Annotated in this window: 56 protein-coding genes and 1 pseudogene (1 of these 57 cut by a window edge); 45 read left to right on the top strand and 12 right to left on the bottom strand. The window is 69.4% G+C overall.

Going from position 1 to position 55,834, the window contains the following annotated elements; translation table 11 throughout:
• Positions 1 to 1,358 carry the 3' portion of a xylulokinase gene (xylB, locus tag CFN78_RS25210; protein ID WP_240519682.1) on the top strand. Its footprint begins 61 nt before the window's first position, so only the last 1,358 of its 1,419 coding nucleotides appear in the window; its start codon lies beyond the left edge, outside the window; it ends in the stop codon at positions 1,356 to 1,358.
• Between the two features lie 141 nt (positions 1,359 to 1,499).
• Entirely contained in the window at positions 1,500 to 2,615 is a 1,116-nt protein-coding gene (locus CFN78_RS25205; RefSeq protein WP_420807925.1) for an MBL fold metallo-hydrolase, read from the top strand.
• Positions 2,616 to 2,672: 57 nt separating this feature from the next.
• Here the strand turns inward: CFN78_RS25205 and CFN78_RS25200 are convergent, their stop codons facing one another.
• Positions 2,673 to 3,653, bottom strand: coding sequence for a sugar-binding transcriptional regulator (locus CFN78_RS25200; RefSeq protein ID WP_094865514.1), 981 nt, complete (start codon positions 3,651 to 3,653; stop codon positions 2,673 to 2,675).
• Between the two features lie 130 nt (positions 3,654 to 3,783).
• Between CFN78_RS25200 and CFN78_RS25195 the strand changes: the two genes are divergently transcribed.
• The 8 genes from CFN78_RS25195 to CFN78_RS28885 all read left to right on the top strand — a co-directional run bounded on the left by CFN78_RS25195 (position 3,784) and on the right by CFN78_RS28885 (position 11,145).
• Positions 3,784 to 4,788, top strand: a complete 1,005-nt coding sequence (locus tag CFN78_RS25195; protein ID WP_094865513.1) for a zinc-dependent alcohol dehydrogenase family protein — start codon at positions 3,784 to 3,786, stop codon at positions 4,786 to 4,788.
• Positions 4,781 to 6,127: an ABC transporter substrate-binding protein gene (locus CFN78_RS25190; protein WP_094865512.1), complete on the top strand. Its 1,347-nt coding sequence runs from the start codon at positions 4,781 to 4,783 to the stop codon at positions 6,125 to 6,127. Before CFN78_RS25195 ends, CFN78_RS25190 begins: the two co-directional genes overlap by 8 nt.
• On the top strand, positions 6,124 to 7,077 hold the full coding sequence (locus CFN78_RS25185; protein WP_094865511.1) for a carbohydrate ABC transporter permease: 954 nt from the start codon (positions 6,124 to 6,126) through the stop codon (positions 7,075 to 7,077). Before CFN78_RS25190 ends, CFN78_RS25185 begins: the two co-directional genes overlap by 4 nt.
• 1 nt (position 7,078) lies before the next feature.
• Positions 7,079 to 7,945, top strand: coding sequence for a carbohydrate ABC transporter permease (locus tag CFN78_RS25180; protein ID WP_240519681.1), 867 nt, complete (start codon positions 7,079 to 7,081; stop codon positions 7,943 to 7,945).
• A 66-nt stretch (positions 7,946 to 8,011) separates the two neighbouring features.
• On the top strand, positions 8,012 to 9,112 hold the full coding sequence (locus CFN78_RS25175) for an ABC transporter ATP-binding protein (protein WP_094865510.1): 1,101 nt from the start codon (positions 8,012 to 8,014) through the stop codon (positions 9,110 to 9,112).
• Between the two features lie 81 nt (positions 9,113 to 9,193).
• Positions 9,194 to 9,964, top strand: a complete 771-nt coding sequence (locus CFN78_RS25170) for a crotonase/enoyl-CoA hydratase family protein (RefSeq protein ID WP_094865509.1) — start codon at positions 9,194 to 9,196, stop codon at positions 9,962 to 9,964.
• Between the two features lie 156 nt (positions 9,965 to 10,120).
• Positions 10,121 to 10,348: a hypothetical protein gene (locus tag CFN78_RS25165; protein ID WP_094865508.1), complete on the top strand. Its 228-nt coding sequence runs from the start codon at positions 10,121 to 10,123 to the stop codon at positions 10,346 to 10,348.
• Positions 10,349 to 10,767: 419 nt separating this feature from the next.
• The gene (locus CFN78_RS28885; RefSeq protein ID WP_133116462.1) at positions 10,768 to 11,145 is read left to right on the top strand and encodes a hypothetical protein; all 378 of its coding nucleotides are present in this window, start codon (positions 10,768 to 10,770) and stop codon (positions 11,143 to 11,145) included.
• A gap of 572 nt (positions 11,146 to 11,717) precedes the next feature.
• On the opposite strand, the gene ilvA is transcribed toward CFN78_RS28885, so the two are convergent.
• A complete protein-coding gene (gene ilvA / locus CFN78_RS25160; protein ID WP_094865507.1) occupies positions 11,718 to 13,025 on the bottom strand; it encodes a threonine ammonia-lyase IlvA in 1,308 nt (435 codons plus the stop codon).
• A gap of 145 nt (positions 13,026 to 13,170) precedes the next feature.
• Positions 13,171 to 13,908 (bottom strand): FadR/GntR family transcriptional regulator, encoded by a 738-nt coding sequence (locus tag CFN78_RS25155; RefSeq protein WP_165777700.1) that lies wholly within the window; start codon positions 13,906 to 13,908, stop codon positions 13,171 to 13,173.
• A gap of 156 nt (positions 13,909 to 14,064) precedes the next feature.
• Between CFN78_RS25155 and CFN78_RS25150 the strand changes: the two genes are divergently transcribed.
• From CFN78_RS25150 to CFN78_RS25100, 11 genes are all read left to right on the top strand, one after another.
• Positions 14,065 to 14,604: a MaoC family dehydratase gene (locus tag CFN78_RS25150; protein WP_094865505.1), complete on the top strand. Its 540-nt coding sequence runs from the start codon at positions 14,065 to 14,067 to the stop codon at positions 14,602 to 14,604.
• Between the two features lie 3 nt (positions 14,605 to 14,607).
• Positions 14,608 to 15,807 carry a CaiB/BaiF CoA transferase family protein gene (locus CFN78_RS25145; protein WP_094865504.1) on the top strand — a complete coding sequence of 400 codons (1,200 nt, stop codon included), beginning with the start codon at positions 14,608 to 14,610 and terminating at the stop codon, positions 15,805 to 15,807.
• 50 nt (positions 15,808 to 15,857) lie between these two features.
• Complete coding sequence (locus CFN78_RS25140) at positions 15,858 to 17,021, top strand: acyl-CoA dehydrogenase family protein (protein ID WP_094865503.1); 1,164 nt, start codon at positions 15,858 to 15,860, stop codon at positions 17,019 to 17,021.
• Entirely contained in the window at positions 17,011 to 18,267 is a 1,257-nt protein-coding gene (locus tag CFN78_RS25135; RefSeq protein WP_094865502.1) for an amino acid ABC transporter substrate-binding protein, read from the top strand. The genes CFN78_RS25140 and CFN78_RS25135 overlap by 11 nt, the downstream gene beginning before the upstream one ends.
• Before the next feature lie 79 nt (positions 18,268 to 18,346).
• The gene (locus CFN78_RS25130; protein WP_094865501.1) at positions 18,347 to 19,234 is read left to right on the top strand and encodes a branched-chain amino acid ABC transporter permease; all 888 of its coding nucleotides are present in this window, start codon (positions 18,347 to 18,349) and stop codon (positions 19,232 to 19,234) included.
• A complete protein-coding gene (locus CFN78_RS25125; RefSeq protein WP_133116461.1) occupies positions 19,227 to 20,279 on the top strand; it encodes a branched-chain amino acid ABC transporter permease in 1,053 nt (350 codons plus the stop codon). Before CFN78_RS25130 ends, CFN78_RS25125 begins: the two co-directional genes overlap by 8 nt.
• Complete coding sequence (locus CFN78_RS25120; RefSeq protein WP_094865575.1) at positions 20,276 to 21,040, top strand: ABC transporter ATP-binding protein; 765 nt, start codon at positions 20,276 to 20,278, stop codon at positions 21,038 to 21,040. The genes CFN78_RS25125 and CFN78_RS25120 overlap by 4 nt, the downstream gene beginning before the upstream one ends.
• The gene (locus CFN78_RS25115; protein ID WP_094865499.1) at positions 21,021 to 21,752 is read left to right on the top strand and encodes an ABC transporter ATP-binding protein; all 732 of its coding nucleotides are present in this window, start codon (positions 21,021 to 21,023) and stop codon (positions 21,750 to 21,752) included. The genes CFN78_RS25120 and CFN78_RS25115 overlap by 20 nt, the downstream gene beginning before the upstream one ends.
• A gap of 86 nt (positions 21,753 to 21,838) precedes the next feature.
• Positions 21,839 to 23,254, top strand: coding sequence for an MmgE/PrpD family protein (locus tag CFN78_RS25110; RefSeq protein ID WP_094865498.1), 1,416 nt, complete (start codon positions 21,839 to 21,841; stop codon positions 23,252 to 23,254).
• The gene (locus CFN78_RS25105; RefSeq protein ID WP_094865497.1) at positions 23,251 to 24,078 is read left to right on the top strand and encodes an HpcH/HpaI aldolase/citrate lyase family protein; all 828 of its coding nucleotides are present in this window, start codon (positions 23,251 to 23,253) and stop codon (positions 24,076 to 24,078) included. Before CFN78_RS25110 ends, CFN78_RS25105 begins: the two co-directional genes overlap by 4 nt.
• A 53-nt stretch (positions 24,079 to 24,131) precedes the next feature.
• On the top strand, positions 24,132 to 24,980 hold the full coding sequence (locus CFN78_RS25100; RefSeq protein WP_094865496.1) for an arylamine N-acetyltransferase family protein: 849 nt from the start codon (positions 24,132 to 24,134) through the stop codon (positions 24,978 to 24,980).
• A gap of 87 nt (positions 24,981 to 25,067) precedes the next feature.
• Here the strand turns inward: CFN78_RS25100 and CFN78_RS25095 are convergent, their stop codons facing one another.
• Positions 25,068 to 25,868: an alpha/beta fold hydrolase gene (locus CFN78_RS25095; protein WP_094865495.1), complete on the bottom strand. Its 801-nt coding sequence runs from the start codon at positions 25,866 to 25,868 to the stop codon at positions 25,068 to 25,070.
• Positions 25,869 to 25,956: 88 nt separating this feature from the next.
• Here CFN78_RS25095 and CFN78_RS25090 point away from each other — a divergent pair, with 88 nt between their 5' ends.
• Together CFN78_RS25090 and CFN78_RS25085 are read left to right on the top strand one after the other, a co-directional pair.
• Complete coding sequence (locus CFN78_RS25090) at positions 25,957 to 26,598, top strand: winged helix-turn-helix transcriptional regulator (protein ID WP_094865494.1); 642 nt, start codon at positions 25,957 to 25,959, stop codon at positions 26,596 to 26,598.
• A gap of 271 nt (positions 26,599 to 26,869) precedes the next feature.
• Positions 26,870 to 27,524, top strand: a pseudogene (locus CFN78_RS25085) (maleylpyruvate isomerase N-terminal domain-containing protein).
• 69 nt (positions 27,525 to 27,593) lie between these two features.
• On the opposite strand, the gene recQ reads toward CFN78_RS25085, so the two are convergent.
• Positions 27,594 to 29,453 carry a DNA helicase RecQ gene (gene recQ / locus CFN78_RS25080; protein ID WP_094865493.1) on the bottom strand — a complete coding sequence of 620 codons (1,860 nt, stop codon included), beginning with the start codon at positions 29,451 to 29,453 and terminating at the stop codon, positions 27,594 to 27,596.
• Positions 29,454 to 29,561: 108 nt separating this feature from the next.
• On the opposite strand from recQ, the gene CFN78_RS25075 reads away from it, so the two are divergent.
• Positions 29,562 to 30,113: an AAA family ATPase gene (locus CFN78_RS25075; protein WP_094865492.1), complete on the top strand. Its 552-nt coding sequence runs from the start codon at positions 29,562 to 29,564 to the stop codon at positions 30,111 to 30,113.
• On the opposite strand, the gene CFN78_RS25070 is transcribed toward CFN78_RS25075, so the two are convergent.
• Together CFN78_RS25070 and CFN78_RS25065 are read right to left on the bottom strand one after the other, a co-directional pair.
• Positions 30,097 to 31,254, bottom strand: coding sequence for an acyl-CoA dehydrogenase family protein (locus tag CFN78_RS25070; protein ID WP_094865491.1), 1,158 nt, complete (start codon positions 31,252 to 31,254; stop codon positions 30,097 to 30,099). The two genes, CFN78_RS25075 and CFN78_RS25070, sit on opposite strands and share 17 nt — an antisense overlap.
• A gap of 25 nt (positions 31,255 to 31,279) precedes the next feature.
• Complete coding sequence (locus CFN78_RS25065; RefSeq protein ID WP_094865490.1) at positions 31,280 to 32,803, bottom strand: 3-hydroxyacyl-CoA dehydrogenase NAD-binding domain-containing protein; 1,524 nt, start codon at positions 32,801 to 32,803, stop codon at positions 31,280 to 31,282.
• Positions 32,804 to 33,041: 238 nt separating this feature from the next.
• Here CFN78_RS25065 and CFN78_RS29965 point away from each other — a divergent pair, with 238 nt between their 5' ends.
• Positions 33,042 to 33,455 (top strand): hypothetical protein, encoded by a 414-nt coding sequence (locus CFN78_RS29965; RefSeq protein ID WP_094865489.1) that lies wholly within the window; start codon positions 33,042 to 33,044, stop codon positions 33,453 to 33,455.
• A gap of 7 nt (positions 33,456 to 33,462) precedes the next feature.
• On the opposite strand, the gene CFN78_RS25055 is transcribed toward CFN78_RS29965, so the two are convergent.
• The 3 genes from CFN78_RS25055 to CFN78_RS25045 all read right to left on the bottom strand — a co-directional run bounded on the left by CFN78_RS25055 (position 33,463) and on the right by CFN78_RS25045 (position 36,183).
• On the bottom strand, positions 33,463 to 34,146 hold the full coding sequence (locus CFN78_RS25055; RefSeq protein ID WP_094865488.1) for a peptidylprolyl isomerase: 684 nt from the start codon (positions 34,144 to 34,146) through the stop codon (positions 33,463 to 33,465).
• A 174-nt stretch (positions 34,147 to 34,320) separates the two neighbouring features.
• Positions 34,321 to 34,896 carry a dienelactone hydrolase family protein gene (locus tag CFN78_RS25050; RefSeq protein WP_094865487.1) on the bottom strand — a complete coding sequence of 192 codons (576 nt, stop codon included), beginning with the start codon at positions 34,894 to 34,896 and terminating at the stop codon, positions 34,321 to 34,323.
• 153 nt (positions 34,897 to 35,049) lie between these two features.
• Positions 35,050 to 36,183, bottom strand: coding sequence for a S1 family peptidase (locus CFN78_RS25045; RefSeq protein WP_094865486.1), 1,134 nt, complete (start codon positions 36,181 to 36,183; stop codon positions 35,050 to 35,052).
• A 556-nt stretch (positions 36,184 to 36,739) separates the two neighbouring features.
• Between CFN78_RS25045 and CFN78_RS25040 the strand changes: the two genes are divergently transcribed.
• From CFN78_RS25040 to CFN78_RS25005, 9 genes are all read left to right on the top strand, one after another.
• On the top strand, positions 36,740 to 37,681 hold the full coding sequence (locus tag CFN78_RS25040) for a 1-phosphofructokinase family hexose kinase (RefSeq protein WP_094865485.1): 942 nt from the start codon (positions 36,740 to 36,742) through the stop codon (positions 37,679 to 37,681).
• A 5-nt stretch (positions 37,682 to 37,686) separates the two neighbouring features.
• Positions 37,687 to 38,451 (top strand): 5'/3'-nucleotidase SurE, encoded by a 765-nt coding sequence (surE, locus tag CFN78_RS25035; protein WP_165777699.1) that lies wholly within the window; start codon positions 37,687 to 37,689, stop codon positions 38,449 to 38,451.
• A gap of 219 nt (positions 38,452 to 38,670) precedes the next feature.
• Positions 38,671 to 39,183: a recombinase family protein gene (locus tag CFN78_RS25030; protein WP_165777698.1), complete on the top strand. Its 513-nt coding sequence runs from the start codon at positions 38,671 to 38,673 to the stop codon at positions 39,181 to 39,183.
• Positions 39,180 to 39,509: a hypothetical protein gene (locus tag CFN78_RS29345; protein WP_165777697.1), complete on the top strand. Its 330-nt coding sequence runs from the start codon at positions 39,180 to 39,182 to the stop codon at positions 39,507 to 39,509. The genes CFN78_RS25030 and CFN78_RS29345 overlap by 4 nt, the downstream gene beginning before the upstream one ends.
• 80 nt (positions 39,510 to 39,589) lie before the next feature.
• Positions 39,590 to 40,378 (top strand): hypothetical protein, encoded by a 789-nt coding sequence (locus CFN78_RS25025; RefSeq protein WP_165777696.1) that lies wholly within the window; start codon positions 39,590 to 39,592, stop codon positions 40,376 to 40,378.
• 755 nt (positions 40,379 to 41,133) lie between these two features.
• Positions 41,134 to 41,724: an SAV_915 family protein gene (locus tag CFN78_RS25020; RefSeq protein ID WP_133116460.1), complete on the top strand. Its 591-nt coding sequence runs from the start codon at positions 41,134 to 41,136 to the stop codon at positions 41,722 to 41,724.
• A 12-nt stretch (positions 41,725 to 41,736) separates the two neighbouring features.
• Positions 41,737 to 42,039 (top strand): WXG100 family type VII secretion target, encoded by a 303-nt coding sequence (locus CFN78_RS25015; RefSeq protein ID WP_133116459.1) that lies wholly within the window; start codon positions 41,737 to 41,739, stop codon positions 42,037 to 42,039.
• Between the two features lie 28 nt (positions 42,040 to 42,067).
• The gene (locus CFN78_RS28880; protein WP_133116458.1) at positions 42,068 to 43,291 is read left to right on the top strand and encodes a hypothetical protein; all 1,224 of its coding nucleotides are present in this window, start codon (positions 42,068 to 42,070) and stop codon (positions 43,289 to 43,291) included.
• A gap of 142 nt (positions 43,292 to 43,433) precedes the next feature.
• On the top strand, positions 43,434 to 43,958 hold the full coding sequence (locus CFN78_RS25005) for a hypothetical protein (protein ID WP_133116457.1): 525 nt from the start codon (positions 43,434 to 43,436) through the stop codon (positions 43,956 to 43,958).
• A gap of 7 nt (positions 43,959 to 43,965) precedes the next feature.
• Here the strand turns inward: CFN78_RS25005 and CFN78_RS25000 are convergent, their stop codons facing one another.
• The gene (locus tag CFN78_RS25000) at positions 43,966 to 44,307 is read right to left on the bottom strand and encodes a hypothetical protein (RefSeq protein ID WP_133116456.1); all 342 of its coding nucleotides are present in this window, start codon (positions 44,305 to 44,307) and stop codon (positions 43,966 to 43,968) included.
• Between the two features lie 422 nt (positions 44,308 to 44,729).
• On the opposite strand from CFN78_RS25000, the gene CFN78_RS24995 reads away from it, so the two are divergent.
• The 6 genes from CFN78_RS24995 to CFN78_RS24970 all read left to right on the top strand — a co-directional run bounded on the left by CFN78_RS24995 (position 44,730) and on the right by CFN78_RS24970 (position 50,319).
• On the top strand, positions 44,730 to 45,326 hold the full coding sequence (locus CFN78_RS24995) for a cadmium resistance transporter (RefSeq protein WP_094865477.1): 597 nt from the start codon (positions 44,730 to 44,732) through the stop codon (positions 45,324 to 45,326).
• Between the two features lie 114 nt (positions 45,327 to 45,440).
• Positions 45,441 to 45,791, top strand: coding sequence for a YciI family protein (locus CFN78_RS24990; protein ID WP_240519685.1), 351 nt, complete (start codon positions 45,441 to 45,443; stop codon positions 45,789 to 45,791).
• Positions 45,792 to 45,899: 108 nt separating this feature from the next.
• Positions 45,900 to 46,874: an ABC transporter substrate-binding protein gene (locus CFN78_RS24985; RefSeq protein WP_094865476.1), complete on the top strand. Its 975-nt coding sequence runs from the start codon at positions 45,900 to 45,902 to the stop codon at positions 46,872 to 46,874.
• Positions 46,861 to 47,814 (top strand): amino acid ABC transporter permease, encoded by a 954-nt coding sequence (locus tag CFN78_RS24980; RefSeq protein WP_094865475.1) that lies wholly within the window; start codon positions 46,861 to 46,863, stop codon positions 47,812 to 47,814. The genes CFN78_RS24985 and CFN78_RS24980 overlap by 14 nt, the downstream gene beginning before the upstream one ends.
• Positions 47,807 to 48,574, top strand: coding sequence for an amino acid ABC transporter ATP-binding protein (locus CFN78_RS24975; protein ID WP_094865474.1), 768 nt, complete (start codon positions 47,807 to 47,809; stop codon positions 48,572 to 48,574). Before CFN78_RS24980 ends, CFN78_RS24975 begins: the two co-directional genes overlap by 8 nt.
• Positions 48,574 to 50,319, top strand: a complete 1,746-nt coding sequence (locus tag CFN78_RS24970; protein WP_094865473.1) for an aminotransferase class V-fold PLP-dependent enzyme — start codon at positions 48,574 to 48,576, stop codon at positions 50,317 to 50,319. The genes CFN78_RS24975 and CFN78_RS24970 overlap by 1 nt, the downstream gene beginning before the upstream one ends.
• Before the next feature lie 25 nt (positions 50,320 to 50,344).
• Here CFN78_RS24970 and CFN78_RS24965 read toward each other — a convergent pair whose 3' ends face one another.
• A complete protein-coding gene (locus tag CFN78_RS24965; RefSeq protein ID WP_094865472.1) occupies positions 50,345 to 51,337 on the bottom strand; it encodes a family 43 glycosylhydrolase in 993 nt (330 codons plus the stop codon).
• A gap of 204 nt (positions 51,338 to 51,541) precedes the next feature.
• Here CFN78_RS24965 and CFN78_RS24960 point away from each other — a divergent pair, with 204 nt between their 5' ends.
• The 5 genes from CFN78_RS24960 to CFN78_RS24940 all read left to right on the top strand — a co-directional run.
• Entirely contained in the window at positions 51,542 to 52,609 is a 1,068-nt protein-coding gene (locus CFN78_RS24960) for a sensor histidine kinase (RefSeq protein ID WP_094865471.1), read from the top strand.
• Complete coding sequence (locus CFN78_RS24955; RefSeq protein WP_240519680.1) at positions 52,606 to 53,388, top strand: LytR/AlgR family response regulator transcription factor; 783 nt, start codon at positions 52,606 to 52,608, stop codon at positions 53,386 to 53,388. The genes CFN78_RS24960 and CFN78_RS24955 overlap by 4 nt, the downstream gene beginning before the upstream one ends.
• Positions 53,389 to 53,447: 59 nt before the next feature.
• A complete protein-coding gene (locus tag CFN78_RS24950; protein ID WP_094865571.1) occupies positions 53,448 to 53,807 on the top strand; it encodes a DUF485 domain-containing protein in 360 nt (119 codons plus the stop codon).
• On the top strand, positions 53,807 to 55,555 hold the full coding sequence (locus tag CFN78_RS24945; protein ID WP_094865470.1) for a sodium/solute symporter: 1,749 nt from the start codon (positions 53,807 to 53,809) through the stop codon (positions 55,553 to 55,555). The genes CFN78_RS24950 and CFN78_RS24945 overlap by 1 nt, the downstream gene beginning before the upstream one ends.
• 74 nt (positions 55,556 to 55,629) lie before the next feature.
• The coding region (locus CFN78_RS24940; protein ID WP_133116463.1) for a DUF485 domain-containing protein at positions 55,630 to 55,834 on the top strand (205 nt) is incomplete at its 3' end.

Here is a 55,834-nt window from a genome sequence, read left to right as displayed (position 1 = left end):
TCGTCGTCTGCGACGCCGCCACCGGGGAGGTGCGCCGTGTGGCGAGCGCCGAACACCCGGACACCACCGAGGTCGACCCGGCCCGCTGGTGGGAAGCGCTGACCGAGGCGGGCAGCGGCCTGCTCGACGACGTGAGCGCAGTCGGCGTGGCGGGACAGCAGCACGGCATGGTGACCCTCGACGCCGAGGGGGAGACGGTGCGCCCCGCGTTGCTGTGGAACGACACCCGCTCGGCGTCCGCCGCCTTCGACCTGATCGACGAACTCGGCGGCCCGAGGGCGTGGGCCGAGGCGGTCGGTTCGGTGCCGGTCGCCAGCTTCACCGTCACGAAGCTGCGCTGGTTCGCCGAGCACGAACCGGAACTCGCCGACCGGGTGGCCCGCGTCGTCCTGCCGCACGACTGGCTCACCTGGTCGCTGCTCGGCCGGTCCGGCGATCCCACCACCGATCGCGGCGACGCCTCCGGCACCGGGTACTACTCGCCCGCGGACGGTGCCTACCGGGAGGACCTGCTGGCGACCGCGTTCGGCGGCCGCAAGCCGGAACTGCCGCGGGTGCTCGGTCCTGCCGAGCCCGCGGGGCACACGGCCGACGGTGTGCTGGTCTCGGCCGGTACCGGAGACAACATGGCCGGTGCCCTCGCTCTCGGTCTCGGCCCCGGTGATGTCGTCGTCTCGCTGGGGACCAGTGGTGCGGTGTTCGGCGTGCACGACGCTCCCGCCGCGGACCCGGCCGGGGTGGTCGCCGGTTTCGCCGACGCCACCGGCCGGTTCCTGCCGCTGGCCTGCACGCTCAACGCCGCGCGAGTGCTCACCGCGATGGCCACGGCGCTCGGCGTGGACCTCGCCGAACTGGACCGGCTGGCCATGGCGGCCGCACCCGGCGCGGCGGGCCTGACCCTGTTGCCCTACCTGGACGGGGAACGCACGCCCAACCTGCCGGAGGCCAGTGGTTCGCTGTTCGGTCTGCGCCGGGCCAACATGACCCCGGAGAACCTGGCCAGGGCCGCGGTGGAGGGCATGCTGTGCGGCATCGCGGCCGGGCTGGACGCCTTGCGGGAGCACGGCACGACGGTCCGGCGGGTGCTGCTGATCGGTGGCGCGGCGCAGTCGGACAGCGTGCGCGCGGTGGCGCCCGGCATCTTCGGTGCGAAGGTCGTGGTGCCCGAGCCCGCCCAGCACGTCGCCATCGGCGCCGCCAGGCAGGCGGCCTGGGCACTGACCGGCGGGGCGGAGCCGCCCCGGTGGCGCCAGGAGGCCGTGCTCACGCTCGACGAGCCGGGGACCGAGGAAGCCAGGGAGGGTGAACGGGTACGCGAGCGGCATGCCCAGGCCCGGGACACCGTTCACGGCGGCTGAACGACGGACCGACCGTCCACAGGGGACACCGCCGGCCCGGGGCGCCCACCGGAAGGGTGGGCCATCTCCCACCAACGGTGCCCCGGGGAACGCGGGGGCACCCGTGTGCGTTCGACTCGGCAGGAACGGAAGGGGATGCGAATGCCGGGGACAGGGACTTCGAACATCGGCCGCTCGGTGCTGGGAGCGGCGGGCCGGATCGCCGGCGGGATCCTGGGGGCCGCCGCGCACGTGGTGCTGCCCGCGGTGGGCGGCAAACCGGACCCGCGGCTGCTGGAGCGCTCGCCGCGCTTCCACGACGGCCGCTTCCGCAACGCCCCGCAGCCGCCCCGGCCACCGTTGCCGAACGACGAGCCGTTCACGGTGCGCGACTTCCTCAGCGGCGGTGCCGCCCGCAGGCCGCCGGGCCGGATCCCGCTCGTGCCGCAGGCCGCGGACCGTCCGGTCGACGGCCTGCACATCACCTGGTACGGGCATGCGTCCACGCTGGTCGAGATCGAGGGCAGGCGCCTGCTGCTGGACCCCGTGTGGGGCGAGCGGCCGTCCCCGGTCCAGTTCGTCGGCCCCCGCCGGATGCACCCGGCACCGCACCGGCTGGAGGAACTGCCCCGCCTCGACGCGATCGTCATCTCGCACGACCACTACGACCACCTCGACCGGGACGCCGTGCGGCTGCTCCTGCGCGACCAGCAGGCGCCCTTCGTCACCGCGCTCGGTGTCGGTGCGCACCTGCGACGCTGGGGTGTCCCGGAGTCGCGGATCGTCGAACTCGACTGGTCGGAGAGCACCGAGATCGCGGGTGTGCGAATCACCGCGGCCCCCGGCCAGCACTTCTCCGGACGGCTGTTCACCCGCAACAACACGCTGTGGGCCTCGTGGGTGCTGGCCGGGCCGAGCCGGTCGGTGTTCTACACCGGCGACTCCGGCTACTTCGACGGCTACGCGGCGATCGGAGAGCAGTACGGACCCTTCGACGCGACCCTGGTCCAGATCGGTGCCTACAACGCGAGCTGGCCGGACATCCACATGACGCCGGAGGAGGGCGTGGCCACCCACCGGGACGTGCGAGGTGGTGTGCTGATCCCGGTGCACTGGGGCACGTTCAACCTCGCCCTGCACCCGTGGGGCGAGCCCGCGGACCGGGTGTGGCGCGAGGCCAAGGCGCACGAGGTCGTGCTCGCGGTGCCCAGGCCCGGCGAGCGGATCGACGTCGACCAGCCGCCGGCGGTGGACGGCTGGTGGCAGTACCTCGCGTGAGGGGCGGACACCGGTTTCCGTCCGTCCGCCTGAGCCCGGCCCAGTGCGTGCCGGGTCTCAGGTGACCGGTCGGGCCGCGGCGAGTTGCAGCAGCGGTTCGGCGGCCTTCGTGTCGGTGATGAGTGTCGAGACGGTGCCGGACCGCAGTACGGCGTCTATCCCCTCGGCTTTCGGTGCGGTGTAACCGAGGGCGATCACCTCCGGCACCTTGGCGAGCTCCTCGGTGGACACCGCGAGCACGTGGTGGGCCAGCCCGGTGGAGAGCGCGGTGCCGTTGGCGTCGAACAGCCTGGCGGCGATCTCCCCCTTCGCGCCGCGCTTGCGGATCGCGTCGCGTTCGGCGGGCTGCAGCGAGTCGTACACGGTGGACTCGCCGTCCCGCCAGGCGCCGATGCTGACGACGGCCTTCGTGAGGTTGCGGAACTGGCCGAAGGTCTCGGCGATCCCGGGCTGCCTGCGCAGGGTCTCGGTGGTGCGGCGGTCGGGAAGCACGAGCGGGCCGAAGATCGGGTAGGCGTCCCCACCGGACACGGCGGCCACCCGGCGCACCGTCTCGACCGAACGGTCGTGCATGTCCATGCCCGCCTGTACCCCGCACAGCTGCACGATCGGGCAGCCCGGAAGCTTCCGGATGGCCTCGGCCATCACGTTCACCGAACGTGCCCATGCGACCCCGAGTACGTCGTCCTTGGTGACGATCTCGGACAGCAGTTGCGCCGCGATGGAGCCGATACGCCTGCGTACCTCGGGCCGGTCACCCTGGCTGGCTGCTCTATCGAGCACGATCGCGCGATCCAGCCGGTACGCCGAGCGCACCTCATCCGACAGGCGCAGATCGATCGGGGCAGGCAGGTCGAACTCGACCCGGACCAGTCCGCTTTCCCTTGCGGCATCCAGGATTCGGGCGACCTTGAACCTGCTCATGGCGAAGGCGTCGGCGATCTCCAGCTTCGACTGACCCCGGACGTAGAACCGGTGCGCGATCGAGGCGGCCTGCACGGCCTCAGCCAATCCCTGATGCTTCCTACCGTTGCTCACTTGAGCACCATATCAGTAAAACTACCAGGAAATGTTGACTTAACATGGTGCGGACCTCTTCAATGCCGAGACAAACCTCGAAAAGCACAAAGTTCAAGACGCTCAACTGAGCACGGGAGAGGTGGCGATAATGCGAGCCGCGATCGTTGACCAGCCAGGCTCCATCAGGGTCGGAGAAGTACCCGATCCGAAGCCGGGAGAACGGCAGGTTGTGATCAAAGTCGGAGCCTGCGGAATCTGCGGGACCGACCTTCACATCGCCGACGGTCACTTCCCGCCGACCCCGTACCCGATCGTCCCCGGACATGAGTTCGCCGGCGAGATCGTGGAACTCGGGACGGACGTGCCGGGCGGCTGGGAGGTCGGCGACCGCGTCGCCGTGGACCCGTCGCTGTTCTGCGGTTACTGCAGGCCCTGCCGGGCGGGACACGGCAACCTGTGTGAGAACTGGGGCGCCACCGGCGACACCGTCAACGGTGCCTTCGCCGAGTACGTCGCCGTTCCCTCGGCCAACTGCTTCCGGATGCCCGATGGCATGACCTGGCAGCAGGGTGCGCTCGTAGAGCCCGTCTCCTGTGCGGTGCACGGGGTGCGCCGGATCGGCGCCGAGCCCGGCGAGCGGTTCCTCATCGTCGGTGCGGGCACGATGGGCCTGGTCATGCAGCAGCTCCTGCAGCGCTCCGGTGCCGAGGTCACCGTCGTCGACCGCAACCTCTCCCGGCTCGGGCGGGCCAGGGAACTGGGTGCCGTCGCCGTCGCCGGTGACGTGAGCGAACTGCACGACGAGAAGTTCGACGCCGCCGCCGACTGCACCGGTGCGGTGCCCGCCATCGAAGCCGCCTTCGACTCCCTCCGCCGAGGCGGCAGGCTGCTCGTTTTCGGTGTGGCGCCGGAGGAAGCGCGCGTCGCGCTCTCGCCGTTCCGCATCTACAACGACGAGATCACCATCGTCGGCTCGATGGCCGTGCTGCACAGCTACGAGGTCGCCCTCGACCTGGTCGCCTCCGGGAAGATCGATTCCGCTTCGCTGCTGACCGACGAGTTGCCGCTGGAGAAGTTCGCCGAGGCACTCGACCTGATGCGCAGCGGTGGTGGCCTGAAGGTGCAGGTACTACCGGGAGGCGACCATGGCTAGGCGCGCACGACTCATCCCGCTGTTCGCCGCCGCGTTGCTTGCGATGACCGGCTGCGCGGGCGCGGGTGCCCTCGGCGCGGGGGAGCAGACCCTCGTCGTCGCCATCGTGTCCAATCCGCAGATGAACGACGCGGTCGACCTGTCCAAGGACTTCGAGGCCGCGAACCCCGGGGTGAACCTGAAATTCGTGTCGCTGCCGGAGAACCAGGCACGCGCGAAGATCACCGCCTCCACCGCCACCGAGGGCGGCGAGTTCGACGTGGTGATGATCAGCAACTACGAAGCCCCGCAGTGGGCCGCCAACGGATGGCTGGAGAACCTGCAGCCCTACGTCGAGGGCACTCCCGGCTACGATCCGGACGACTTCATTCCCAGCATCCGCGACTCGCTGTCCTACGAGGGCAACATGTACGCGGTGCCGTTCTACGGCGAATCGTCGTTCCTGACCTATCGCAAGGACCTGTTCGAGCAGGCCGGCCTGACCATGCCGCCGAATCCGACCTGGGAGCAGATCGCCGGATTCGCGGCGAAGCTCGACGACAAGGAAGGTGGCGTCGCGGGAATCTGCCTGCGTGGCAAGCCCGGCTGGGGCGAGAGCCTCGCCCCGTTCAGCACGGTGGTCAACACCTTCGGCGGCCGCTGGTTCGACCAGGACTGGAACGCGCAGCTCACCTCGCCGGAGTTCCGCGAGGCGGCGAACTTCTACGTCGACCTGCTGCGCCAGCACGGCCAGGTCGGCGCCTCCAGCGCGGGCTTCTCCGAATGCGGAAACCGTTACGGACAGGGCCAGGCCGCCATGTGGTACGACGCCACGGTCATGGCGGGCACCAACGAGGACCCGGAGAGCAGCACCGTCGTCGGCAAGTCCGGCTACACGCAGGCGCCGGTGTCGAAGACGGAGAGTTCCGGCTGGCTCTACACCTGGTCGCTCGCCATCCCGAAGGTCACCGAGAACAAGCAGGCGGCCTGGAACTTCATGCAGTGGATGACGAACAAGGACTACATCAAGAAGGTCGGCTCCGAGCTGAGCTGGAACAAGGTGCCGCCCGGCTGCAGGCTCTCGACCTATGAGATCCCGGAGTACCGCGAGGCCGCCAAGGCCTACGCACAGCCCACGCTGGACGCGATCAGCAAGGCGAACCAGCAGCAGACGATGACCGAACCGGTGCCTTACCCGGGCATCCAGTTCGTCGGCATTCCCGAGTTCCAGGACCTCGGCACCCGGGTCAGTCAGCAGTTGTCGGCGGCCGTCGCCGGTCAGATCTCGGTCGACGAGGCGCTCGAACAGGCGCAGGAGTACGCGCAGACCGTCGGAGAGTCCTACCGGGAGAAGTCATGACCTCCACTGTCAAGACCCCTACCGCGACCACGCCGCCGGAACGCGGCTCGCGGCACGGCACCGGCACCGCCCCGGGAAGCGGGAACTCCGGTGCGTGGAAGCGGCGGGCGCCGCTGCTTCCCGCACTGATCTTCGTCATCGCGGTGACGCAGATTCCGTTCCTGCTGACGGTGTTCTACTCGTTCCAGTCCTTCAACCTGGTTCGTCCCGGGTCGCAGGAGTTCGTCGGGCTGCAAAACTACATCGACGTGTTCGCGGACAGCCAGTTCCGCGGGGCGCTGTTCAACACCGTCCTGCTGACGGTCGTCTGCGTGTTCGCCGCGATGTTCCTCGGCCTCGGTCTCGCCCTGTTGCTGGATCGCAAGTTCCTCGGCCGGGGCATCGTCCGGACCCTGATCATCACGCCGTTCCTCATTCTGCCCGCCGCGGGCGCGCTGATGTGGAAGACGACGATGTTCGACCCGGTCGCCGGGTTGCTCAACTTCGTTCTGGGCACCGACATCGACTGGCTTTCGGAGTACCCGCTCGGCTCGGTGATGGTGCAGATCGTCTGGCAGTGGACGCCGTTCATGATGCTGCTGATCCTCGCCGGACTGCAGGCCCAGTCCAAGGAGGTGCTGGAGGCTGCCCAGGTCGACGGCGCCGGACGGTGGCGCACGTTCGTCTCGATCACCCTGCCGCAGTTGAGCAAGTACCTGCAGCTCGCGATCCTGCTGGGGGCGATCTACATCGTCAACAGCTTCGACGCGATCTTCCTGATGACACAGGGCGGTCCGGGTACGTCGAGTACCAACCTGCCGTACTACATCTACCAGCGTGCGTTCGAGGGCTTCGACGTCGGGCAGTCGTCCGCGATGGGCGTCATCGTCGTGATCATGACGCTGATCGTCGCCACCTTCGCGCTGCGCTTGATGTTCCGGACGTTCTCGGTCAACGAAGGGGTGAAGTGACATGAGCACGCAGACCCTCGACGCCCCGGCCGAAACCGTCCCGCGGCGCAAGGTGACCAACAGGTTCGGCAAGTCGGCGCTGACCGTGGCGACCTGGATCGCCGCGATCCTGTTCGTCTTCCCGGTGCTGTGGATGGTGCTGACGACGTTCAAGCAGGAGGCGGACGCGGCAACCAACCCGCCGAAGCTGTTCTTCACGCCGACGCTCGACCAGATCATCGGCATCCTCGACCGAGGTTTCCTGCCCTACCTGGGAAACTCGGCCTTCGTCACCGTCATCTCCACGCTCGCCGTGCTCGTGCTCGGTGTGCCCGCGGCGTACGCGCTGTCCCTGGCACCGGTGAAGGGCACCAGCAACGCGCTGGGTTTCTTCCTCTCCACCAAGATGTTGCCGATCGTCGCCGCGATCATCCCGCTCTACGTGATCTCGCAGAACTTCAAGCTGCTGGACAACGTGTGGGCGCTGGTGATCCTGTACACGGCGATGAACCTGCCGCTGGCTATCTGGATGATGCGATCGTTCTTCCTCGAGGTACCGAAGGAGATGATCGAGGCCGGGCGCATCGACGGGGCGAACCTGCCCACCTTGCTGCGCAAGGTGATCCTGCCGGTGGTCGCCCCCGGTATCGCGGCCACCGCGCTCATCTGCGTCATCTTCTCGTGGACGGAGTTCTTCTACGCCGTCAACCTGACCGCGGCCCGCGCCGGTACCGTGCCGGTGTTCCTGGTCGGATTCATCACCAGTGAGGGCCTGTACTGGGCCCAGCTCTCCGCGGCGGCACTGCTCGCCTCGCTGCCGGTGATGATCGTCGGCTGGTTCGCGCAGAACCACCTCGTCCGGGGTCTGTCGATGGGAGCGGTCAAGTGAGCCCGTTCTCCCGCGGATCCACCACAATCGAAAGCAGCACTGCCGTACCTATCCCGGAGGACAACAATGGCTGACGTCGCCTACGCAGATGCGTCGAGGGTCTACGCGGGATCACCGCCGGTCCGCGCGGTCGACCGTCTGGACCTGACCGTGTCCGACGGAGAGTTCCTGGTGCTGGTCGGCCCGTCCGGCTCCGGCAAGTCCACCGCCCTGCGGATGGTCGCCGGGCTGGAGGATGTGGACGAGGGCGCCATCCGCATCGGTGACCGCGAGGTGACCGATCTGCCGCCCAAGGACCGTGACATCGCCATGGTGTTCCAGTCCTACGCCCTGTACCCGCACATGACCGTCGCGGAGAACATGGGTTTCGCCCTGCGGTTGCGCGGAATGTCGAAGGACACGATCCAGAGCAAGGTCAAGGAGGCGGCCGAGCTGCTCGACCTGAGCAAGTACCTGGACCGCAAGCCGAAGGCGCTCTCCGGTGGTCAGCGGCAGCGGGTCGCCATGGGCCGGGCCATTGTGCGCGAGCCCTCGGTGTTCCTGATGGACGAGCCACTGTCCAATCTGGACGCCAAGCTGCGGGTGGAGACGCGGGCGAACATCGCCGCCCTGCAGAACCGGCTGGGCACCACCACCATCTACGTCACCCACGACCAGGTCGAGGCCATGACGATGGGTGATCGGGTGGCCGTGCTCAAGGACGGGATGTTGCAGCAGTGCGCCTCGCCGCGCGAGCTGTACGACCGTCCAGCGAACGCGTTCGTCGCCGGTTTCATCGGCTCGCCCGCGATGAACCTCGCGACCTTCCCGATCGCCGGTGACGGCGTCAGTCTCGGGGACCTGACCGTGCGGCTGCCCCGCGCGATCCTCGACAGGGCCTCCGCCGACGACCTCGGCGAGGTCACCGTCGGAGTGCGTCCCGAAACGCTGCGCCTGGTCGGCGACGGTGAGGACTCGTTCGAGCTGACCGTGGAACTGGTCGAGGAACTCGGTGCCGACGCCTACCTGCACGGGGTCGTCGCCGCCGGTTCCGGAAAGCAGCGGATCGTCGTCCGGGTCGACGGCCGGACCCCGCCCCGCCTCGGCGAGCGGGTCCGCGTCGGCATCCGCGACGAGGACGAACTGCACGCCTTCCACCCGTCCAGCGGGGTCACCCTGCTGGACTGATCCGCACGGCCTGCGCGCCCCCTCGAACCGGGAGACCATGGACCCCGTCCAGACATCCCGGCACGAGGGGGCGCCGCGCGTATGGCAGCACAGAACGTCACGGTCCGGCGTGCGGACCGGATCACCACGATCGGCATCGCCCGTCCCGCCGTGCGCAATGCCGTGGACCGTGCCACCGCATGGGAACTCGCCGAGGCGTTCCGCGTCTTCGACGCCGACCAGGACGCCGACGTCGCCGTGCTGTACGGCGAGGGCGGGACGTTCTGCGCGGGCGCCGACCTCAAGGCGATCGGTGCGGGCGAGGGCAACCGGATCGCCGACAGCGGTGACGGACCGATGGGGCCCACCCGGATGCGGCTCGGCAAACCGGTGATCGCGGCGATCGAGGGCCATGCCGTCGCCGGCGGTCTGGAACTCGCCCTGTGGGCCGATCTGCGCGTCGCCGCCGAGGACGCCGTGCTGGGCGTGTTCTGCAGGCGGTGGGGCGTCCCGCTGATCGACGGCGGCACGGTCCGCCTGCCCCGCCTCATCGGCGCGAGCCGGGCGATGGACCTGGTGCTCACCGGCAGGCCCGTCGACGCCGCCGAAGCGCTCGCGATGGGGCTGGTGAACCGGCGTGTACCCGCCGGTACCGCGCTCGCCGCCGCCCGCGAACTCGCCCGAACGCTCGCCGCTTTCCCGCAGACCTGCCTGCGCCAGGATCGGATGTCCCTGCTGGAACAGGACGGACTCGACGAGGCGGAGGCACTGGCCAACGAGTTCGCGCACGGCCGCGTCTCCCTCACCGACGAGGCGGTGGCCGGGGCGACCCGGTTCGCGGACGGAGCGGGCCGCCACGGCGACTTCGGCTGACCACCGCCCTGGCGTTCGCTTCGCGCGCACACGGCTCTCGCCGGGGGTGCACGCGTGCACAATCGGTGGAATGGCGGAGAAATTTGTACGGTCGGTGTCCCTACCGGACGGTCGGCGGCTCGCGTTCCACGAATTCGGCGCCCCGAGGGGGACGCCGTGCGTCTACACGCCAGCCGGCCCGCCTCGGGTCTGCTCGGCCACGGGTACGACGACGCTGCCCGTGCCGCCGGGATGCGGTGGATCTCGGTGGACAAGCCGGGAACGGGCGACTCCGACCCGGATCGGCAGGCCTCACTGCCGGGTTACGCGGCCGACATCGGGCAGCTCGCCGATCAGTGGCATCTCCGCACCGGTCCAGGTGTGGCATGGGGTGGAGGACCGTAACGTATCTCCGGCCTTGGCGTGGTAGGTGCTCTCGGAGATTCCGTTCGCCCACGGCAACCTCGTCGAGGGGGAGTAGCACGGGATCGGTGCCGCACTCCGTCGCGAGCTCATGGCTGCGATCGCGCGGGAGGGAACGGGGTAGTTTCGGGGCAGGGATTGGTTTCCGGTGCTGGTTCTTGTGTCTTGCGTTCCGGTCGGGGCGTATTGGGGCGATGTTCTCGGGTTTCAGGCACGACTTCGGCGACGTTGGCCCGGGCGATCAGCACCTGTGGGCACTGGGACGACATCGGAGACTGTCCCGGACCGCCCGCGTGCGCGATGTGACCTCGTGGGCGTGCCTGGGCTGACGGCGCCGGCACGCCGGAACCTCCCTCGCGACTGAACTGTACGCGACATTGACATTTGCAGGACTGGATTGGATGCTGAATCCCATGGATTCTGGAGTTGACCCAACTATTGTAGATTGGCTTCAAAAAACCTTGAAACCTGAGGCGTTGAGGCTGGTAGAAAGTGATTCACTGGTCGCCCTTCAGATTGCTGTCGGGGCAACCAAAAGCGAACCACTTCCTGACTCTTTGATTGCGTCTTGGGTTCGACTGATGAGGAACACGAGGAGAATCGCAGACCAGTCGGAGGTCGCTTTGATTGAAAAATTAAGGGCGCAGGGCGAATCTTGGGATAAAATTGAGGACCTTCTGGCAATCGACCGGGCTCGCGGCCATTATGATCGCTTGATCGAGGATCTTGAAGCCACGCTTCCGATAAACCTGGACGACAGCGGGAAGCGCATTCGTTAGAGGTATGACTGCTTTCGTGTTGGCCCAATTTGGCCAGCACGAAAGCAGCAAGCGATCCCACTTCGGACGTGCACGTCCCGTCGCCACGCACACTTTACCCTGGGCGGAAATCATCTATTCAACTGGTACGCAGATTCCGTAACTACACAGATTCCGTAACGCCTGGGCGTGAGGCGGCCGCGCCAATGCTGTCAACCTGAACGGGCTTTTCCGGCGAGGCCACCGCCACGCCATTCCGGTCCAAACCCCGGCACGTTCCTGGCCGGGACGCAACGGCGGACTGCGGACGTGATCCGCGCCGAGTAGCAGCGCATCGGCGGACAGGTGGCCGCCTCGGTCAACGCCGACAGCCTGATGTTCAGCGGCACGGCCCTGTCCTCCGATTCCGAACCCTGCTCGACGCTCGCCGACGCGTTGTCCTGTGCCACGTCCGAATCGGCTATGACGCAGGCCGCCCGCAGACGGTCCGGACAGTGATCCGCCCGCGGGAGCACGCCGCTGCCCGGCATGCGGTTCACCACGGCGGGCAGAACGGCGAACGTCCTCAGTGGACGCGAGTGGGGCGGCCCGTGTCAGAGCAGGAAACGGAACAGCGCGCTGTCCGGATCGACGGGCTCGATCCGCAGCGGACTGTCCATCATCCGCTTCAGCAGACCAGGCAGATCACCGCGATCCCCGATCTCCACACCGACCAGAGCGGGGCCTGTCTCCCGGTTGTTGCGCTTCACGTACTCGAACAACGTGATGTCGTCGTCCGGCCCCAGCACCTTATCGAGAAAGCGACGCAGCATTCCCGGCTCCTGCGGGAAATCCACCAGGAAATAGTGCTTCAGCCCCTCGAACACCAGCGCCCGCTCGAGAATCTCGCTGTACCGGCTGACATCGTTGTTCCCGCCCGAGAGCACGCACACCGTCACCGAACCCGGCTCCGGTGTCAGCACGTCACCCAGCGAGCCCGTGGCCAGCGCCCCAGCGGGCTCCGCGATGATCCCGTCCGTCTGGTAGAGATCCAGCATCTCCACGCACACCGCGCCAGCGTCCAGTGTGAGCACCTCCGTCCCGCTGTCCCGCACGATCGGGAACGGCGTCCGCCCCACCCTCCGCACAGCCGCGCCGTCCACGAACGGGTCCACTTCGGGCAGTGCGACCGGCCGCCCCGCCGCCAGCGCCGCCGTCATGCTCGCCGCCCCCGACGGCTCGACCCCGATCAGCCGCACCCCCGGATGCCGCTCGCGCAGCCAGGCCGCCATGCCCGCCAGGAGACCCCCGCCACCGACCGGTACCACGATCCGGTCCGGCGCCACCCCGAGCTGCTCGACGATCTCGCAGGCCACCGTGCCCTGACCAGCGACCGTGCGCGGATCGTCGAACGCCGACACGACCAGCGCGCCCGTGCTCTCCGCGAACGCCGCGGCGGCAGCCTGCGCGTCGTCGTAGGCGTCCCCCGAGACCACCAGCCGCACCCGCTCCCCGCCGATCGCCGCGATCCGCTCGCGCTTCTGACGGGGAGTGGTTCGCGGCAGATAGACCCGGCCCTCGATCCCCAGCGCCGCGCACGCGTACGCGACGCCCTGCGCGTGGTTGCCCGCGCTCGCGCACACCACTCCCGCCGACGCCGCCCCGCTCGGGAGCTGCGCCATCAGGTTGTACGCGCCGCGGAGCTTGTACGAACGCACCGGCTGCAGATCCTCGCGCTTGACCCACACCTCGCCCGCCGCGCGGTCCGAAAGGCGCTCGTTCCGTGTCAGCGGCGTGCTGGCGGTGACCCCGCGCAGCCGTTCCCGCGCCCGGTCCACATCGGCGGCGGTGACGGTCGCGGTGTCCAGTACGTCGACGGTGCGGGATGTCGCTGCTGCACCGGAATTCTCTGCTGAAGCCATGCGGATTCATCTCATGCGCGGGCGGAACGGTCCCGCCGGTCGGGTTCACGCGTCCGCCCCCCACCTCCGGGCAGGGCGCGCGCCCGCGTGCTGCTGCGCCGGATTCTAGCCCCGCCGCCGTCACAGCCTGCGCGAACGGGTCGCCTCAGACCCGATCCATGGCCAGGTAGGTCTCCCGCAGCCGGTGCAGATGCTCCTGCATCAGCGAACCCGCCGCGTCCGCGTCCCGGCGCTCGATGGCCTCCACCATGTTCGCGTGGTCGCCACACACCTGATCCCAGAACGTCGCCGGCGCGTTGCCACGGAGGAACCGGTTCTTCAGCACCGAGAAGATTGGTTGCGTGACCACTTCGAGCAGGCTGTTGTGGGAACAGGTGAGCAGCAGGATGTGGAAGTGCTGCGGATGCTCGTGCTGAGGCCCCGCCTCCGTGTTCTCCTGCTCCACCGCCGTGCGCAGCGCCAGCAGATCGCTCTCGCTGCGTTCCGTCGCGGCCAGCCGGGCGGCCGGGACCTCCAGCATCTCGCGCACCGCGAGCAGCTCGTCCACCGTCAGCCCCCCGGCACTGAGCAGGCCGAGACTGGTTTCCAGGTACGCGCTGATGCTCCGCGGGTCGGCGTCGGCGACGAAACTGCCACCATTCACCCCCCGGCTGGTGTACACCAGGTTCTGCGAGGTCAGCGACCGCAGCGCCTCCCGCACCGTGCTCCGGCTGACGCCGAAGGCCTGGCCGAGTTCGGCCTCCGAGGGCAGACGGTCCCCAGGGGTCAGCTTTCCGGTGATGATCAACTGCCGGAGCTGGTCCGCCACCTGCTGATACGCCGACCGCACCCGGGCGACGCCGAGCCCCCGTGTCAGGTCCTGGCTGCTCCCCACGATGTCCACGCCGGGAGTGTAGCGCTTTGTGCCTGATGAATCACCGAGGTCGTCCGACATGACGATGTCTGGCCACGTCAGAAGTTTCGTTCCCGTTGCCAGGTAACTGAAAAATCTTGAAACACGGCATTGACAGAGAAATGTCAGACGTTTAACTTTCAGGGCATGAGTTCAACGTCACCGCAGGTCAGAGACGGATGGCAGGGGCGCTTCTACGAGGACTTCGAGGTGGCGGACATCTACCGTCACCCGCTCGGGCGCACGGTCAGCGAGACCGACAACACCTGGTTCACCCTGCTCAGCATGAACACCAACCAGGCCCACTTCAACGCACAGGTCGGCGCCGGTTCCGAGTTCGGACGGCCGATCGTCGTCTCCACCCTCACCCTCGCCATCGCGATCGGGCAGAGCGTCATCGACGTCACCCAGAATGCCTTCGCCAACCTCGGGCTCGACGACGTGAAGTTCTCCAACCCGGTGTTCGCCGGCGACACACTGTGGTCGGAGTCGATCGTGCTGGAGAAACGCGAGTCGGGCAGCAGGCCCGCCGCGGGCATCGTCACCATCCGCACCCGCACGCTCAACCAGGACGGTGCCGTGGTCTGCAGCTTCGTTCGCACCTTCTACGTGCACAAGCAGGGTGCGGCCCGTGCCGCGGACCTGTTCCCCGAAGCGGCCGAGCCGCTGACCGTCGAGGCGAGGTGACCAATGCTTCCCTTGCAGGACATCAGGATCGTCTCGCTCGAACAGTACGGCGCCGGGCCGTTCGGCTCGCTGCACCTTGCCGAACTGGGCGCCGAGATCATCAAGATCGAGGATCCGTCGGTCGGCGGTGACATCGGCAGACAGGTGCCGCCGTACGTCGAGGGGGAGGACTCGCTGTTCTTCGAGTCCTTCAACCGCAACAAGTCCAGCATCTCCCTCGACATCGGCACGCCGGAGGGCCGTGCCGTCTTCGAGGACCTGGTACGCAACGCCGATGCCGTGTACTCCAACCTGCGCGGTGACGTGCCGGAGAAACTCGGCATCCGTTACGAGGATCTCAAGCACCTCAACCCGGCCATCGTCTGCTGCTCGCTGTCCGGCTTCGGCATGACCGGCCCCCGGGTCAAGGAACCAGGCTACGACTACATCCTGCAGGGTCTCGCCGGCTGGATGTCGGTCACCGGCGACCCCGGCGGCGCACCGGAGAAGACCGGACTGTCCCTTGTGGACTACAGCGGTGGGCTGGTCGCCGCGACCGCACTGATCTCCGGGATCCACGCCGCCCGCCGTGACGGTATCGGCCTCGACTGCGACGTCAGCCTGTACGACACCGCGATCAGCATGCTGACCTACCTGGCGACCTGGCATCTCACCGCGGGCCACGAACCTCGCCGCACCGCCCGGTCCGCGCACCCCTCGCTCGTGCCGTTCCAGACCTTTCCGGCCAAGGATGGCTGGCTCGTCGTCGGCTGTGCCAAGGAGAAGTTCTGGCATCGCCTGGCCGGAATCATCGGCCGCCCGGAACTGACCGAGGACCCCCGGTTCCGCACGTTCGCCGACCGCGCCCGCCACCACGACGAACTCGAGGCGATCCTCGATGCCGAACTCGGGCTCAGGACCGTCGAGGAGTGGCTGGGCGAGATGCGCGCCGCCTCGATCCCGTGTTCACCGATCAACTCCATTCCGCAGGCGCTCGCCGACGAGCAGACCGTCGCGCGGGAGATGGTCGTCAGCACCGAGCACCCGGTGTTCGGCACCGTCCGCCAGGTCGCCTCCCCGGTCCGGGTCGGCCCCGTGCGAGCCGAGCCGCGCCGCGCACCCGAACGCGGCCAGCACACCGACGAGGTGCTGCGGGACCTGCTGGGTTACTCCGGCGAACGGATCGCCGACATCCGTGCCGCGGGCGCCTTCGGCACTCCCTGACCACCCCGGCAATCCCCGGCGCAGAACAGACGAGCAAGCAGGAGCGATCAATGGATTTCTCGTTCAACGACGAACAGCGGATGTTCCGCCAGACCCTGCGGGACTTCGTGGAGAAGGACATCATCCCGGTCGCCCGCGACTGGGAGCACTCCGGCCGCTACCCGACCGAGATCGTCGAGACGATGGGGGAGCTGGGCCTGTTCGGCCTGGCGATTCCCGAGGAGTACGGCGGACTCGGCGCGGACACCGTGTCGTTCGTGCTCACCTTCGAGGAGATCTCCCGCGGCTGGATGGGCGTCGCCGGGATCCTCGGCAGTCATTCGGTGTCCTGCTTCATGATCGCCCGGCACGGCACCGAGGAACAGAAGCGCGCGTACCTGCCGCGGCTGGCCACCGGGGAGTTGCGGACCGGCCTGGCGCTCACCGAACCCGGCGCGGGCACCGATCTGCAGGGCATCCGGACCACGGCCCGGCTCGACGGCGACCACTACGTCGTCAACGGTGCGAAGACGTGGATCACCAACGCCCGGTACGCGAACCCGCTGCCGGTACTGGTGAAGACCGACCCCTCGGCCAGCCCCGCGCACCACGGAATGAGTGTCCTGCTCGTCGACACCACCTCCGAGGGGTTCGTGGTGGAGAAGGACATTCCCAAGCTCGGCTACAAGGGCACCGAGTCCTGCGAACTGCGGCTCGACAACGTCCGGGTACCGAAGGAGAATCTGCTCGGCGGCGTCGAGGGCAAAGGCCTCGGCCAAGCACTGTCCTCATTGGAGACCGGCCGGGTCAACATCGCCGCCCGTTCGGTGGGAATCGCGCAGCGCGCCTACGAGGAGGCTCTGCGCTACGCCAGGGAACGTGAGGCGTTCGGGCAGGCGATCGGTGAGTTCCAGGCGGTACAGATCAAACTCGCCGAGATCGCCATCCAGCTGCAGGCAGCACGGTTGATGACGTACTGGGCGGCGTCCCAGCTCGACGCGGGTGTCCGGATGGACACCGAGTCCGGCATGGCGAAGGTGTTCAGCTCGGAGACCGCGCTGCAGTGCGCACTCGACTCGATGCGCATCCACGGCGGCTACGGGTACTCCGCCGAGTTCGAGGTGGAACGGCTCTACCGGGACGCTCCGCTGATGGCGATCGGCGAAGGCACCAACGACGTCCTGCGCACCGTGATCGCCAAGTCTCTGTTGCGGGGCAAGGCTCATGTCGGCTAGGACGCGGGCGAGGCGGGCCGCCGTACTGCTCGTCACCCTCGCACTGGTGCTCTCCGGCTGCGCCCAGCCCCCCGCGGCGGACGACCCGAACGGCCCGATCCGCATCGGCGCCGCCGTCTCGGACACCGGTAAGTACTCGATCGAGGGCGCCGCCGTGAAACACGGCTACGAACTGTGGCGCGACATGGTCAACAACGAACTCGGCGGCATCAAGGTCGGTGACCGCAAACGTCCGGTGGAGATCGTCTTCTACGACGACCAGTCCGACCCGGAACAGGCGGTGCGGCTCATCCAGCGGCTCATCAGCGAGGACGGGATCGACTTCATCTTCGGTTCCTACTCCTCGGGCCTGACGCTCGCCGCGTCGGCGGTGACCGAGCCGAACAAGAAGATCCTCTTCGCCGGTGGCGCGGCCGCCGACACGGTGTTCAGCCAGGGATCGGACTACGTGTTCAGCCCGTTGACGAACACCAGTCGTTACACCGAGTCCGCGCTGCGGGAACTCGCCCGGCGCGGGGTGAAGACGATCGGAATCCTGCACACCGACGAGGCGCCGATGGTCGACGTGCAGCGGGCCACCGAGAAACTTGCAGGCGAACTCGGCATCCGTGTCGTCGGCACCCAGCGGGTTCCCAGTGATGCCAACGATATCCGCGGTGCGATCGGTCAGCTCCAGCGGGCGAATCCGGACGTGCTGCTGGAGGCGGGGCACACGCTGATGGGAGTACTGACCACGCAGACCATGCGCAGTCTCGACTGGATGCCGCCGTACGTGCTGATGGTGCAGGCGCCGACCGAGCAGAATTTCGTGGAGCAGCTCGGCGCGCAGACGACCCGGGGCATCATGGCGCCCACGCAGTGGCACAGCTCGGCGAAGTTCGCCGACGAGTATTTCGGTACCGCCGCCGACTACGAGGCGCGCTACGTCGCCCGTTACGGCGAGAAGCCCTCGTACATGCCGCCCAGCGGCAGCGCGGTCGCGCTGTCCCTGCAGCTCGCGATCGAGAAGGCGGGCAGCGTCGAGGTCGAAGCGGTCCGCGAAGCGCTGCTGGAACTGGACGTGGACACCTTCTACGGCCCGATCGACTACGCGGGCCCTGACGACCCGAGTGGACTCAAGGGCGCCAACGTGAGCCGGCCGATGCTGACCGTGCAGCTCGACGAGAAGGGTGAACAGGTCGTCGTCGCGCCGGCTGAGAACGCGTCCGCCGAGATCCGGCCGAGCACACCCTGGTCGCAGCGCTGACCGGACCGAGGAACAACCGCCCAGCGGCGAACCGGGCCCAAGATCGGCACGGCGTCGCAGTGACAAAGGAGTTGCGGGTATGGGCCAGCTGAGTCAGGTCTTGCTCGACGGAATCGTGCTGGGCGGGTTCTACGCCCTCGTCGCCCAGGGACTGTCCCTGGTGTTCGGCGTGATGGGTGTACTCAACCTCGCCCACGGTGAATGCGTCCTGATCGGCGCCTACCTGGCGTGGGCGGCGCAGCAGTACCTCGGGATCGATCCGCTGGTCGCACTGCCGGTGATCATCGCGCTGGGCTTCGGTTTCGGCTGGGTGCTCTGCCGGACACTGGTGATCCGGGTCGTGGAACGTCCCCCGCTGATGGCCCTGCTGCTGACCTTCGGGATCGGCGCCATCGCACAGGGGGTGCTGCTGAAGTTGTTCAGCAGCACACCGCGGGTGACGACGACGAGCTACTCAGCCGAGGTGGTGAGTTTCTTCGGGCTGACCATTCCGACCCCGCGGGCGCTGATGCTGCTCGGGGCGATCGTCATCCTGGTACTGACGTGGGCACTGCTCAACCACACCCGCGTCGGACGCTCGATCCAGGCGGCCTCCCAGAACAAGGCCGCCGCCAGGGTCGTCGGCATCGACATCACCGCGGTCTACGCGATCGCCTTCGGCATCGGCATCGCCCTGGTGTTCGCCGGAGGCACCCTGCTCGGCTCGGCACAGGGGTTCTACCCCTTCCTCGGGCCGCTGCTGACGATGAAGGCGTTCGCCATCGTCGTACTCGGTGGTGTCGGCAGGATGTCCGGCACCCTCGTCGCGGCGATGTTCATCGGGCTGATCGAGGCGATCCTCGCCTCGTACGTGCCCTCGGTCGGCACCGGGCTCGGTGTCGCCGCGGCCTTCGTGCTCGTGGTCATCGCACTCGTGGTGCGCCCCAACGGAATCAGTGGAGGTAAGCGGGTGATGGCCGGTGTCTAGCGGATCCCCCACCATCAGTACCCGGGTGGACGGCCGGGCGGCGGAACGGCTGTCCGCCGCCTCCGGCCCCGGCACACTGCCCACCCGGTTCGCCGATCCGCGGCTGCGCGCCGGACTGTTCGCCGCCGGACTGGCGGCACTGCTCGCCGCACCGTTGTTCGGACTGAACAACTCGGCGCTGCTGCTGCTGAGCACCGTGTTCATGTGGGTCGGACTGACCTCGAGCTGGAACATCATCTCCGGCTTCACCGGCTACGTGGACTTCGGGCACGGTGCCTTCTTCGGCATCGGCGGTTACACCGCGGGCCTGCTGGTCACCAAATCCGGCATGTCCTTCTGGACCACCGTGCCGATCGCGATGCTGTTCGGCTTCCTCTTCGCGCTCGTTGTCGGCTACCCGCTGCTGCGGCTGCGCGGGGTCTACTTCTCGATCGCGATGCTCGGCGCTTTCATGGCGATGCGGGAACTGGCACTGGTGTTCCGCGACTTCACCGGAGGTTCCGGCGGTGTCATCTTCAAGTCGGTGATCGACCGCGGCCTGTTCTACTACGTGTTCCTCGGCATCGCCGTCGCCGTCGTGCTGCTGACCGTGTGGTTGCGGCGTTCGCAGCTCGGCGCGAGCATGCTGGCGGTGCGGGAGAACGAGGTCGGCGCGGAGGCACGCGGTATCAACACGACCCTGGTGAAGATGACGGCGTTCTGCATGTCCGGTGCGATCACCGCCCTGATCGGCAGTCTGTGGGCGTACCAGACGGCGTTCATCGACCCGTCGATCATGTTCCGGGACATCCTGCTGATCAACCTGGCGCTCATGGTCACCCTCGGCGGCCTCGGCACCGTGTGGGGGCCCGCGCTCGGTGCGACCGTGTTCATCCTGCTGCGGGAGACCCTGTGGGGCACCGACGGAGAGGACTTCCTGGTGTTCTTCGGCATCGCCCTCGTCATCGTGGTCCTGTTGCTGCCGAAGGGAATCGTCGGCACGCTCGCCGACAGGGCGACCGCGGGCAGGCGCAAGCGTGAGCGCGAAGCAGGGGAGGGACGATGACCGTCACCCAGGAACGCACCACCGGCGATCTGCTGGTCGCCACCGGGATCACCTGCCGGTTCGGCGGGCTGGTCGCGCTCGACGACGTCGGCTTCCGGATCGCGCCCGGCGAGATCGTCGGGCTGATCGGCCCGAACGGTTCCGGCAAGTCGACGCTGCTGAGCTGCCTGTCCCTCGGCAGGCGCCCGGACGCCGGGAAGATCATGTTGTCCGGAAAGGACATCAGTCGCAGGCGGCCGTCCACGGTGGCCAGAATGGGACTGACCCGCACCTTCCAGGACGCCCGGGTCTTTCCGGAACTGACGGTGCTGGAGAACGTGCTGTTGTCGCGGAACTGGACCACTTTGCCGCGCTTCGGCGCGCTGCGCGGGCCGGAGGAATCGGTTCGCGAACGTGCCGACCGCCTGCTCGACCTCGTCGGCATCCGCAGTATGAGTGCCACTCACGCGGGCGAACTCTCCGGCGGGCAGCAGCGACTGCTCGAACTCGTCATGGCGATCATGCCCAGCCCCAAAGTGGTGATGCTGGACGAGGCGACGTCCGGGGTGAACCCGGCGCTCATCCTCGAACTGGCGGACCACCTGCGGCTGCTGCACCGCGAGGAGAACGTGTCGTTCGTGATCGTCGAGCACAACGTGGGCTTCGTGTTCGGCATGGCGGACCGGGTGGTGGTGCTCGAACAGGGCCGGGTGCTGGCCGACGGAACCCCCGACGAGGTCAAGGCGAACCAGGAGGTCATCGATGCCTATCTCGGAGCCTGAACCGCTGCTGGAGGTGCGCGGTGTGCGCGCCGGGTACAAGGGAGTGGACATCCTGCACGGCGTCGACCTCGTCGTGCACGAGGGCGAGATCGTCTGCGTCGTGGGTCCGAACGGGTCCGGCAAGTCGACCGTGTTCAAGGCGGTCTACGGTCTCATCGACGTACGTGAGGGCTCGGTTCTCATGGCGGGCAAGGACATCACGTCCTACGGCCCGCAGCAGCTCCTCACGTCCGGGATCGCGCTCGTCCCGCAGCTGCCGGCGATCTTCCCCGGGATGACCGTGTACGAGAACATCGAACTCGGCATGTACCTGGAGCGGGACAAGAAGAAGATCCGGCACCGCGTCGACGAGGTGTTCGACCTGTTCCCGAAACTCGCCGCCCGGCGCAAGCAGCAGGCGGGCACACTCTCCGGTGGCGAGCGCAGGGCGCTGGAGATCGGCCGCTCGCTGATGCTGAAGCCGCGCCTGGTGCTGATGGACGAACCATCGGTGGGACTCTCCCCGATCCTCGTCCGCGAGGTGTTCGAGCAGTTGCGCTCCCTGCGCGACGAGACCGGCCTGACGTTCCTGATCATCGAACAGAACGCCCGTTCCGGCCTCGAACTCAGCGACCGCGGTTACGTCATCGAACGCGGCCGCGTCACCTACTCCGGAGCGGGCGGCGAACTGCTCGCCGACGCCGAGGTCCGTAAGACGTTCCTGGGCGTGTGACGCCCGTTCCGGCCGGAGTCGCGCCCGGCCCAGCGGCGAGCGCGTCACCGAAGCACGATCCATACCTGAAAGGCAGGACCAGCGATATGACCACAACGGCACCGGCCACCCCCGCGGCGGACACCGGCACAGGCACCGCGGCGCAACGCCTCGGCGCGTTCACCGCCGGCCTGCGTCACACCGACCTGCCCGCCGAGGTCGTCACCGCGGCCCGGTTGCATGTGCTGGACACCCTCGGCTGCGGTATCGCCGCTCTCGCACTCGGCGAAGCGGCCTACGCCGTCGCCGGAGCGGACGAGGCGGGCACGGCGGGCCCGGCCGCCGCGCTCGGGGTGCCGCACGGGCTGCCCGCCGCGGAGGCGGCCTTCGTCAACGGCGTGCTGTGCCACGCCCTCGACTTCGACGACACCCACCCCGACTCGGTGATCCACGTCAGTGCCGCCGTCACCCCGGCCGCCTTCGCCGCGGGCCAGGCCGCCGGCGCCGACGGGGCCACCGTCCTCGCCGCGATCGTGGCGGGCAACGAGGTGTCCACCCGCGTCGGTGCAGCCGCGGGCGGGCAGTTCCACGCCCGCGGCCTGCACCCCAGCGGCGTGTGCGGCGTCTTCGGCGCCACCGCGGCCGCCGCCCGCGCCCGCGGCCTGGACGCGGACCGGACGGCACAGGCACTCGGCATCGCCGGCAGCATGGCCTCGGGTCTGCTGGAGTTCCTCGCCGACGGCGCCGACACCAAACGCCTGCACCCCGGCTGGGCGGCACAGGCCGGCATCACCGCCACCCGGCTCGCCGCCCATGGAGCCAGGGGACCGGCCACCGTGTTCGAGGGCGTACGCGGCTTCTACGCCACGTACCTGCACGGCATCGAGGTCGACCTCGCACCCCAGCTCGACACGCTCGGGCAGTCCTGGAACACCCCGTCGATCGCCTACAAGCCATACCCCGCCTGCCATTACACGCACGCGCCCGTCGACGCGCTCGCCGGGATCCTGCGGGACAACCCGTCGCTGCGGGCGGCGGACGTGGCGAGCATGGTGGCCTACACCGACGCGACCGGCGTGGGCCTCGTCCTCGAACCCGCGGCGGACAAGGCCCGCCCGCGCACCCCGTACGACGCGAAGTTCAGCCTTCCGTTCTGTCTGGCGAGCCTGCTCGTGCACGGCACCGTGGACGTCGCCAGCTTCACCCCCGACCGCATCGCCGACGAGGCCGTGCTCGCGCTGAGCCGGTCGGTGTCCTACGAGCAGCGGACGTACTCGCCGCGGCCCGACGCGTTCGGTGGCGGAGTCCGGGTGCTCACCACCGACGGCCGGACGTTCGAGGCCGAACTGCGATACCAGCGCGGCGGCGCGGAGAACCCGATGACCGAGGCCGACGTGCTGGACAAGTACCGTGCCAACGCCGGACTGGTCCTCGGCGAGGACGGCGTCCGCGCCCTTGAGCGGGACGTGACCGCACTGCAGGACCACACCGACCTTGGTTTCCTGGCGGTGGTGCGCGGATGAGTGCCCTGTTCGCGTCACTGCGGTCGCTGCTTTTCGCGCCCGGCAAGGACGAGGCGAAGCTGCGCAAGGCGCTCGCCTCCGGTGCCGACGCGGTCATCGCCGACCTCGAGGACGCTGTGCCCCCGCCGGAGAAGGGCGCCGCCCGCGCGACGACGACCCGGGTCTTCGCCGAGGAACCGGTGCGGTGCCTGCGTTTCGTCCGGGTCAACGGCGCGGGGACCGAGTGGCTCGGCGACGATCTCGCCGCGCTGCGCGAGGTCGGCGTCGACGGGCTGATGGTGCCCAAGGCGACCCCGGCCGCGATCGAGGCGCTGGGCCCCGAAGGACCGCCGGTGATCGCGTTGATCGAAACGGCGGCGGGAGTGCGGCTCGCGCACGAGACGGCCGCGCATCCACGGGTCGCGGCGCTGATGCTGGGTGGCGCCGATCTCGCCGCCGAGGCCAACCTCGAGGTCCGGCCGGACGGGCAGGAGTTGCTCTTCGCCCGTTCCACGCTGGTGTTCGCGTCCGTGGAGGCCGGTATCCGGGCACCGTTCGACGTGGTGCACCTCGACGTGCGCGACGACGAGGCGCAACGGGCCGAGGCGACGCTGGCCCGCTCGGTCGGTTTCGGCGGCAAGGCCTGCGTGCACCCCGCCCAACTCGACGGGGTGCACAGCGTCTTCACCCCGACCGCCGACGAGACCGGGCACGCCCGCACGGTGCTCGCGGTGTACGAGGAGGCGATGGCGCGCGGCGATTCGGTGGCCCTGCTGAACGGGAAGCTGATCGACCCGCCGATCGTGCTGCGGGCCCAGGCGACCTTGGCCAGGGCACGCGACTGAGGTCACGCCGGAATCCTTGACCTGCACCGTGGTCGAGGTTGCAAGCTGGGGGTATGATTACTCCGGCTCTGCGTGAGCCCGGCACGACCGGGTGGAACACCGGTTCGCTCGACGTCGACGCCTACCTGCGTCGCGTCGGGCACCCCCGGGCGAGCCCCTCGGCGGAGTCCTTGCGCACCCTGCACGAAGCGCACGTGCGCACGATTCCGTTCGAGAACATCGACGTCCTGCTCGGTGCGCATCCCGGTCTGGAACTCGACGTCATCGCCGGCAAACTGGTCGGCAGGCAGCGGGGCGGCTACTGCTACGAGCACTCCCTGCTGTTCGCCGCCGTTCTGGTGGAGCTCGGTTTCACCGTCGAGCGCAGGATGGGGCGCGTGCATCCGCAGGGCTCGGGACCGCGCACGCACATGCTCTCCACCGTGTACGTCGACGGTGCCGCGTATCAGGCCGATGTCGGTTTCGGTGCCGGAGTGCTCCGGCCGATGCCGCTGCGCGACGGGGCCGTGGTGGACCAGGCGGGCTGGGCGCACCGCATCGATCGCGATGGTCCACTATGGACGTTGTCGCGGCGTGAGCCCGGGGACGGCGGTTGGACCGTGCTGCACGCGTCCGACGAGGCGCCACAACGGCCCGTCGACTACGAGGTCGCGCACCACTACGTCAGCACGCATCCACACTCGCCGTTCGTCGGCAAGCTCGTGGTGATGCGGTTGGCGGACGGGGTCAGCCGCCAGCTTGTTGGCGACGAGCTGACGGTCACCAGACCGGACGGCGACCTCCACCGGCAACGGGTGCCCGCCGACCGGCTGGACTCCGCGCTGCGCGACCTGGGCGTCGTCCTCCAGCCGGCCGAGCTCGAAGGGGTGCTGGCGGCGTATCCGTCCGGGGCGCCGGGCTAGGGATCCCGTCGCGCCCCCGAATCCGCAGTTCGCCAGCCGGATTCGTCGGCCGCGTCGGTGTGCGGGGCGGTCCACGCGTTGCCCCGGTCAGCCCGCGAAGAACTGTTTCAGGACGGCGGCGAACGCCGTCGGTTCCGCGACGTGGGACTGGCCTTCGATGACGCGTCGTTCCGCGCTGGGGAGTGCTGAGGCGATGGCGTCCGCGGCGGCGTCGAAGAAGCCGGGTTGCAGGCCGCCCATGTGCTGGTCGGGGATGCCGCCGGTCGCCACCAGCGTCGGTTGGGTGACGCGGGCCAGCCGGCCGGCCGGGGGGAGGCCGTCGCCGAGGCAGGCGGCGTCGTGGGCGAGAGTGGGGGCGAGGGCGGTGAGGCCGCGCCAGAACGGTGACTCGCGCGCGGCGCTCACGTCCTCGCCGGACGAGCCGGCCAGTCGCATGAACAGCTCGACCGCGTCCGAGCGCCGGTCGTCGGCGAGTAGTGCCGTCAGTTCGCCGACGTAGGCCGACCAGTGCTTGGCCATCGCGTCGTCGCTCATGTACGGGACCTCGTACGTCGCGATCCGGTCCACGGTGAGACCCGCGGCGGCGGCTTCGAGTACGAGCGCCCCGCCGGACGACGCGCCGAACACGTGCGCTCTGCCGCCGGCCCGGTCGACCAGTGCCGCGAGGTCCTCGATCTCCCGTGCCACGGCGTAGGGGGCGGTGTCGCCGCTGTCGCCCCGGCCGCGGCGCGCGTAGTTGTACACGGTGAAGTGCCGCGCCAGTTCGGGGACGAGCGCGGCGTTCTCCGAGCCGTCGTCGAGCCCGCCGCCCACCAGGACGACCGCCGGTCCACCGCCTCGGTGTTCGTACGCGATCGACGTGCCATCTTTCGACGTCACGAACTGCATGGTGGTTCTCCCGTCCGAGGTCGGTGAAGTCGCTCCTACTTTAGGAGTGGTCGCTGCGGATTGGCAAGTGGATGGCTAGGATCGGGGGATGCGTGGCTATGACGACCCGTGTGCCATCGCGAGGACGCTGGGTCTCGTGGGGGAACGGTGGGCGTTGCTGGTGGTGCGGGAGCTGGTCTTCGGTCCGAAGCGGTTCAGCGACCTGCGTCGCGGGCTGGCCGGGATCAGCGAGAACGTACTGTCCCAACGCTTGCGTGAGCTGGAACGGGCGGAGTTGGTGTGGCGGCGCAGATTCGCACCGAGCAGCACATCGGCCTACGAGCTGACCGAGCGCGGCCGAGGGCTCGAGCCCGTGCTGGTGGCGATGAGCCGGTGGGGTGCCGACCTTCCCCTGCCCGAGGGCACGGACCCCGCCCTCGGTGTCGACGCGCTGGTCTTCACACTGCGCGCCACCTTCGATGCCGGACTCGCCGGCGGGCTGGACGTGGTGGCACACCTGCGACTCGGCGACGACCACTTCCGCGTCGAGGTCAGGGACGGCCGGTTCCGCGCGCGCCGCACCGAACCCGACGACGCCGGCATCACCATCGCCACGACCGCACCGATCCTGCGGTCCCTCGTCTCCGCCGGCGGCACACTCGCGAAGGCCGAGCGTGCCGGCGAGATCACGATCACTGGTGAGCGTGCCGCCGCGGAACACCTGCTGCGCTGCTTCCCGCCACCGCGCTGAGGGCCACGGCCGAACAGGCAGGCGAAGCCTCGCTCGGTAGCTGGTCGGCCCGGACAGGACTGGAGGCCGGCCGGCTCGCGTGGCCGGTCTCCGGACCTCCGTCGCTCGCAGCGCCCACACGACGGGCGCCGGCCGACTCCGCCGCCCAGCCGTTCCGGACGCCGCGACGGGCGCGTCCGCGTGCACCGCGTCGACTGCCGCCACGGTCACGTCGAAGCACTGCACGCACCGGTCGTCGACTCGCCGCCCGGATCGGCCTTATCGTGCCGCGGTGGATCATTTCTCGGTCTCCTGGACGGCGTTGCGGAAAACCATCGCCGGCCTCCCGGACGAGGACTTCGAACGGCCGTCCGGCTGTACCGGCTGGCTCGTCCGCGACCTGGCGTGCCACCTGGTGATCGGCGCCCAGGACGTCCTGATCACCCTGGTCACCCCAGCCGACACCGAACCGACCGTGGACGCGATCACCTACTGGAGCCTCGTCGAACCACCCACCGGCGAAGACCCGTTCGACGCGCTGATCCCCCGGCTCGCCGCCGCGTACGGCGAGCCGCGGTGGCTCAAGTCCCACCTCGACGACGTCGGGGCCGCCGCCGGGCGCGCAGCCGAACTGGCCGACCCCGCCGTCCGCGTCAGCACCAACGGTGAGGTGCTGACCATCGGCGACTACCTGTCCGCGTACGTGCTCGAACGGACGCTGTACCACCTCGACCTGATCGCGCACCTGCCCTCGGCCCCCGGACCACCCGCCGAAACCCTCGCCGCCACCCGCGCAGTGCTGGAAACCCTCGCCGGAGCCCCGTTCCCAGCCTCGCTCTGGCGACAAGGACGCGCTCCTCGTCGGCACCGGACGTCGCACTCCCACCGACGCCGAAGGCGCGGCGCTCGGCGAACTCGCGGCGAAACTCCCGCTCAGCATCGGCTGAGCAAGGGAAACCAGTCGACGGTCCCTTCGAAAAGCCCGCCGGGCAAGGAAAACATCGACGCCCGGCCGGTCAGCCGCCGAGGGTGTCCAGGATCTGCTGACCGTACTTCGCCAGCTTGTTCTCCCCGACGCCGCTCACCGCACCGAGCTCGGCGAGCGTCGACGGCGCGCCGGACGCGATCTCCCGCAGGGTCGCGTCGTGGAAGATGACGTACGCGGGCACGCCCTGCTCCTTCGCTGTCTCCGCCCGCCACGCGCGAAGCCGCTCGAACAACGGCTTCGCCTCCTCCGGCAAGTCCACCGGAGCCTTCCGCCCCTTACCCGAACGAGCCGCGGCCCGCGCCGTCCGTTCCGGTTCCCGTCGCAGCAACACCTCACGCCGCCTGCCGAGCACCTCGCCACTGCCCTCGGTGAGCACCAGCGTCCCGTAATCACCCTCCACGGCCAGCAGACCCTGCGCGAGCAACTGCCGCACCACTCCGCGCCACTCCGGCTCGGCCAGCTCGCTGCCGATCCCGAACACGGTGAGGGCGTCGTGCTGATGCTGCTGCACCTTCGGGGTGCTCTTGCCGAGCAGGATGTCGATGACCTGACCCGCACCGAACTTCTGCCCACGCTCGTTCGCCAGCCGGTACACCGCCGACAACAGCTTCTGCGCCGGAACCGTGCCGTCCCAGGTCTGCGGCGGCGTCAGGCAGGTGTCACAGTTGCCGCACGCCGAGCCCTGCTGGCCGAAGTAGTTGAGCAACTGGACCCGCCGGCAGGTCACCGTCTCGCACAGCGCGAGCATGGCATCCAGATGCGAGGCCAGCCGCCTGCGATGTGCGGCGTCGCCCTCCGAGGTGTCGATCATCTTCCGCTGCTGCACCACGTCCTGCAGGCCGTATGCCAGCCATGCCGTCGACGGCAGCCCGTCCCGGCCCGCACGGCCGGTCTCCTGGTAGTACCCCTCCACCGACTTCGGCAGGTCGAGATGCGCCACGAAACGCACGTCCGGCTTGTCGATCCCCATGCCGAACGCGATCGTGGCCACCACGATCAGCCCGTCCTCGCGGAGGAACCGCGACTGGTTCCGGGCGCGGGTACGGGAATCCAGCTTCGCGTGATACGGAACCGCCGGGATCCCGTTGTCCACCAGGAACTCGGCCGTCTTCTCCACCGAGGCGCGGGACAGGCAGTAGACGATCCCGGCGTCCCCTGCGTGCTCGGTACGCAGCAACTCCAGCAACTGGCGCTTCGGATCGTTCTTGCCGACGATCCGGTACTGGATGTTCGGCCGGTCGAAACTGGCGACGAAATGCCGCGCCTCACGCAGATTCAGCCGGTTCGCGATCTCGGTGTGCGTCGCCTCGGTGGCGGTCGCCGTCAGCGCGATGCGCGGCACGTCCGGCCACCGCTCGTGCAGCTCCGACAGTCCCAGGTAGTCTGGCCGGAAGTCGTGCCCCCACTGGGAAACGCAGTGCGCCTCGTCGATCGCGAACAGGGCCACCGTGCCGCGATCAAGCAGCCTGCGGGTGGACTCCGCGCTCAACCGTTCCGGCGCCAGGTACAGCAGGTCCATCTCCTCGGCGAGGAAGTCGGCCTCGACCTGCCTGCGCTCCTCGAAATCCTGGCTGGAGTTGAGGAATCCCGCCCGTACCCCCAGCGCGCGCAGTGCGTCCACCTGGTCCTGCATCAACGCGATGAGTGGCGAGATCACGACACCGACGCCCTCCCGGACGAGGGCCGGGATCTGATAGCACAACGACTTTCCACCACCGGTGGGCATCAGCACCAGCGCATCGCCACCACCCACCACCTGGCCGATGATCTCGTCCTGCTGGCCACGGAACGAGTCGTAGCCGAAGACCCGACGCAGCACCTCCAGCGCCTCGCTCGCGCCGGCACCCGTCTCCTCGCGCACCTCGTTGCCGATCCCGGTGGAAGCCATCCCGCGATCCTAGGCCGCCACGTCACCCACCCGTTTCCCGCCCGGCGGCGCGTACGGCCTCGTACCCGCGCGCCGGAACGCAGCCACGCCAGCAGAGGAGGCCACACGATGGAGAGGTTCGTCGTCGTCACCGGCGGCCCCGGATCGGGCAAGACCACGCTCGTCGACCGGTTGCGCGCCGACGGTGCCGCCACGTCCGCCGAGGCGGGCAGGCAGATCATTCGCGACCAGCTCGCGATCGGCGGCCGGGCGCTGCCCTGGGCTGATCCCGGCCTGTTCGCCGAGACGATGCTCGCCTGGGAACTGCGGTCGTACCGCCTCGCCACCGAGCTGACCGGCCAGGTCGTGTTCGACCGGGGCGTCCCCGACGTCGCCGGGTACCTGCGGCTGCTGGGCCGCCCCGTGCCCGCGCACATGCACCGGGCGGCGGAGCGGTTCCGCTATCGTGCCACCGTGTTCATCGCCCCGCCGTGGCCGGAGATCTTCGTCGGCGACGCCGAGCGCAGGCAGGACCTCGAGGAGGCCGAGCGCACCCACGACGCGATGCTGCACGTCTACGCCCACCACGGCTACCAGCTCGTACCGCTGCCGAAGGACACCGTCGAGGCACGGGCGCGGTTCGTGCGCGACCGCCTCGGCGGGCCTACAACATCGCGTTGACGCCGGTGAGGTCCCTGCCGATGATCAGCTTCTGCACCTGGCTGGTGCCCTCGTACAGGGTCAGCACCCGGGCGTCCCGCAGGTACTTGCCCATCGGGTACTCGTCGATGTAGCCGTAACCGCCGAACACCTGCAGGCAGTTGTTGCTGACCCGGACCGCCGTCTCGCTCGCGTGGTACTTCGCCATCGACGCGTCGGTCGCGTACTCCTTCGGGCCCGCGCCCAGGTCCGCCATGCGGGCCACGTTGCGGGTCAGCAACCTGGCCGCCTGCACGTCCACGGCCGAATCGGCGAGCAGTTCCTGCACGAGCTGGAACGAGGCGATCGGACGGCCGAACTGCTCCCGCTCGCCCGCGTACCGCACCGCGGCGTCCAGTGCCGCCTGGGCGAGACCGACCGCGCCCGCCGCCACCGAGATCCGCCCCCGCGACAGCGTGCCCAGCGCGATGCCCATTCCCCGGCCCGGCTCGCCGAGCCGCGCGGAGTCGGGCACCCGGACGCCCTCGAAGGCCAGCTCGGCGGTGGCCTGCCCGCGCAGGCCGAGCTTCCCGTGGATCTCGGTCGCGGTGAAACCGGGGGAGCCGGTGGGCACCAGGAACGCCGTGACGCCCTCCTCCGTTCTCGCGAAGGTCAGTGCCACATCGGCCCAGGTGCCGTTGGTGATGAAGATCTTGCTGCCGTCGAGCACCCAGTCGCCGCCGTCCCGGACCGCGCGGGTGGTGAGGGAACCGGCGTCCGAGCCGGTGCCCGGTTCGGTCAGGGCGAAACACCCCAGTGCCTCGCCCGCGACCAGCCGGGGTAACCACTCGCGCCGCTGCTCCTCGGTCCCGTGTGCGGCGATCGTCTTGGTGACCAGCCCCAGCGAGACGGACACGATGCCGCGCACCGCCGAATCGCCACGGCCCAGCTCCTCGGTCACCAGCACGTAGGACAGCATGTCCGCGTCCACCCCGCCGTACTCCTCGCCGACCATCAGGCCGAGGAAGCCCAGCTCGCCGAGCCTGCGGACGATCGACGGATCCACCTTCTCCCGGCGATCCCATTCCCGGGCGTGCGGCACCACCTCCGCGTCGACGAACTCCGCGGCCATCGCCCGGAAGTCGCGCTGCGTCTCGGTCAGGCCCAGATCCGTTGACAGCATGGGGTTTCCTCCTCGATGAGACGACTCAGAGCGGGTATGCCGGAGCGGTCAGCGGCAGGCCGAGCCGGGCGCGCTCGGTCACCCAGCGGGTCGGCCGGTAGCGCGGGTCACCGGTGCTCGCGAACAGCGCGGACTGCAGGACGAGGAGACGGGCAGCGCCCACCCGGTCACCCCAGGTCAGCGGGCCGTGCGGGTAGCCGAGGGCGGTGGTGACGGCGGCGTCGACGTCCTCCGGCGCGGCGAGCCCGCGTTCGGCGATGGAGGCGGCCACGCCCACGATCGAGGCCAGCAGCCGCTGCGCCACGCTGCCGTGCGCGTCCCGGACCACGGTGACCGCCGCCGCGGTGCCGGGGTCCGCGCCGCGGGCCAGCACCGCGCGGGCGTCACGCACGGCCTCCGGCGAACTGGCCGGGGTCGCCGCCAGCACCCGCCTGCCGGTGGGCACGGACAGTGGATCCACGCCGACCGTGCGCTCCGGGGGCAGGCCGTGCGCCGCGACGGCCTCGGCGACCGTGCCGCCCCACACCGGCACCAGGACCAGCGTGGCGTCCGCGGCCGGGTCGGCGGCGCGGGGCACCCCCGCGGAGTCGAGGGCCGCGCGCAGCTCGTCGGCCTCCGGCCCTGTGCCGTGCACCAGGCACGGCCGGTCCCCGTCGCCGGACACCGGCTCCTCCTCGGCGGAGGCGGCCGTGCGGACCCCGTCCGCGTGGTCGTAGAAACCCGCCCCGGTCTTGCGGCCGTGCAGGCCGGCGGCGACCCGGTTCGGGGTGAGGAAGGAGGGCCGGAGCCGATCGGAGTGGCGGAAACCGTCCCACACCGAGTCGATGACGGCCGCCGTGACGTCGAGTCCGGTGAGGTCCATCAGCTCGAACGGCCCCATCCGCAGCCCGAGGACCTCGCGGGCGATCCGGTCGATCCCGGCGACATCGGCGACGGACTCCTCCAGCACCGCGAGCGCCTCGGTGACCAGCCCCCGTCCGGCGTGGTTGACCAGGAAACCGGGGGTGTCCGACACGAGGACGGCCCGGTGCCCGCAGCCCTCGACGAGTTCGGCGAGGACCGCGGGGATCCCGTCCCGGGTACGGGCGCCGGGGACGATCTCGACGATCCGCATCAGCGGTACCGGGTTGAAGAAGTGCAGGCCCGCCAGCCGGGTCGGATCGTCCAGCCGGGCGGCGATCCGGGTGACCGGGATGGAGGAGGTGTTGGTGGCGAAGATGGTGCTCTCCGGCAGCGCCTCGGCGAGCCGGGTGAACACCTCGGCCTTCGTGTCCAGGTCCTCCCGTACCGCTTCGATCACCAGTTCCACCTCGGCACCGGGGGCCCAGGGGGAGTCGAGCGGACGCAGGCGCGCGACGGCGGCCGCCGCCTCGTCCGCGCTCATCCGGCCCTTGTCCACCGCCCGCGACAGCATGCCCCGGACGAACTCACACGCCTCGCCGACGGCGTCGGCCCGCGCGTCGCCGAGCTCGACGGTGTGCCCGCCGGTGACCGCCCACTGTGCGATCCCGCGGCCCATCACCCCGGCGCCGATGACCCTGATGTGCACGAAAACTCCTCGGTTCCTCGTCTGCGCTGTCCATCCGCGCTGGCCCTGTGACGGTATACGCGCTCGGGGACGGGGGACCGTTCCGCGACGTGGAAGACCCTCCGCCGGATCGATCAGCCCCGTCGCGAATCCGATGCATGAGATCGGGACCGAGTGGGTAGTTGGTCCGGTGGCCGTGCGCGGCCGACTCGCGCCGGACCACCGGGGGACGGCGCCGTGACCAACGCGGAGAGGGTACGTGGCCCAGCAACAGCGCTTCGTCGACGACAACGGTATCCGCTGGCACAGTGGGATGTTCGACTCCTTCGCGGACAGCCCCGCCAGCCTGCGCGGATGGGTGGCCACGACGCTGGCCGACCAGCCCGCGGTACTGGTACCCGACACCCAGCTCCTGGCGTCCGAGCTGTGTGCCTTCCTCGACCTGCACGCCATGCGCACCGGACGGGTCGCGGTGGGATTCCGCGCCGCCGACACGCCCCGGGTCGAGGTCTCACTCGCCGGGGACGTGCCCGAGCAGGACGTGCTGTCCTGCGATCACCGGTACTGCGCGCCGGCCAGGGGGCTCATCGCCGGGCTCAGCGCCGAACGGGGTGTCGCCACCGGATGCACCGGCGACCTCGTCGCCTGGGCTCGCCTGCGCGAACCCGCCTGAGCACTGGTCACCAGCCGTAGGTGACGCGGTGGATCCGCACCGGCTTCGCCGGCGCGCCGTCGTCGGCACCGTCCGCGATGCCCGCCTCGACGATCCGGTCGAGTACCTCGATGCCGCGGGTCACCCGGCCCAGCACCGTGTACTTCGGATCGATGTTGGCGAAGGAGTGCACGACGAAGAACTGGCTGCCGTTGGTTCCGGGGCCCTGGTTGCCGATGGCGACCGTGCCGCGGGGGTACGTCTCGGCGCCGGTCACCTCGTCGTCGAACCGGTACCCCGGGCCGCCTTTCTCCACCTCGTAGATGTCGCCGCACTGCAGCACCCCGAGGCGTGCCGAATCGCTCAGCCGGAAGCACTGCGTGTGGTGGTAGAAACGTTGTACGGCAAGGGAGACGAAATTGTTCACCCCGCACGGCGCGTTCTTCCGGTCCAGCTCCATCTCGACCGTGCCGTAGTTCGTCGACATCCGCAGCGTCGCGCTGCCGCGTGCCGGGGCGATCGGCAGTGGGCGCAGTACCGGCTTCGCCGCGGGCAGGTCCGGGGTGGGGGTGTACTCGCAGCGGGCGAGCCCCGGCAGACCGGTCGCGGGCGAGACGGCGGACGGTCCGGCCGGTGACGCACCGGCGGGCAGGGCCCCGGTGAGCAGCATTCCGGTGATGGCGGCGAGAACGACGGCGGCGCGTGTCTTCATGACCGTCAACCTAGCCTGCCGTCGCCGGATTGCCGAGCCTTCCGGTGAACGATCCACCGCGGCTCGCGGGATGCCGTGGTCCCTGCCCCGTCGCCAGGACAACCGGCCCCGAACCCTCGTGGCCCTCTGGCACTCTGTCCTTCTACGGGCTGAGGTCGTGAATCCAGGCCCAGGTCACCGTGCGCCGAGGAAGCCGAGTACCCGCTCGGTCAGCAGCGCGCTCGCGTCCGCGTCGTAGGACGGCAGTGACCTGTCCGCGAACAGGTGCCGCTCGCCCGGATACAGGAACAGTTCCGCGTCCGCGACCTCCTCGACGAGTGTCCGCGCGGCGTCGATGTCGCCCTCGCCGGCGAAGATCGGATCGGCGTCCATGCCGTGGATCTGCACCGGCACCCCGGAAGGCCAGGCCGGGCTGAACTCCGCGGTGGGTACGCAGGACTCGAAGAGCAGGGCCCCGGCCGCGCCCGCGCGGGTCTGCGCAAGATTCTGGGCCGAGAGCACTCCCATCGAGAAGCCGGCGTAGACCAGTTCCGCGGGCAGCCCCTCGACCGCCCGGGCCCCGCGGGCGATCATTTCGCCGAAACCGATCTCCCCGGCGTGGACCACACCTTCCCGCACGGTGCCGAAAGTGCGGCCCTCGAACAGATCCGGTGTGTGCACGGCGTGCCCGGCCCTGCGCAGGTCCTCGGCGAAGGCGAGCACCCCGGAGGTCAGCCCCTGTGCGTGGTGGAAAAGCACCACCTCGGTCATTCCGGTCTCCGTCCAGCTCGTCGGCAAGGCGGACAGAATGCCGTGCTGGACTCCCGATGTCGAGCCTGGGGAGGACGGGCGCACGAGACACGGCAGCGCGGGTGACGCCGGGGCGTCACCCGCGCTGCCGCGGTCGATCAGGCGATCCGGATGTCAGCCGGTGACCAGGGAGAGGCCGTAGGCGGACAGGATCTCGTTCACCGGCTGGAAGTACGTGGTGCCGCCGGAGGAGCAGTTGCCGGAACCGCCCGAGGTGACGCCCTGGGCCTGGTTCCCGCTGACCCACGAACCACCCGAGTCGCCGGGCTCGGCGCAGGCGTTGGTCTGGGTCAGGCCGGTCACCGTGCCCTCGGCGTAGTTCACGGTCTGGTTGGTGGCCTCGACCTCGCCGCACTGCCAGCCCGTCGTGGAACCGGAACGGCAGATGCTGGAACCGACACCGGCTTCCTCGCTGCCCGCGACGGTGACGTCACCGCCGCCGTAGCCGTTGACGGTCGAGGTCGGGGTGAAGGACGAGTTGGTCTCGACGTACGAGTAGTCGTCGCCCGGGAAGGAGGATCCGGCGAAGGAGCCCATTTCCGTGCCGCTCTCGTCCTGCACAGCGTCACCGCTGGAGCCACAGTGGCCGGCCGAGACGAAACCACCGTCGACGCCGAAGCCGATCGAGCAGCGGCCGCCGCCGATGTAGTAGGCGTCGCCACCGATGATGTCGGCCAGCGGCCGCGGAGCCTGCGTCGTCTCGACGACGCTGACCGGGCCCGCGGCACGCGCGGTGTCGAGGAATGCCAGGGCCTCGGCGCTGGTGTCACCCCGCAGCACGTTCACCACGACGGTGCTCGCCGTCGGGTCGACGTGCCAGCCGGTGATCCCGGCCGGGGCGGCGGTGCCCGCGGCCGCGTCGATCGCGGCCTTCGTCGCGTCGAGTGCCGCGATCGAGTTGGGCACGATGGCCGCCTCTGCGCCCGTCGCCCGTACCTCGTCGGCGCGGTCGGCGCTGGTGACACCGATCGTCAGCTTGCCCGACTGCGCGTTGAACCAGGACCCGCCGAAGGCTTCCGCCGCCGCGGACTCGGCGGCGCCGCTGATCTGACGGGCCTGCGCTTCCTGCGACAGGCGCGTCTCGGCCTGCTCGGCGGTGATGCCGAGCGAGCGCTGCATGGCGCCGACGACCGTGGCGGTCGCCTCGCCCGGCGCGGGTGCAGCCGAGGCGGGCATGGTCGCCGCGAGGGTCGAGCCGACGGCCAGCGCCGCGATTCCGATCAGGGACGCGATGTTCTTACGTTGCATCAGGGCATCCTCTTTCGATTCACCGGGGAATGGGCGCAGCAGGGGGAGCGCCCATTCAAGGGATTGCCAGGCACAAGCAGGAAAACGGGAAAACAGAATCACAGGGAACCGGGCACGGCACATATTTCGTGCTGCGACCGCACGTTTTCCGGCGGCGTTCCCGTACATTGCGGGAAAGGGGGATCCGCTGGAACCGTTGCGATCAAAAGTAGAACAAACTGGACATAGGTCAGTACCCTACGAAAGTAGGACCGGTTTACCAGCACCAGAATCGTCCTGAAGTTGGTGACTCACCGCCACCGGGCGGGACGGATCCCGGTGTGCGACAGGCCGTCCAGAAGTACTCGTCGCGACCGGGCGGAAAACCCAGGTCATCCGCTCCTGTCGCGTACCGCTCGGCTCCGCGGCGGACGGGAATCCCCGGATCGCCGTGCTGACACCGTGCGACGACCCCGGCCGGAGCGTCACCACCGAGAATCCATGACGTTCACAGGTTTCTCTCCGCCACTGTCACCCGGCAGGACTAGAACCGGGCCCCACCGGGTAGGTATGCGAGATGGACAAAAGAGTCATGGTCTTCGCGCCCTCGCCCCAGCTCACGGTCACCATCGAAAACCTGGGCGGCGACGCCGACCTGCACATCCACGCCGGAGGTCAGGGGCTCTGGCAGGCCCGCATGGTCGCTTCGCTCGGCGTGCCCGTCGTACTCTGTGCCGCGCTCGGCGGCGAAACCGGAACGGTGTTGCGTCACCTCATCGAGGCCGACGGGATCGAGCTGGTCGAGGAGACAGTGCTCTCCCGCAACGGCGGTTACGTCCACGACCGGCGAGACGACCAGCGCACCTCCATCGCCGAAGCCCCCGGCGACGCCATCTCCCGGCACGAGCTCGACGCGCTGTACGAGCGCACCCTGCTGGAGGGGCTGCGTTCGGAGACCGTACTGCTCAGCGGGCCCGCCGACGGCCGGACCGTTCCGGTCGAGGCCTACGGCCGGCTCGCCGCCGACCTGCGCGCCAACGGCTGCCGGGTACTCGCCGACCTGGCGGGCGAACGACTCGACGTGGTGCTGGCGGGCGGACTCGACTTCGTCAAGGTCAGCCACGAGGAGCTGCTCGACGACGGCAGGGCGGAGGCCGACGAACCGGAACAACTCGTCGCGGCGATGCACGCACTGCGCGAACGTGGCGCCTCCTCGGTGCTCGTCTCCCGTGCCGACAAGCCGGCGCTGGCGCTGCTCCACGGTGACGGTGACCGGGTGTTCGAGGTCGAGATGCCGTCCCTGCACCCGGTCGACCCGCGTGGCGCGGGCGACTCCATGACGGCGGCGGTCGCCGCCTCGCTCACTCTCGGCGAATCGCTCACCGATGCGATCCGGCTCGGCGCCGCGGCGGGCGCGTTGAACGTGACGAGGCGAGGATTGGGTACCAGCGGAGGCGACGGCGCGCGGGAACTCGCCGAGCGGGTCGAACTCCGGCCGTACCGGACGAAGGGACGCTGACGCCGATGGCACGAACGTTGCGTGCGCTGATCACCAACGATGACGGGATCGGTTCGGAGGGACTCGTCGTGCTCGCCCTCGCCGCCGTCGAGGCTGGCCTGGAGGTGACCGTCGCCGCCCCGCACACGGAAGCCAGCGGCACCGGTGCCGGCCTGACCGTGGTGCCGGAGGACGGCCGGTCCGTGGTCGAGAAGACCACGCTGGACGGACTGGACGGGATCCCCTGCTTCACCGTCACCGCCCATCCCGCGTTCATCACGCTGGCGGCGATCGGCGGCACCTTCGGGCCGGCCCCCGACGTGGTGCTGTCCGGGGTGAACCGGGGGGCGAACACCGGGCGGGCGGTGCTGCACTCGGGCACGGTCGGTGCCGCGCTCACCGCGGGAGCGAACGGCCTGCTGGGGCTTGCCGCCTCCCTCGTCGTCCGCGACGGCCCGCCGCGCTGGGACACCGCCGCGGCCTTGCTGCCCGCGGCGCTGCCTCCGCTGCTGGGCGCCGAACCGGGCACGGTCCTGAACGTCAACGTCCCGGACGTGCCGCCGGCCGAACTGGGCGCCCTCACCGATGCCGGGCTGTCCTCGGCGGGCGTGGTGCAGGCCCGGACGAGCGGTGAGGACGGCCCCGCCACCGACGTCGCGACCACCGTCGTCCCTGGCCGTGCCGAACCCGGAACCGACGAGGACCTGCTCGACCGGGGCCTGCCGACGGTGACCTCGTTGCGTCCGGTCTCGGCGGCGGGCGGACGGTTCGGCCAGCGCCCCCCGGACTGACCCGGAGCCGCGGCCACCCGCACCCGCCACTCCTCCCGGCCGCGGTACGTCGACACTGCGCTCCGCTGCCCCCGTATGGACGAGCGATCGGGGGAGGGCTGGCCACCGCATGTGAGATTGCCTGACACGGGGTGCCCTGTAGCGGACCATCATTTGTCGACCTATTTGGGTCGTATGAACAGGTCAGGCAGGGGTAAGGCAGGTCGGCGGGGTCGTCCGGTGCGTGAGGTGCCGGTCCTGGACTCGTACGTCCGGTTGTCGTGGAACCCGAACACCGAAGAGTTGGAAAAGATCGAGGACCAGCTTGCGGACAATGCGAAGGTCATCGAACGAACGAACGAACGAACGAACGGGCGAGGCGTTGTCCGATGGACTCTCGGCGTGGAAACGCTCGGTCCGCCGGAGGGGTGGGAACGGCTACTCGAACGCGTGGAGTCCGGCGAATCGGACGGAATCGTGGTCTGGCATGTCGATCGTTTGTTCCGGCAGCCGTGTGACTTGGAACGTCTGATCGAGTTGGGGGAACAGGGTTTCGTGATCGCGTCGGCGCACGGAACTCGGAACCTGGCCAGTGCCGATAATCGGTTCATTTTGCGGATCGAGGTGGCGCAGGCCGCTAAGTCCAGCGGTGACAAGTCGCGGCGGGTGAAGCGCCGGTTTCAGACGTTGCGGGAGACCGGCCGCAAGACCGGGGGCCGCGTGCGTTCGGGTTCGACGGCAATGTGCCGTTGACCCGCGAAGACAGTGACCGGCTCGCGGAGTCGGGCGAGGAACGCCCGGTGGTGTCGGCGGAATTGGTGGCATCCGAGCGGCAGGCGTTGCGGGATGGGTCGTCGGCGTTGGTGTTGGGGGTGTCCTATGCGCAGATCGGGCGGGAGTGGAACGCGGCGGGGTTGCGCACGGTGTGGGGCCGGACGTGGGTGGCGATCGGGGTGCGCGATGTGCTGATACGCGGGATCAACGCGGGGTTGATCGAGCACGAGGAGTGGAGGTCGGGCGGCTGCCCGGCGACACGATCGTTGATCCGGCGGTGTTGGACCGGGTACGGGCGTTGGTGACCGGCCGACGTCGTGGCCGCGCCTACGGGGAACGCTATCTGACGTCGGGGATTCTGCATTGCGGAAGGTGCGGCCGGGCCTTGTCCGCGCATCCGGTGTCGGTGGACAGCAAGGGCAGGCCGCGCAGTGTGTACCTGTGCAACAAGCAGCGGCGCGGGTGCGGGCAGATCAGCGCCAACGTGCGCCGGGTAGACGCGGTGCTGGAAGAGTTCGTAGCCGAGCGGTTGTCGGACCCGGAACACGCGTCGGCGGTGTCGGCGACCCGCGCCCGCACCAATGAACGGCTCGCCGGGGTGCGCGGCGAGATCGAGGACTGCGAGAGCATCCAACAGGCGTTGGCGGACCGGCTCGCCCGGCGAGAAATCACGTTGGCGGCGTTCGACGGGTCGAACGCCCGGTTGGTGGAAGACCTCGCGCGGCTGACGGCCGAGCGGGACGCGCTGCCCGGCGGGGTAGACGGGCCGGTCGAGGCGATCGACCCCGACGAAGTACGCGCCGAATGGGACGACGCCGATCTCGCGGGGCAACGCGGGATGCTCGCCCGCGCTATCGGCACGGGACAACGGCTCTACATCGAACCCGTCACGCCGGGCCGGAAGTTCGATCCGACCCCGGGTCCGGCTCGACAAAATCCGGCCGGTCACCGCACGGTCGTAGACTTGGCGCACCCTCGAACCCCGTGTTTCGGGGGTTTTCGGGTGTTCTGCGGTTGCCGTTCTCCTGCCTCCCTGGACGGTGTTTGTGCTGGTCAGTCCAGGGAGTTTTGGTCAGGGAGGAGTAAGGGAAACTTCCCTGACTCCCTGGCGTCCTCCCTGTCCCGTCGGGCGAGGCGTCGAATGTCCGGTTGGTGGAAGACCTCGCGCGGCTGACGGTCGAGCGGGGACTCGCTGCCCGGCGGGGGCGCGGACCGGTCGAGGCGATCGACCCCGAAGAGGTCCGCGCCGGAATGGCTCGACGCCGATCTTGCCAGGCAACGCGGGGATGCTGACCCGCGCTATCGGCACGGGACAGCGGCTCTAAACGACGGCTCACCGCTCATCGGCGCCCCCGTCCCCCTCCCCGACCTCGCGGTCGGGGAGGGGGTCACCGTGTGCACCCTCCGGCCCCGGATTTCGGGGGTTTTCGCCGTCTCCGGCGGTGTCCGCGCCTTGCCTCCCCGAACCGTGTTTGCGCTGGTCAGTCCAGGGAGTTTTACTCGGGGAGGCGGGGAAAACTCCCCGCCTCCCCACTGCCTCCCCGGCGTCCTCCCCGGCCCCGTCGGGCGAGGGCGTCGGCGAGGTCGTCGGGCCAGACGACCATCACGCCACCATGGGACTTGCAGTCCGGGGACACCGTGGTCCCGCGCAGGGCGTGCAGGTCGCGTGCTGTCCACGGTTCGTGCTCGCCCGGGTTATGTCCGGCGAGGCGAGCAAGCGCGGGTTCGCTCGAACGCCATCGGTCACGATGGGAGTCAGGCTGTAGGTGACGATGACGGGGTTCGGCGTTCACGCGGGTGCTACTCCAGGCGAGTGACGGCAGCGACGATCTGGAAGAAGTTCTTCCGCCCGGATTCGCCGTGGCTACACTCGGCGGCCGAGGGAACACGACGTGATGTCAACCAGGGGATGGGTTTGAGGGGGAGTGGGTGAGTAGGTACAGCGCGCGCAAGAAGCGGGTGCCTGCCGTCATCGACGCCGACGAGCTGCACTACATGCCGCCCGAGGTGTGGGTGCCGATCCAGCCCCCAGCCCAGCGTGCGACCGAGGTGATGTTGGAGCTGCGGGACACCAGGACCAATGGGCTCGGGCTGATGGCGTATTCGTCGGCCGAAGCTCTCGCCGCAGCCCGCGGCCTGGACCAGCCCTGTGTGCAGATCCCCGCCCCCGAGCTGTCGCGCACGCGGAGGATCGTCGGATTCGACTGCGTCCTCATGGACGTCGGCGTCCCCGAATCGACCGAGGGCGAACTACCGGAGCTGGTGCCGCCGTCGAACACGGGTCTGCTGTATGTGCCGTCGCGGTCGCATCGCATCGGGTCCAGCAATCACGCCGAGATCAACTTGTTCGAAACTGAGCACGGTGAAGTGGTGCTGCTGGCGTACAGCTCGGTGCAGCAGTTGCGGGAGTGTTGCGGGGAGCGGCAGCCGTGGATCGCGATCCACGGCGAATCCATCGAATCTGTCAGCTACCAGGCGGGGGCGGACCTGGTGCTGTTCAACGAACCACCACAAGGGTAGGGGGACCCAAATATGAGTGGCGACGATGTAGTGCACGGATATGAAGTGGACCCGGCCGGTTTGGAAGCCGTCGCCGGGACCTTGCGGGATGGGGCGGATTCGTTCGAGGGGTTGACGAACTCGGCCCCGATCGCGCCCGACTGCGGCAGCAGCACCAACGAAGTCGCACAGGCGATGGGGAAACTCGTCGCCGCCGGAGCCACGTTGAGTGGGCTGCTGGACGACACCGCCGGAAAGGTGCATTCGGCGAACGGGTCGTACGACACCATCGAGAATGTCGTGACCAAGTCGATGACCGGGCCGCAACCCAAGTGAACACCGACAACTCTGGAGGGAGGTTGTTATGGGCGACAGCATGATCCTGAACACCCACGTCCCCGGCGACGAAGCCGCTGCACGCGAGTCCGCAACATGGCTGGGCACCTACGCGGAACGAGTCCATCAAGCCGCCTCAGCCGCCACCCGAGCACGAGTGGACTCCAACAATGCTTGGGCCGGTCCGGCCGGGAAAGCGTTCCGGGAAGCCGTCACGCCCCTCGGGAGTGATGGCGACCGGATCGGGGAGAACACCACCAAGCTCAAACAGGGCCTGGAGGCGTTCGCTGATGCGTTGGCGACGGTGAACGGGAAGATGCACGACGCGCGCGGCAAAGCCACTGCTGGCGGGTTGAAGGTGACGCCGAAGGAGATTTGGCCGCCGGAGCCTGCGCCACCGGCGCCGCCGATGACCAGCGGTCGCAGCCCGCAGTCCCCGGCTGATGCGCAGCAAATGTCAGCGGAACACAACGCCGCCATGGATGCCTACAACGGCGCAGTGGATCGGGTGAACGCGCAAGCGAAAGTGTTCAACGAATGCCGCGCCCTCGTCGATGACGCGCGCAACATCGAGAAGAACGCGCACACCGCGCTGGTTCAGGTCGCGACCGGTGTCGCCGACTGGGTCCGAACCGCGAAGACGTTGACGTCGCAGGCCGCCGGGACGGTCGCCAGCATGATCAAAGGCGGGCAAGGATCGATCAACGACCTGAACAAGTTGGCCGTTGAGCTGACCGACGCGGGCAATATCTTCGAAAAGGTCTCCACCAATCAACTCCTCAATGCCACCGACCGCACCACGCTGGCGGCGTGGTCGGCCGACTCGCACACGAAGGCCGAAAGTCACGCGGCCCGTGCCGGGCAGATCGACCGGATGATGTCGAAGATCCCGGAGTCCGCGCGGACCGCGATCGAGTGGAACGCCGGGAACCTCATCAAAGATCCCACGAGCATCCTGGGGAAGGGTGGAAAGACCATCCTCAAGGGCCTCCCCGTTGTCGGAACCACCCTGAGCGTCGCCTCGTCGGTCGGAGACGTGATCATGGGGGAGGACCCAGGGAAGGCGGCGGCCAAGCTCGGTGGCGGCTTAGCCGGAGGGGTTGTCGGCGGCTGGGCCGGTGGAGCCCTCGGCGGAGCGATCGCCGGATCGAGCGTTCCAGGTGTCGGCACCATCGTCGGTGGCCTCATCGGCGGGCTCGTCGGTACGGTCGGCACCACCGAGATCATCGATTCGAGCATGGGCGATGGCTGAACCGGAGTACCACGACGCGGTCGCAGGCGAGCAAGTGGGTTCGGTCTGGCTACCAGCGAAACCCGACCCCGACACAGGGCAACCACGTCCCCCGCACGCGCCGGCGTTCTCGGGGAAAGACACAGCCCCGGAACTCGACACTTTGCGAGACAGCACGCTGTCCCGCAAACACGAACCACCACCCGGGCAAGGGCCTACTCTCGTCTGGTACCGCTCCAGCCGTCGCGGCTCGTTCCTCGGAGCGCTGTGGGTGGTCGGGCTGGTCTGCTTCGGTCTGTGGGTGAGCCGGGGCTTCGACTTCTACCTGTTCGGGTTCTGGCAGATCTGGCTGGTCATCCTCGCCGGGGCCACGTTGGGGTTCTTCATCGGCAAGGCCGAGAACTGCGCGGCCGGGGCGGAATGGGTAATGGAGAACAAAGTGTGGGTGCGTACCTACGAACTCGTCAAGATCAACGCCTACCCGTACAGCAACACGCTCAACCTGCACCTGACCGATTCCGGGGACCGGAAGCTGGAGATCAGCCTCAGCCGCCTGCAAGACGATCGACGGATCTGGGACTACGTGTACAACGGGCTGCTCCACTCCGTGGTGAACAACCGCGCGGACACCAACGCCCTTGCCCGTCGCACCCTCGGGCTCCCGAAAGCCGATCACAACATCGGATAGACGGCTGCTACAGGGTTCCGGTGAATGTGACGGGCACATCGGCGACGCCGTCCACAGATACGACCAGCGGTCCCGGTTGGGCCCCGCTGAAACCGTACGAGATCGTCTCCCGTCCGCCGGGCGGAACATCGTTCGCTGTGATTCCCCCGCTGAAGCCGTTCTCGTCGTCATAAACCTCGACGGCGGGGGCACCGGCCACCTCTGCCTTGACGAACAGTCCAACGACGGGGAACGCCTCGGGGCCGGTGTTGGTCAGCGTCACGTCCACCGCGAAGGCGGGCGCGTTCGGCTGCGGTTTCGCCCGAGCAGACGTGGTGACGGGGCGTGGAGGCGGCACTGTCACCTGCATCCGCCCAGTATCATGCACCTTCCCCAGCGGGAGCGTTGTCGCCGTGGACGGTGCCTCCGAGACGGCCTGCCCACCCTCGTCGCTACTACACCCTGTCAACACGGCCCCGGCGACTACGAGTAAAGCTAAGGCGGTACGGGGCCGCAACGACATTCGGTTGCCTTCCTGTGGGGGCTCAAGGGACAGGGGAACTGTACTGGGATCATGGCCAACCGCTGCCGACCCTGGACCGAGCACAACAGAGGCAGGTCACAAATAGGTCTCCAAATATGGCTTCGGGGTCGCGCGACACGGGTGCACGGTCGGCCGGGGCGCGCTTCGATGTCCCGGACCGGCCACCGAACCCGAAGGTTGATCATGCGGCCACAGCCGAAACGTCCGCGCGGCCGATCCCGCGGCGACGTGGGCAGGACGGTCCGATCGTGAACCCGGGCATCATCGGTCAGGCGGCGGTCCTGTTCGCCGTCACCAACATCGACGACGTCGTCGTCCTGGCGCTGTTCTTCGCCCGGGGCGCCGGGCACCGCGGTGCGACACGCGCCATCGCCCTGGGTCAGTACCTCGGCTTCGGGGCCATTCTCGGAATCGCCGTCGCCGCCGCGTTCGGTGCCACCCTCCTGCCGGACGGGGCCGTTCCCTATCTGGGCCTACTGCCACTCGGCCTCGGCGTCAACGCCGCGATCCGGGCCTGGAGACACCGCCACGACGCCGACGAGGAGAGGTCCACCGAGGGCGGCGGGCCGAGCGCTCTCGCGATAGCCATGGTCACCCTCGCCAACGGCGGGGACAACATCGGCGTCTACGTGCCGGTCTTCGCCACCGAGGGCGTCGGCGGCATGAGCGTGTACGTTCTGGTGTTCCTCCTTCTGCTCGCCGTCTGGATCGCGGCGGGCAGGTACTTCGCCACGCGCGCCGTGGTGGCGAGGGCACTGGCCCGGTGGGGGCACGTCCTGCTGCCGGTGGTCCTGATCGGTATCGGCTTGCTCATCCTCGTCGAGGGCGGCGCTTTCGGCGTGTAGCCGGGGCGCGTGGCAACGACGGAGGTCCGCGGGCCGGCCCTGTCGCGGGGTTGTGTGAGACTCGGGGTGGCCTTCCGGACGGCCGGACAACCGAGGAGCGTGCCGGTGAAGTACATGATCCTGATCTACAGCAATCCCGAGACCCCGTGGACGGGATCGGAGAGCGACAAGCAGACGTTGCGGGACCTGTTCGTGCTGCGGGACGAGCTCGTCGAGTCGGGGGAACTGCTCGGATCGGAGGGCCTGCTGGAGCCGGACAGCGCGAAGACGGTGCGGATCCGCGAGGGGCTGCCGGTGGTGACCGACGGGCCGTTCGTCGAATCCAAGGAACACCTGGCGGGCTACTTTCTCGTGGACTGCGTGTCGGAGGAGCGGGCGGTGGAGATCGCGGCGCGCAACCCGATCGCCGCGACCTGGGCGGTGGAACTTCGCCCGGTCGCCGAGGAGCGGGTGATGCGCTTCTGACCTGGCCGGATACGTCCGGGCAACAAACTTCAACTGAGCGTTGACGTCTTCAACAGCAAGTTGTAGCGTCCACGGCCTGTGGTTTCCCCAGGTCGTGGAGGTATCCCCATGCGTTCTCCTGTCTCGCGCCGGTATCGGCGGACCGGATCGCGGAGTCTCGTGGCGCTGGCCGGCGTGGTCGCCGTGCTGGTCGCCGGCTGCGGTGGCGGCCCGGATGGAGCCGGGGGTGGTGACGAGCAGGCGGCGGGATCGACCTCGGTACCGGACACCGCGGCGATTCTCGGGAAGGTGACCGAGGACCAGCAGCTCGCCGCCGCTCTGCCCGCGCAGACCGCCGAGTCCGGCACCTTGCGCATGGGTTCCTACCTGCAGTCCGCGCCGAACAACTTCTACGCCGGAGACGGCAAGACCCCCGTCGGTTACGAGGTCGACCTGGCCAAGGCGATCGCCGGGAAACTCGGCCTGACGGTCGCGCACGAGGACATGGCGTTCGGCTCGCTCATCACCAGCCTCCAGTCCGGCCGCATCGACGCCACCATGGCGGCGATGAACGACACCCCGGAGCGGCAGCAGCAGATCGACTTCGTCGACTACTTCACCTCCGGCATCACGATGATGGTCAAGAAGGGCAACCCGGACGCGATCGCCACGCCGGATGCCTTGTGCGGCAAGGCGGTCGCTGTTGTCCAGGGCACCAGTCACCAGGAGTTCGCCGCCGAGCAGAGCGAGAAGTGCGCCGCCGCGGGGCAGGGCGCGCTGACCGTCACGGCCACCGACAGCGACACCCAGAACCAGAACCAGCTCCGCACCGGCCGGGTGGCCGCCGTGCTGAACGACCTGCCCAGCGCCGTCTACGTGTCCAGGACCGCGGGGGACGGCGGCTTCTTCGAAGTGGTTCCCGGGGAGCCGATCAACGGCGGTCCGTACGGAATCGGCGTGAACAAGAACAACCGGCCGCTGGCCGATGCCATGCAGAAGGCCCTGCAGGCGCTCGTCGCCGACGGGACCTACGGGCAGATCCTGCAGGCCTGGGGTGTCGAGCAGGGCGCGATCGAGCAGGTGAGCGTCAATGGCGGGACCTGAGGTGTCCACCGGCACCGCGGTGTCCGCCCCGCCGGAGGGTGAGCTGCCGATCGTCCGGCTGCGGCACTGGGGACGCTGGGTCAGCGCCGCCGTGATCATCGCCCTGCTGGCCGCGCTGGGAGTGGCTCTCGCCGACGCGCAGATCGAGTACGGCTCCGTCCCGGAGTTCCTCTGGTACCGGGTGATGGCGGTGGGCCTGCTGAACACCGTGCTGCTGGCGGTGATCTCCCAGGGGCTGGCGATCGTCATCGGGATCGTCGTCGCACTGATGCGACGCTCGGCGAACCCGGTCGCCAGGGCGTTCGCGGTGGTCTACATCTGGCTCTTCCGCGGGCTTCCGGTGCTGTTGCAGATCCTGATCTGGTACAACCTCGCGCTGGTCTTCGAGTACATCTCGATCCCGCTCCCGTTCGCCGACGGCTACCTGCTGCACGAACCGACCAACGTGCTCGTCAGCGCGTTCGTCGCCGCACTGCTCGGGCTCACCCTCAACGAGAGTGCCTACATGGCGGAGATCGTCCGGGCCGGACTGTCCAGTGTAGACAAAGGGCAGACCGAGGCGGCGAAGTCGATCGGCATGAGCCCGGCCGCGACCCTGCGCCGGGTGGTGCTGCCGCAGGCGATGCGCGTCATCATCCCGCCCACCGGCAACGACTTCATCAACATGCTCAAGGCGACGTCGATGGCCTCGGTCATCGGTGTCACCGAGCTGATCCACGCGTCCAACAACATCTCCTCGAACAACCTGCTGGTGATGGAGACGCTGCTGGCGGCCGCGATCTGGTACATGGTCGTGGTGACCGTCGCGGGGTTCGGCCAGTACCACCTGGAGCGGCGGTTCGGGGCGGCCGATCGCGCGGGCGCGGCTCCCGGCCCGTGGGCACGGGTGGCCAGGGCGCTGCGCACCGCGCCACTGACGAGGGGGAGGGAACGTGTCTGAGCAACCGCTGCTGCGCGCGGTCGGTGTCCGCAAGCGCTACGGGGCGACCGAGGTGCTCCGCGGTATCGACCTGTCCGTCCACAAAGGACAAGTCGTGTGCCTGCTCGGTCCCTCCGGTGCGGGCAAGAGCACGTTCCTGCGCTGCGTCAACCACCTGGAGACCATCGACGGCGGGCAGGTGTGGGTCGACGGCGAACCGATCGGCTTCCGGCTGCGCAACGGGAAACTGCACGAACTGCGTGAGCGCGAGGTCGCCCGCCAGCGCCGCGACATCGGCATGGTGTTCCAGCGCTTCAACCTGTTCGCCCATCGCAGTGTGCTGGAGAACGTGGTGGAGGGCCCGGTGACGGTGCTCGGTACCAATACGGCACAGGCCAGGAAGACCGGCCTGGAACTGCTCGACCGGGTCGGGCTCGCCGACCGTGCGGGCGACTATCCGGCCCAGCTCTCCGGCGGGCAGCAGCAGCGGGTCGCGATCGCGCGTGCGCTGGCGATGCGTCCCAAGCTGATGCTGTTCGACGAACCCACCTCGGCACTGGACCCGGAACTGGTGGGTGACGTGCTGGAGGTCATGCGCGATCTCGCCGCGGAGGGTATGACGATGATCGTCGTGACGCACGAGATGAGCTTCGCCAAGGAGGCCGCCGACGAGGTCGTGTTCATGGCCGACGGCGCCGTGGTGGAGAGCGGCCCGCCGGACCGGATCCTGGCCGATCCGAGCCACCAGCGGACCCGCCAGTTCCTGGCGCGGGTGCTGTAGTGGACCGGATCTCCGCCCGTTACCTGGTCCAGTTCGACGAGCCCGCGGGCTACCTGGACTTCGCGCGCTTCGGCCCGCCCTCGCACGCCGTGGTCGACACGACGGCGACGCTGCTGGAACGTTCGACCAGAGCCGACCCGTCCACAGTGGACGATCTGATGCTGCAGGAGGTCCGGGCCAAGGCCGCGGTCGCGCGACTCTGCGGTACCGACACCGATCACACGGTGTTGCTGCCCCACACCAGCCTCGGGTTGTTCCAGGCGGCGTTCAACGCCACCGGTGAGGTGCTGGTGTCGGCGGGGGAGTTCCCGGCGAACACCTACCCGTGGGCGCGGGCCGAGCAGGCCGGCCGGGTGCGCGTCCGATGGCTGCGGCCCCCGGAGGGCATGGTCACCCCGGCCGCGGTCGCCGCGGCGCTGACACCGGACACCACCGCCGTCTCGGTCAGTGCGGTGGACTTCCGCACCGGTCACCGGGCGGATCTGGCCGCCCTGCGCGACATCGTCGGGGACCGGCTGCTGGTGGTCGACGGTATCCAGGCCTTCGGTGCGGTCGACGCCGACTGGCGGGCCGCCGACGTGCTGGTGGCAGGCGGGCAGAAATGGCTGCGGGCGGGCTGGGGAACGGGTTTCGCGGTGCTGTCCGACCGTGCGCTGGAACGGCTCGACCCGCTGCTGTCCGGCTGGACGGGGGCACGGGATCCCGGTCTGTTCGACGACGAGATCCATCCCGCCGCGAGCACCGCCGCCGGCTGGTCGATCAGCAACCTGAGCCCGATCACCTCCGGTGCGTTCGCCGCGGCGCTCGAACTGGTCGAGGAGGTCGGTGTGCCCGCCATCGAGGCCAGGATCGCCGGGCGTCTCGGCGAACTGGACGAGGTGCTGCGCTCGCACGGTGCGCGGATCGTGTCGGCGACCGGGCCGCGGGGCGGGATTCTCGCGTTCGCCCTGCCGGGACTGCCCGGCGAGCAGGTGGGCGCGGCGCTGGCCGCGGACGGCATCACCGCGACCGTCCGGCCGGGGCACGTGCGGCTGTCCCCGCATGCCTCGACCGGCGCGGACACGGTGGGAATGCTGCGCGAATCGCTGACCAGGCTCACCCGGCCCGCACCTGTCACCGGGGCGTCCGGAACGCGAGGGGCGGCCACCCCGGGCGGGCGTGACGTACTGAGCGCCCTGGTGCCCGCCGTCGACGGGCTGGCCGCGATGCTGGGACCGGGCAACGAGGTCGTCCTGCACGACCTGTCCCGGCTGCCGGACTCGATCGTCGCCATCGCGGGCGGGCTCACCGGTCGCGACGCGGGCGGTCCGATGACCGACCTGCTGCTCGGCCTCGTGCGCCGCGGCACCACCCAGGACCTGATCAACTACGAGACCCACGGACCGGACGGCAGGCCGATCCGTTCGTCCACGATGTTCCTGCGCGACGCGGACGGCACCGCCGTGGGCTGCCTGTGTGTCAACAGCGAACTGGCCTCGCGACCGGACCGGCAGGGTGCGGCCGCGGACGGTGCGGAGACCTTCCCGCCCGATGTGGACAGTTTGCAGCGCTTTCTCGTCGACCGGGCGGTGCGCAAGGTCGGCATCCCGGTCGAGCTGATGAAGAAGCGGCACAAGGCGGCCGTGGTCGGCGAACTCGACGAGGCCGGGTACTTCCTGATCAAGGACGCCGTGGATCAGCTCGCCGGGCAACTCGACGTCACCCGCTACACGATCTACAACTACCTGAACGAGATCCGGGCCTGAGCACGGCCCGGATCTCGTCCGGGGATCACGGCCGGCCCGCGGCGGGGAAGGTCAGCGGCGCGAGGTGCAGTCCGCCCTCGCCCCAGCCCGCGCCGGTGACCCAGGTGGTGCCGTCCGTCTCGGTGACCACTTCGGACGCGTGGGCGGGAATGTGGCCCGCGGGCGCGTCCACCGAGAAGTTCAGCGGATCCTGGCTGAGGTAGACCCTGGTGTCCTTGTAACCGGGGTCGCAGCAGACGAACAGGTACCAGCCGTCCGGCCGCTGCACGACGAACGGTGACTCGGTGGGGCCGCCGACCGTGCCGGACGCGGGATGCTCGAACGCGACCCGCTTCTCGCTCCAGGTGAGCAGATCGGGGCTGGTGCGGTAGGCGACCTGGTGGTTGCCGCCGGTCGGGGTGCTGTTCGCCGTGTAGTACATGACCCACTGCTCACCGATCCGCGTGACCATCGGATCGCGGGCGTCGAAGCCGTCGGTGAACAACGGGTTGGCCGGGCTGCGGGTCCAGGTGACCAGGTCGGTCGATGTCGCCAGATGCATCCGGTACGCGGCGTGGTCGGGCGTGCCGCCCGCGTAGAACATGTAGTAGACGCCGTCGGAGTGGATCACGTGCGGCGCCCAGATGTGGCTCTCCCCGGCCGCGGGGTCGGCGGTCAGCGCGAACGGCTGTTTCGTCCACGGGCCCTTCGGCGACGGGGCCGTGGCGTGGCCGAAGTTCTTCTCGTCCAAGGGATTCGCGGGCTCCGCGTGGGTGATCGCGTAGACGTGCCATTCGCCGGTGACGACGTCCTGGATCATCGTGTGGTCGTTGTAGTACCAGGGTTCACTCTCGCCGACCGAGGGGTCGTACACCCGGACGAACTCGCCGGCGGAGACGCCCTGGGGCACGGCAGCGGGGCCTTGCGCGGTGGTGCCCTGTGCGGTGCCGGTCAGTGTGCCGGTCAGCGCCGCGGCGGCCAGCGCGGAGACCAGCAGGGCGGCGACGCGCCCGGTCCGGTGTGCGGTACGGATCGTCATTGATCGCGCCTCCCGATCGGAGAGCCGGGTAATCGATTACCGGCAGTCTTGCCGCCGGTCCTGGGGACGTCAATAGACCGTTCGGCCTCCGCCGCGGCCGGATCGACGCCGACCGTGCCGACCATCGGCGCCGGTGGCGATCTACGATCAGAGCCCACCTGTCGACGCCGATAGGAGCCCCCTGTGCCACCGCTCGCCAGCAGGATGCCCGGCCGTGCGCCCTCGCGTACCCGGCGCTTCCGCCGAGGGCCCGACCCGGTCGCGGTGCTCGCCGCCGCCGAGGGCATCGCGGGCGACCTGCGCGACGGGCTCGCCGGCACCGGGGCGCACCGGGCCGCGCGGCGGCTGGGCAGGCTGCTCGGCGGGACCCCGATCGGCCTCGGTGACCTCAGCGGGTCCGTCGCCTGGGCGGGCGCACCGCCGTCCGGCCTCGACGATCTGGTCGAGCACGTGGTCCGGGAAGCACTGCACGGCGAATCCCCGCTGCGTTCCGGCAGGCTCACCGGTGTGCCGCTGCACGTCCGCGACGAACTCGCCGGGGTGCTCCTGCTGCACGGCCCCGTCACGAAGCGGGCGATCCGGGTCAGTTCCCGGCTGATCATGAACGCGCTGGAGCACGGGCGGCTGGAGGCCTCGGCCGATCAGGCGGCGGAGGCGGAGATGCGGGCGCTGCGTGCGGAGATCTCGCCGCACTTCGTCTACAACGCGCTCACCGTGATCGCCTCGCTGGTGCGCTCCGATCCCGAACGTGCCTGTGATCTGATGCTCGACTTCGCCGACTACACGAGGTACAGCCTCGCCGGGCACGGCGAGTACACCACGCTCGCCGAGGAGTTCCGGGCGGTGGAGACGTATCTGGCGCTGCAGCGCGCGGTGCTCGGCGAGCGGCTGCGAGTGCAGGTGCGTGTCGCGCCCGAGGTGCTGGCCGTGGCCGTGCCCTATCTGGTGCTGGAACCCTTGGTGGAGAACGCGATCCGGCACGGGATCGAACCCAGGGCCGAGATCGGCACGGTGCAGGTGCGCGGTGAGGCGGTGGGCAACGAGTGCGTGATCAGCGTGGAGGACGACGGCATGGGCATGGAGCCCGCGGCGCTGGAGGCGATACTCGCCGGGCGCGGTGAGGAGGGCAGTGTCGGCCTCGCCAACGTCGATCGGCGGCTGCGGCACGTCTACGGTTCCTGGTTCGGCCTGGTCGTGGAGACCGAGGTCGGGGCCGGAACCCGGGTGGTGGTAAGGGTTCCGCGGTTCCAGCCCGGGGTGGTCGCACAGTGACGGCGGTGGGGCTGCGGGTACTGGCGGTCGACGATGTCGCACCCGCGCTCGACGAGCTGTGCCGCCTGCTCCGGGAGGCTCCCGAGGTGGCCGAGGTCGCGGCGGCGGGGGACACCGTGAGCGCGTTGAAGCTGATTCAGGCGGAGGCGTTCGACGCGGTGTTCCTGGACATCTCCATGCCGGGTATGGACGGGCTTGAACTGGCTTCCCTGCTCGCGAAACTGGCTCAGCCGCCGGAGATCATCTTCGTCACGGCACACGAGCGGCACGCCCTCGCCGCCTACGGCATCGGCGCGGTGGACTACCTGCTCAAGCCGTTGCGGGCCGAACGGCTCGCGGCCGCACTGGCCAAGGTCTCCCGGCTCGCCTCGGCCGACGAAGCCGGACGGGCACCGTCCTCACCGGACTCGATGGCCGCACTGCCGGTGGAGTCGGCAGGCCGGACCCGGTTCGTGCGCCGGGCCGACGTGCGGTTCGCCGAGGCTCACGGCGACTACGTCCGGCTGCACACGCCCGCGGGCGTACATCTGGTGCGCATGCCCATCTCCAGGCTGGAGGAGTACTGGTCGGGTTCCGGATTCGCCCGCGTGCACCGGAGTTTCCTCATCTCGCTCGGATTCGTGGTGGAGCTGCGCAGCGACTCGGCGGGCGGTCTGCTGGCGCACACCGACGCGGGCGACGTGCCGGTGAGCCGCAGGCACGGGCGCGAACTGCGGGAGCGGCTGCTGCAGGCCGCGCAACGCGGGGAACTCGGCGACCCGGGCGCGACGGCGCCGTGACCTCCCCGCGCCGCGGCGCCGCCCTCTGGCCGCACGGTCGCGCCAAGCGGGCGACGGTGATGAGTCCGCAGACCAGGCTCGCCCACTCCCGTCGGCGTGAACGTGGCAGGTGGAGGCTGCCGCAACTCGACCGCCGCGACGGCGAGCGCGCACTGCTGCTGTACCGGCGGCAGCGCCGGATCGCCGTCGGCGCGCTCGCCGCCATGTTCGGCCTGCTGTTCCTGATGCCGCTCGCTTTCGCGCTGTGGCCCGGAATCGACGAGGCGGTCCTGTTCGGCATCCCGTTGCCGTGGCTGCTGCTGGCCGTGCTGCCGTACCTGGTGATGGTGGGCCTGGCCAGGTGGGCGCTGCGCCGCGCGGAAAGGGCCGAGTCGCCGGACGCGGCCGTTTCCGCCACGGCACCTGATCGGGAGGGCTGATGGTCGCCGTTCTGGCGGTCACGCCCGTCGTGCTGTTCACCCTGCTGATCGGCCTGCGCGGGGTGGCCGCCATGCGGACGACCTCGGATTTCCTCGTCGCCTCCCGCCGGGTCTCGCCGCTGCTGAACTCGGCCGCGGTGTCGGGGGAGTACCTCTCGGCCGCGTCCTTCCTCGGAGTGGCCGGCCTGGTCGTCAAGGACGGGGTCGGTTCCCTGTGGTATCCGGTCGGGTTCACCGCCGGATACATTGCGATGCTCGTGCTCGTGGCCGCGCCGATGCGCCGCTCGGGGGCGCTCACCGTGCCGGACTTCGCCGAGGCGCGGCTCGCCTCGCCCGCGCTGCGCAGGCTGGCCGCGCTGGTCGTGCTGGTGATCGGCGGGTTGTACCTGGTGCCGCAGTTCCGCACGGCAGGGCTGGTGCTCAGCGCGGTGAGCCAGACGCCGTACTGGGTCGGCGTCGTCATCGCGGGCACGGTGGTGAGCGCGACGCTCGCGCTGGGCGGGATGCGCGCCGCGACCTACGTGCAGGCGTTCCAGTTCTTCCTCAAGCTGCTGCTGTTCATCGTGCCCGCGGTGTGGCTGCTGGTGCAGGTCGGCGTCTCCGACCGGGAGGAGGCGCTGAACCCGGTCGGTTTCACCACGTTCACCCGCGACACCGAGTTGACCGTCGACGTCGACGTGACGCTGGAACTGCCGGGGGAGACCGCCGTGCGCGAACCGGGCGGTGCCGAGCGGGTGTTGCCGCCGGGTGAACTGGAGGTCCGTTCCGGGGAGACGATCGTCTTCGCCGAGGGCGGTGCGGTGCCGGACGTGCGGGGTGGGGTGACCCTCGGCGGCGAGGACTGGCGCAGGCCGCTGCTGGGGTCGGCCGACGAGGGGCATCCGCTGCTCGGCACCTGGGCCGTGCTGGTGGCGACGATGCTCGGCACGATGGGCCTGCCGCACGTGCTGATGCGCTTCCACACGAGTCCGGACGGCCGCGCCGCCCGTCGGACCGCGGCGATCACCGTCGGCCTGCTCAGCGTGTTCTACCTGTTTCCGGGGATCTACGGTGTGCTGGGCCGGGTGCTGGTCCCCGAGCTGTACCTCTCGGGTGCCACCGACACCGTCGTCGTCGCCCTGCCCGCGCAGGTGGACGACGGCTGGCCGGGCGTCCTGTTCACCACCTTGCTGACGGCGGGAGCGTTCGCGGCGTTCCTGGCGACCTCGCTCGGCCTGCTGCTGGTGGTGTCCGGGGCTATCGCGCACGACCTCATGCCGGGCAGCCTGCGCAGGCTCCGGGTGACGGTGCTGCTCGCGGCGGCGGCGATGGTGCTGCTGGCTCTGCCGTCCGTAAGGCTCGACGCGGGTGTGCTGGTGACCTGGGGGTTCACCGTGGCCGCCTCCACCTTCTGCCCGCTGCTGGTACTGGGGATCTGGTGGTCGAGGCTCACCGCGGCGGGAGCGATCGCCGGAGTGCTCGCCGGGCTGGTCGCCTCGGCCGGATCGATCGGGATGACCCTGTTCGGCCCGCCGCTGAGCGGGGTTCCGTCCATTCTGGTCGCCCAGCCCGCACCGTGGTCGGTGCCGCTCGCGTTCGCGGTGATGGTGCTGGTGTCGCTGGCCGGTACGCCTCCCGCGTGGTCGACGGCCGCGATGCTGCGCCTGCACCTGGACGAGGACCGGCACCCGGCCGGGCCGTCCCACTCGACCGTGGCCGTGACCCGCTCGTCGACCGTTCGTCGCAGAATCCGGCGGTTCGTCCGCTGACCGGGCTCCGCGCTGTGTGGTCTACCTAACATGTCGCGGAACATCCGCCGGACTTTTCTGGAGGCGTAGTGAGCATGACCGAACGGGATGTCGGCGACGGCGGACCGGCTGACGACCTGTGGCAGGAAGTGCACGAAAGCCAGGACTTCCGGGAGTTGAAGCGGCGCCTGCGGGTGTTCGTGTTCCCGATGACGGGTTTGTTTTTGGTTTGGTATTTGTTGTATGTGTTGTTGGCGGATTATGCGCATGGGTTTATGTCGACGAAGGTTGTGGGGAATA

This window comes from Amycolatopsis antarctica (assembly GCF_002262875.1).
GTDB lineage: Bacteria > Actinomycetota > Actinomycetes > Mycobacteriales > Pseudonocardiaceae > Amycolatopsis > Amycolatopsis antarctica.
The sequence above is the reverse complement of the archived record's forward strand: the minus strand, read 5'-3'. Positions and strand labels throughout refer to the sequence as shown.

What these genes read in the sequence shown, in the direction of transcription:
- CFN78_RS25205 (WP_420807925.1), top strand. Translation starts at nt 1,500, where the DNA reads ATGCCGGGGACAGGGACTTCGAACATCGGCCGCTCGGTGCTGGGAGCG.
- CFN78_RS25195 (WP_094865513.1), top strand. Translation starts at nt 3,784, where the DNA reads ATGCGAGCCGCGATCGTTGACCAGCCAGGCTCCATCAGGGTCGGAGAA.
- CFN78_RS25190 (WP_094865512.1), top strand. Translation starts at nt 4,781, where the DNA reads ATGGCTAGGCGCGCACGACTCATCCCGCTGTTCGCCGCCGCGTTGCTT.
- CFN78_RS25185 (WP_094865511.1), top strand. Translation starts at nt 6,124, where the DNA reads ATGACCTCCACTGTCAAGACCCCTACCGCGACCACGCCGCCGGAACGC.
- CFN78_RS25180 (WP_240519681.1), top strand. Translation starts at nt 7,079, where the DNA reads ATGAGCACGCAGACCCTCGACGCCCCGGCCGAAACCGTCCCGCGGCGC.
- CFN78_RS25175 (WP_094865510.1), top strand. Translation starts at nt 8,012, where the DNA reads ATGGCTGACGTCGCCTACGCAGATGCGTCGAGGGTCTACGCGGGATCA.
- CFN78_RS25170 (WP_094865509.1), top strand. Translation starts at nt 9,194, where the DNA reads ATGGCAGCACAGAACGTCACGGTCCGGCGTGCGGACCGGATCACCACG.
- CFN78_RS28885 (WP_133116462.1), top strand. Translation starts at nt 10,768, where the DNA reads ATGCTGAATCCCATGGATTCTGGAGTTGACCCAACTATTGTAGATTGG.
- ilvA (WP_094865507.1), bottom strand. Translation starts at nt 13,025, where the DNA reads ATGGCTTCAGCAGAGAATTCCGGTGCAGCAGCGACATCCCGCACCGTC.
- CFN78_RS25150 (WP_094865505.1), top strand. Translation starts at nt 14,065, where the DNA reads ATGAGTTCAACGTCACCGCAGGTCAGAGACGGATGGCAGGGGCGCTTC.
- CFN78_RS25145 (WP_094865504.1), top strand. Translation starts at nt 14,608, where the DNA reads ATGCTTCCCTTGCAGGACATCAGGATCGTCTCGCTCGAACAGTACGGC.
- CFN78_RS25140 (WP_094865503.1), top strand. Translation starts at nt 15,858, where the DNA reads ATGGATTTCTCGTTCAACGACGAACAGCGGATGTTCCGCCAGACCCTG.
- CFN78_RS25135 (WP_094865502.1), top strand. Translation starts at nt 17,011, where the DNA reads ATGTCGGCTAGGACGCGGGCGAGGCGGGCCGCCGTACTGCTCGTCACC.
- CFN78_RS25130 (WP_094865501.1), top strand. Translation starts at nt 18,347, where the DNA reads ATGGGCCAGCTGAGTCAGGTCTTGCTCGACGGAATCGTGCTGGGCGGG.
- CFN78_RS25120 (WP_094865575.1), top strand. Translation starts at nt 20,276, where the DNA reads ATGACCGTCACCCAGGAACGCACCACCGGCGATCTGCTGGTCGCCACC.
- CFN78_RS25115 (WP_094865499.1), top strand. Translation starts at nt 21,021, where the DNA reads ATGCCTATCTCGGAGCCTGAACCGCTGCTGGAGGTGCGCGGTGTGCGC.
- CFN78_RS25110 (WP_094865498.1), top strand. Translation starts at nt 21,839, where the DNA reads ATGACCACAACGGCACCGGCCACCCCCGCGGCGGACACCGGCACAGGC.
- CFN78_RS25105 (WP_094865497.1), top strand. Translation starts at nt 23,251, where the DNA reads ATGAGTGCCCTGTTCGCGTCACTGCGGTCGCTGCTTTTCGCGCCCGGC.
- CFN78_RS25100 (WP_094865496.1), top strand. Translation starts at nt 24,132, where the DNA reads ATGATTACTCCGGCTCTGCGTGAGCCCGGCACGACCGGGTGGAACACC.
- CFN78_RS25095 (WP_094865495.1), bottom strand. Translation starts at nt 25,868, where the DNA reads ATGCAGTTCGTGACGTCGAAAGATGGCACGTCGATCGCGTACGAACAC.
- CFN78_RS25090 (WP_094865494.1), top strand. Translation starts at nt 25,957, where the DNA reads ATGCGTGGCTATGACGACCCGTGTGCCATCGCGAGGACGCTGGGTCTC.
- recQ (WP_094865493.1), bottom strand. Translation starts at nt 29,453, where the DNA reads ATGGCTTCCACCGGGATCGGCAACGAGGTGCGCGAGGAGACGGGTGCC.
- CFN78_RS25075 (WP_094865492.1), top strand. Translation starts at nt 29,562, where the DNA reads ATGGAGAGGTTCGTCGTCGTCACCGGCGGCCCCGGATCGGGCAAGACC.
- CFN78_RS25070 (WP_094865491.1), bottom strand. Translation starts at nt 31,254, where the DNA reads ATGCTGTCAACGGATCTGGGCCTGACCGAGACGCAGCGCGACTTCCGG.
- CFN78_RS25055 (WP_094865488.1), bottom strand. Translation starts at nt 34,146, where the DNA reads ATGAAGACACGCGCCGCCGTCGTTCTCGCCGCCATCACCGGAATGCTG.
- CFN78_RS25050 (WP_094865487.1), bottom strand. Translation starts at nt 34,896, where the DNA reads ATGACCGAGGTGGTGCTTTTCCACCACGCACAGGGGCTGACCTCCGGG.
- CFN78_RS25045 (WP_094865486.1), bottom strand. Translation starts at nt 36,183, where the DNA reads ATGCAACGTAAGAACATCGCGTCCCTGATCGGAATCGCGGCGCTGGCC.
- CFN78_RS25040 (WP_094865485.1), top strand. Translation starts at nt 36,740, where the DNA reads ATGGACAAAAGAGTCATGGTCTTCGCGCCCTCGCCCCAGCTCACGGTC.
- surE (WP_165777699.1), top strand. Translation starts at nt 37,687, where the DNA reads ATGGCACGAACGTTGCGTGCGCTGATCACCAACGATGACGGGATCGGT.
- CFN78_RS25015 (WP_133116459.1), top strand. Translation starts at nt 41,737, where the DNA reads ATGAGTGGCGACGATGTAGTGCACGGATATGAAGTGGACCCGGCCGGT.
- CFN78_RS28880 (WP_133116458.1), top strand. Translation starts at nt 42,068, where the DNA reads ATGGGCGACAGCATGATCCTGAACACCCACGTCCCCGGCGACGAAGCC.
- CFN78_RS25000 (WP_133116456.1), bottom strand. Translation starts at nt 44,307, where the DNA reads ATGCAGGTGACAGTGCCGCCTCCACGCCCCGTCACCACGTCTGCTCGG.
- CFN78_RS24990 (WP_240519685.1), top strand. Translation starts at nt 45,441, where the DNA reads ATGATCCTGATCTACAGCAATCCCGAGACCCCGTGGACGGGATCGGAG.
- CFN78_RS24985 (WP_094865476.1), top strand. Translation starts at nt 45,900, where the DNA reads ATGCGTTCTCCTGTCTCGCGCCGGTATCGGCGGACCGGATCGCGGAGT.
- CFN78_RS24980 (WP_094865475.1), top strand. Translation starts at nt 46,861, where the DNA reads ATGGCGGGACCTGAGGTGTCCACCGGCACCGCGGTGTCCGCCCCGCCG.
- CFN78_RS24965 (WP_094865472.1), bottom strand. Translation starts at nt 51,337, where the DNA reads ATGACGATCCGTACCGCACACCGGACCGGGCGCGTCGCCGCCCTGCTG.
- CFN78_RS24960 (WP_094865471.1), top strand. Translation starts at nt 51,542, where the DNA reads ATGCCCGGCCGTGCGCCCTCGCGTACCCGGCGCTTCCGCCGAGGGCCC.
- CFN78_RS24950 (WP_094865571.1), top strand. Translation starts at nt 53,448, where the DNA reads ATGAGTCCGCAGACCAGGCTCGCCCACTCCCGTCGGCGTGAACGTGGC.
- CFN78_RS24945 (WP_094865470.1), top strand. Translation starts at nt 53,807, where the DNA reads ATGGTCGCCGTTCTGGCGGTCACGCCCGTCGTGCTGTTCACCCTGCTG.